A 53116-nucleotide genomic window follows, 5' to 3' on the forward strand; every position below is an offset into this window, starting at 1 on the left:
ACGCCTACACCACCCAGTACAAGAAGACCCCGGACGACGTGGCCGCCCTGACCTGGGACAGCGCCAACCTGATGCTGGCCGCCGTCCAGTCCATGGGCGCGCTTTCCGGCGACATGGCCAAGGACCGCGAGGGCCTCATGAAGGCCATGGCCGGCATCAAGAAGTTTGAAGGCATCACCGGCGACATGTCCTACCCGGCCACCGGCGACCATGATCCCATCAAGTGCGCCGTGGTCGTCAAGATCGACGACGCCGGCAAGTTCGCCTTCTACAAGTCTGTTTGCCCGTAAACACATCGACTTCGACCTGATCCTGCGCGCGGCCCGGGCCAGCTCCGGGCCGCGCGTCCCCAACGTCGTGTCATAAGGGGGTCCGCGTTGCTGCAAAGTTTCCTGCAAAACATCCTAAATGCCCTGCAGTGGGGAAGCTTTTATTCCCTCATCGCCCTGGGCTATTGCCTGGTCTACGGCGTTTTGCTGCTGATCAATTTCGCCCATGGCGACATTTTCATGGTCGGGGCCTATCTGGCCTTTTTCGTGAGCATGGTGCTTTTAGGCAAATATGGGGCCATTGCCGGCCTGCCGGGCTGGATGGTGCTTTCCCTGGCCGTGCCGCTGACCATGATCCTCACCGCCGTGGTCGGCGTGACCCTGGAACGCATCGCCTACCGGCCGCTTCGCCGCAAGGGCGTCAACCGCCTTTACGTCGTCATCACGGCGCTCATGTGCGGGCTGATCCTGGAAAACGGCAACCTGGCCCTGCTTGGCGCAAGCCGCAAAAGTTTTCCCACCCTGATCCCCATCCAGGTGTTTGACTTTCATGGCATCATCGTGACCAACCTCAAATTGATGGTCATCGGCGTCGCCATCCTGTCCTTCCTCCTGCTCCATTTCATCGTCACCCGGACCAAGATGGGCATGGCCATGCGGGCCATCTCCTATGACCGTTTCGCCGTGCCGCTCATGGGCATTCCGGCGGATACGGTCATCGTCTTCACCTTTGTCCTGGGTTCGGGCTTTGCAGGACTGGCCGGGCTTTTCTTCGCCATGACCTATCCGGTCATCGACCCCTACATGGGGGCGCTTATCGGCTGGAAAGCCTTTATCGCAGCCGTCGTCGGCGGCATCGGTTCCATTGCCGGGGCGTTTGCCGGGGGATTTTTGCTGGGGTTCGTGGAGATCATGGTGGTGGCCTTTTTCCCCTCCACCTACCGCGATCTGATCGCGTTTTCCATTTTGCTGCTCATCCTGTCCATCCGGCCGACCGGTCTCTTCGGTGTCGCCCGGCGGACAAAAATCTAAGGCCGAAAAGGGGGATATCGCATGAAGCGCCTGACTGTTCCCGTCCTTTTGGCCGGCCTGTTCGGGGTAATGCTCTGGGTCTCGATGGCCGGGATCTTAAACTCCTATTGGCAGTCCGTGCTGATGTTCATGGGCGTCAACATCATCCTGGCCACGAGTCTGAACATCATTAACGGCAACATGGGGGAGTTCTCCTGCGGCCACGCCGGCTTCATGGCGGTCGGGGCATACGTCTCCTCGCTGATCTCGGTGGCTCTTTTTACCAAAAGCGCGACCTTTGGCGAACCGCTGCTGTCGCCGGATCTGGCCGTATGGCTCTTTCCGCTGGTCCTTCTGGCCGGGTCCCTGGCCGCCTCGGTGGTGGGCCTGCTCGTGGCCATCCCATCCTTTAAGACCCGCGGTGATTATCTGGCCATTATCACCATTGCCGCCAGCTACATCGTCAAATCCACCATCGAGAACATCGGCGCCATCGGCGGGGCCAGAGGCTTCATGGGCATGAGCGGCGTCATGAACGCCATGAACGCCACGGCCGATTTGCCCTGGATTCTGATCTGGGTGTTTTTGGGCACGGTTTTCTCCGTGTGCGTCATCCGCCGGTTCATCTATTCGACCTTTGGCAAGGGCGTGGACGCCATCTGCCAGGACGAGATTGCCGCCGAGATCATGAGCGTCAACACCGACCGGGTCAAACTGGTGGCCTTCATGGTCTCCTGCGGCCTGGCTGGCCTTGCCGGCGGACTGTTTGCCCACATCCTTGGCTACGTCAATCCGGGCACGTTTACGATTTTGAAATCCACCGAGATCATGGTCATGGTCTATCTCGGCGGCATGGGGTCGATCTCCGGCTCGGTGCTGGCCGCCATCCTCATGACGCTTCTTATTGAATATCTGCGCGACGCCTTCGGCTTTATCAATACCTTCCTGCACTACATCTCCATCATCCCGGATTCCTACGAGGTGACGCAGGTCTGGAAGTGGGTGCTGATTCCGCTGCTCCTGGTGCTCCTCATGCAGTTTCGACCGGAAGGCATCATGGGACGCCGCGAACTGGCCGACGTGTTCCCGGGGCTTCGTAAATTCTATAAGTTCAAGGGGTAGGCCGTGGCGCTTTTGGACGTGAAGGAAATGACCCAGTACTTCGGCGGTCTGTGCGCCGTGTCGGAGTTTTCCGTGTCCCTGGAGCAGGGCCAGATGGTGGCTCTGATCGGTCCCAACGGCGCGGGCAAGACCACGGTGTTTAACCTGATAAGCGGTTTCTACAAGCCGACGCGGGGCGATATCCTGTTCAAGGGCCGGTCCATCAAGGGCTTAAAACCCCATGAAGTGACCTCGCGCGGCATCGCCCGCACCTTCCAGAACATCCGGCTGTGGTTCGAGATGACGGTGCTCGACAACATCCGCATTGCCCAGCATCATGCCCTGGGCTACGGCCTGTGGGACTGCTTTTTGCGTACGCCGCGCTACATGCAAAGCGAGCGCGACATCGAAGACCACGCCATGGATGTGCTCACCCGCCTGGGCCTTGCCGACGTGGTCAATGAACAGCCGAAAAATCTGCCCTATGGCGTGCAGCGGCTGGTGGAGATCGCCCGGGCCTTGTCCGTCCGTCCGGCCCTGCTGATGCTCGACGAACCGGCCGCCGGACTCAACTCCTCGGACGTCGAGGGGCTGATCAAGCTGGTTGGCGATATCCACAAGGACTTCGGACTGGCTGTCTGGATGATCGAACACCAGATGGATGTGGTCATGTCGCTGTGTTCGTGGATCAAGGTCATCGATTTCGGGGCCACCATTGCCGAAGGCACGCCGACGGAAATTCAAAACAGCCCCGAAGTCATTAAAGCCTATCTGGGAGATGATACAATCTGATGCTGCTCGAAGTCAAAAACCTCCGGGTCAAGTACGGCAACATCGAGGCCCTGCACGGCATCTCCTTCCACGTCAACCGTGGGGAGATCGTGACGCTGATCGGGGCCAACGGTGCAGGGAAAACCACGACGCTCCTGTCCATCATGCGCCTGCCCCCGCCCGAGGCCCCCAAGGTGGTCGAAGGCGACATCCTCTACGAGGGCAAGTCCATCCTCGGCATGGAACCCCACGACGTGGTGCGAAAACTCCATATGGACCTCTCGCCCGAGGGCCGGCGGATTTTCGGCAACCTGACGGTCATGGAAAACCTGGTGCTGGCCACCTACGCCCGAAAGGACGGCGACGAGATCATTGCCCGGGACCTTGACCGGGTGTTGTCGCTGTTTCCCCGGCTCTCCGAACGGCGCAAGCAGCGCAGCGAATCGCTCTCCGGCGGCGAGCAGCAGATGCTGGCCGTTGGCCGGGCCATCATGACCGGATGCGATTTCATCCTGCTCGACGAGCCGAGCATGGGGCTGGCCCCGCTTCTCATGTACGAGATGTTTCGCACGCTTAAAAAACTCAACGAACTGGGCCTGACCATCCTTTTGATTGAGCAAAACGCCAAGGTGGCGCTCAATTTCGCCCACCGGGGCTATGTGCTCGATACCGGCGAGATCAAGACCTCGGGCACGGCCGAGGAACTCAAGCACGATCCGGAAGTGAAAAAGGCCTACCTCGGCGGCTGATTTGTCATGGCATGGTCGAGACTGCGCCCGGTCGGGAAATTCCCGGCCGGGCGTTTTTTATGCTGGCCCGATTATTGCCCGTAACCGGATGCGGCCGTTCTTCGTCGGCGTTTTTTTCCTGGTAGGGCGGGGCGTTGGCCCCTCAAACGGCACGTCTCTTGCCTAAACATGCCTGGGGAGCGTTTCGCCCGGCAAAATTTTCCCGCTCCCAGGAGGCCCGGACATGAGCGTCCAATCCATAGGGCAAGACACCACAAACAGTTGGTTGAGTCAGCTTCTGGCCAGCTACGGACAGCAGTCCACGGCCAGCCAATCATCCATTTCCAGCCTGTTGGGGCTCAGTGACGCCACCAGCGACGCGACTGCGGCAACTTCTTCCGGGTCAACCAGCAGCGCCGGATCGAGCGTCGGCAGTTTCAACGACATCCTGACGGCCCTCTTGTCCGGCGACAGTTCGCTTTCCTACGACATGTCGACCGGGACGCTCACCGACCTGAGCTCGTCCAGCCAGTCCGACGACATGCCGCCGCCGCCCATGGAAGGCAGCGACGGCCTGAAGCGCGAAGTGAGTGAAACCGATAATGCCGACGGCAGTTCGTCCCGGTCCGTCACCATGACCGATGCCGACGGCAACGTGGTCGGCACCGAGAAGACCACGCAAAACGCCGACGGCAGTTTCAGTTCGGTCATTACCATGACCGACCCGAACGGCCACACGACAACCCGCACCATCACCGGTGAAAACACCGAGGACGGCGGGTTCTCCGTGACGAGTTCCCTGACCGACGCCAGCGGCAATGTCCTGGAGACCGGGCAGGAGTTGACGGCCGCCGATGGCTCGACCAGCTACACCGTGACCCGCAACACCCCGGACGGCGAGACCATGACCGAGTCGGAGTCCTATGACGCCGACGGGAATCTGGTCAGTTCGACCACCTCCTCGACCGTGGCGGCGGCATCGACCACCGGCTCCAGCGCAAGCTCCTCGTCCAGCTCGTCTTCGTCCGAGAGCGCCAGCGGATCTTCCGGCAGTTCGGACAGCGAAGAGACCACCACCACGGTGACGACCTCCTTTTCCTCGGAAGGCCTGGTGCAGACCACCACGGTGACCGATGCCGACGGCAAGATTGTCAGTCAGACCGTCAAGGACATCCCGTTTTCCGCCGACGCCAAGGGTCAATCCTTGGGGGCCTCAGAAGGCAGCAAGAAGGGCCTGTCCGGCCTGGTCGACCAGTATGCGGCCAATCGGTACGGGGCCAGCCAGTATGCCGCCCAGGAGGCAGCCTTAAACCTGGGCTCGCAAGGGAGCGGGGTTTCGGTCGAGGCGTAGACGCTATCCGGTTTTGAAGCGGGCGTATGGACAAGGCGGTCTTCGGGCCGCCTTTTCGTCTTGTCGGTCTTTTGAGCGCGCAGGGAGCGCGCGAAGGCCGGGCCATGGACAGGCATTCACCGGCGAAAGGGAGGTGCTTGGAAGCGTCGGAGGCCGCACGAGGGCAGGGGCGGAAAAGCGGGGCGCAGGGGCTGCCCCAGGCCCGGGGCGGCTGCCCTGAAGTCCTGCCGGTCCAGGTCGGCCGGGCAGGGTGGGGCGGGCAGCCTCAGGCTTGGCCCAGACAGCGGACCTGTCGGGAAACCGGCGGCAGACAGATCCAGCCATGCTGCCGGCTGGGGGCGGAGGGCCGTCAGGGGCCAGGGGCGAAAGGCTAGAACTTGTCTTTGGCCTTGGCAAAAGCGCTCTTGAGATCGGTCAACGCGTGCTCGACCCCGTGGCGCAATTCAACCAGGGCGTCGCCGCTGCCCTTGCGCAACAACGTCAGCTTATAGCGGGCCTTGTCATATTTTTCGAGGAGGTGCTCAAGGTCGCCGGACCAGCGGTCGAAAAAATCCTGCCCCTTGTCCTTGGCCTCGGCCCTGGCGGCCTCGATTTTGGCTTTGTAGGCGGCCAGCTGTTGTTCCATGCTGACCCCGAACTGATCCTTGTCGACCATGGTCGCCTCCTGTGGCTGACGCGCCGGATGAGGCAACGTAGCCTAAGGACGCGTCCGGGGCAAGATGGGGATGCCCGTACAATTTCTTGCTTCTGTTCACGGGCTTTGCTAAAGACCGGTTTAGTTGTGCCGGGCGGACCGACGCGTGGGGGAGAATTCGTCAGTCCGCCTCTGGTCAAGGCCCGAAGGCGTCTTATGATTTAGTGAATGGCGCGTCCCGAGGGACGAAGGACCGTCGAAAAGGACGCGGCTATCTGCGCCAACGGAATTTGTAGGACACCATATGTATTTGTAAGGAGGAAGGCCATGTACGCGCAGTTTAATAAGATTTGGGTGCTTTTGTTGGCCTTGTGCATTGGATTTGCAGCCCTGCCGGCCAAGTCCAACGCCATGGGCGAAGCTGGCACGATGCATGTGACCCCGGAATTCGGTTATTACGGAACCGGGCAGAAGGCAGTCAATTCCATCCTGACCTTTGGTGCCAGCGGCGGCTATTTCGTCATGGACGGGCTGTCGATCGGCCTGGAGGCCCTGGCCTATTCGTTTGACGTTCGCAAGATCGATCGCACCGGACCGGTGACCAACTTCATTTACACCGCCGCCAGCAATGACGGCTATTCGTCCAACCCCTGGGCCTTTGGCGCCAACGCCCTGATCCGGTACTATCCGGTGCACACCGACAAGGCGGCCTTCTTCATCGGCACCGGTATCGGCGGCCTGTTCTCCGGCGACCGTATTCCCTATTATGAGAACGGCGGCCGTGGAAATTACGCCAACCCGACCCTGCCTGTTGACCTGGGCTTTGCCGTCAATCTGACCCAGAATGTGGCGTTTGAGCTGACCGGCCGCTACCAGCGCATCGGCTTTGACAATCACGGCCTGGACGCCTGGGGTGGTCACGGCGGAATTCGCATCACTTTCTAGGCGACAAGCGTTTCAAACTCGTGTAGAGGATAAGACCCTCCCGCCCGCACCGGGTGGGGGGGTCAGTTTTTTTCCCGAGGCCAACCCATTGCAGCTTGACATAGCGAGTCAGTGGGTCTATAGGCCTCTGTCTTTGCCATACACTACGATTTTTTCGAACGGAGACGGCTATGCCCACGATCAACCAGCTCATCCGCAAGGAACGGGCTAAAGTGTCCAAACGGCGCAAGACGCCGGCCCTGCAGGCCTGCCCGCAGCGCCGGGGCGTGTGCACTCGTGTGTACACCACCACGCCCAAAAAGCCGAACTCGGCCTTGCGTAAGGTCGCCCGCGTGCGCCTGACCAACGGTATCGAGGTGACTTCCTACATCCCGGGCGAAGGCCATAACCTGCAAGAGCACTCGGTCGTTATGATCCGGGGCGGTCGCGTAAAAGACCTTCCCGGTGTTCGGTACCATATCATCCGTGGCACGCTCGATACGTCCGGCGTGTCTGATCGCCGCCAGAGCCGTTCCAAGTACGGCGCCAAGCGGCCCAAGTAATTTCGGTGCAAGGAGACGCGTATGCCGCGTAAAGGTCCAGTTTCCAAAAGGTCTGTGCTGCCCGATCCCAAGTACGGCAGCCATCTGATGACCAAGTTCATCAATCGGCTCATGCACGATGGGAAGAAAGGCGTGGCCGAAAACCTGTTTTACCAGGCCGTGGACGTGCTGGCCGACAAGTCCGGCGAAGATCCGCTGAAGGCTTTTGAAAAGGCCATCGGCAACGTCAAGCCGCACATGGAAGTCAAGCCCCGCCGGGTCGGCGGCGCCACCTACCAGGTTCCCATGGAGGTGCGCCCCGAGCGCCAGGTCACCCTGGCTCTGCGTTGGCTGATCAATCAGGCCCGGGCCCGCGGCGAAAAGGGCATGGCAGACAAGTTGTCGGGCGAGCTTCTGGACGCCTATAATAATCGCGGCGGCGCCGTGAAAAAGAAAGAGGATACGCACCGCATGGCCGACGCTAACAAAGCGTTCGCCCATTACCGGTGGTAGTCGCCTAAAGGATATCGTCGTGTCTCGGACCGTACCCATAGAGCGGCAGCGCAATATCGGCATCATGGCCCATATTGACGCCGGAAAGACGACCACCACGGAACGTATTCTTTTTTACACCGGGGTGTCGCACAAAATTGGCGAAGTGCATGACGGCCAGGCCACCATGGACTGGATGGTTCAGGAACAGGAGCGCGGAATTACCATCACTTCCGCTGCCACCACCTGCTACTGGCGCGATCACCGCATCAACATCATCGATACGCCCGGCCACGTGGATTTTACCATTGAGGTCGAGCGTTCCCTTCGCGTCCTTGACGGCGCTGTGGCCGTCTTCGACGCCGTTGCCGGCGTCGAACCGCAGACGGAAACGGTCTGGCGTCAGGCCGAGCGGTATCGCGTTCCCCGCATGAGCTTCGTCAACAAGATGGACCGCACTGGCGCTGACTTTTTCCGCTGTGTGGATATGATCCGCGATCGCCTGGGCGCCAAGCCCGTGCCGTTGCAGCTGCCCATCGGTTCCGAAGACAACTTCCTGGGCGTCGTCGACATGATCCATGGCAAGGCCCTGATCTTTGACGATGCCACCCAGGGCAAGGAATACGTCACCGGCGACATCCCCGAGAACATGCTGGAGCTCTACGAAGAGTGGCGCCTGCAGATGCTTGAGGCCATTGCCGAAGAAGACGAAACCTTGATGGAAAAGTACCTGGCCGGGGAAGAGCTGACCCCGGAGGAAATCATCGCCGGCATTCGCAAGGCCACCATTGCCCTGTCGATCTGCCCGGTGCTGTGCGGCTCGGCGTTCAAGAACAAGGGCGTGCAGCCCCTGCTCGACGCCGTCGTCGATTTCCTGCCTTCGCCGGTGGATATCCCGGCCATGGTCGGCTACGATCCCGACGACAAGGAAAAGTCCATCGAGTGCCCGTGCGACCCCAAGCTGCCGTTGGCTGCCCTGGCTTTTAAGCTGATGAGCGACCCGTTCATCGGGCACCTGACCTTCCTGCGCCTGTATTCCGGCACCATCGAGTCCGGCATGACCGTCCTCAACGCCAATACCGGCAAGCGGGAACGCGTCGGCCGACTGCTGAAGATGCACGCCAACAAGCGCGAAGAGATAAAGAGTGCGGAAGCCGGCGACATCGTGGCGGCGGTGGGTATGAAGATCACCTCCACCGGCGACACCCTGTGCGCGGAAAACCGCCCGGTCGCCTTGGAGTCCCTCGACATTCCCGAACCGGTCATCGAAGTGGCCATCGAGCCCAAGACCAAGGCCGACCGCGACGCCCTGTCCCAGGCGCTCGGCAAGCTGACGAAGGAAGACCCGTCGTTTCGCGTGAAGTCCGACGAAGAATCCGGGCAGACCCTGATCGCCGGCATGGGCGAGCTGCACCTGGAGATCATCGTCGACCGGCTCATGCGCGAATTCGGCGTCAACGCCAACGTCGGCCAGCCCCAGGTTGCCTACCGCGAGACCATCACCAAGGCGGTCAAAAACGATCTGCGTTACGTCAAGCAGACCGGCGGTCGCGGCCAATACGGCCATGTCGTTCTCGAAATCGAGCCGAAGGAAGACGGCGGCTACGAATTCATCAACGATATCACGGGCGGCATCATCCCCAAAGAATACATCCCGGCCGTTGACAAGGGCATTCAGAATGCTCTCAAAGGCGGCGTGGTGGCCGGATTTCCCCTGGTGGACATCCGGGTCAAGCTGGTCTTCGGTTCCTTCCACGAAGTGGACTCCTCGGAGCAGGCGTTTTACATCTGCGGCTCCCAGTGCTTCAAGGAAGCTGTGAGCAAGGCTTCGCCTGTGCTGCTCGAACCGATCATGGCGGTTGAAGTGGTCACGCCCGACGAATATATGGGCGACATCATGGGTGACTTAAACGGTCGTCGCGGACGGATTGCCCGCATGGAATCACGGGCCGGGGCCCAGGTCATTACGGCCCACGTTCCCCTGTCCGCCATGTTCGGCTATGCCACGGATTTGCGTTCCAAATCCCAGGGCCGCGCCACCTTCACCATGATCTTTGACCACTATGAGCGTGTTCCGGCCAGTCTGGCCGAAGAGATAATGAAGAAGAAATAACGCTCGCAGCGTTTCGGGCGAGGACGCCAAAACGAAGACCCGCAAGCGCGGAAGTTCCAGGGGGACCCTATGGGCAAGGCGAAATTTGAACGCACCAAGCCGCACGTCAATATCGGCACCATCGGTCACATCGACCACGGCAAGACCACGCTGACCGCCGCCATCACACGGCTGGCCAGCATGAAGGGCTTTGGCGAGTACATTCCCTTCGACCAGATCGACAAGGCGCCGGAAGAAAAGGAACGCGGCATCACCATCGCCACGGCCCACGTCGAATATCAGACCGACAAGCGGCACTATGCCCACGTCGACTGCCCTGGTCACGCCGACTACATCAAAAACATGATCACTGGCGCGGCCCAGATGGACGGCGGCATCATTGTCGTCGCCGCCACCGACGGTCCCATGCCCCAGACCCGTGAGCATATCCTGCTCGCCCGTCAGGTCGGCGTGCCCCAGTTGGTCGTGTTCATGAATAAAGTGGACCTGGTTGACGACCCGGAACTGCTGGAGCTGGTTGAACTGGAAGTGCGCGAGCTGCTCTCCAAGTACGGCTTCGACGGCGACGACATCCCGGTCATCAAGGGTTCGGCGCTCAAGGCTCTGGAAGCGGCCGACATCAACAGCCCCGACGCCGCTCCGATCTTCGAGCTGCTCGACGCTTGCGACAGCTTCATTCCCGAGCCCAAGCGCGACATCGACAAGCCGTTTCTCATGCCCATCGAAGACGTCTTCTCCATCTCCGGCCGCGGCACCGTCGTGACCGGCCGCGTGGAGCGCGGGATCGTGACGATTGGCGACGAAGTGGCCATTATCGGCATCAAGGACACCGTCAAAACGACCTGCACCGGCGTTGAAATGTTCCGCAAGATCCTGGATCAGGGTCAGGCCGGCGACAACGTGGGTGTCCTTTTGCGCGGCGTCAAGCGCGATGATGTCGAGCGGGGACAGGTCCTGGCCAAGCCGGGTTCCATCACCCCGCATCGGAAGTTCAAGGCCGAGGTGTACGTTCTCAACAAGGAAGAAGGCGGACGTCACACCCCGTTTTTCACCGGCTACCGTCCCCAGTTCTACTTCCGTACCACGGACATCACCGGCGTGGTTACCCTCAACGAGGGTGTGGAAATGGTTATGCCGGGCGACAATGCCACCTTTAACGTGGAACTGATCGCCCCCATCGCCATGGAAAAGGGCCTGCGCTTCGCCATTCGCGAAGGCGGCCGCACCGTCGGCGCGGGTGTCGTGTCGGAGATTGTGGAGTAATATCATGGTTTCCATGCAAAATGATCGCATTCGTATCAAACTGAAGGCCTACGACTACCGCATCCTGGACAAAGCGGTGGCCGAGATCGTGGATACCGCCCGCAATACCGGAGCCGGCGTTGCCGGTCCCATTCCCTTGCCCACGGATATTCACAAGGTCACGGTCAACCGCTCGGTGCACGTGGACAAAAAGTCCCGTGAACAGTTCGAGATGCGGGTTCACAAACGTCTCCTGGACATTATGGAGCCCACGCAGCAAACCGTGGATGCGCTCGGGAAACTGAGCCTTCCTGCCGGTGTTGACGTGGAAATTAAGCTCTAAGGAAGGGTTGGCATGGCTGCCACGCTTGGAATTCTCGGCCGGAAACTGGGCATGACCCGGATTTTCGGCGACGACGGCTCAATCATTCCGGTCACCGTTATTCAGGCCGGACCCTGCCCCGTCACCCAGGTCAAGAACCTGGAGACCGACGGGTACAACGCCATGCAGATCGGGTTCGACGAGATCCCGGAACGCAAGGTCAACAAGCCCATGAAGGGCCACCTGGACAAGGCCGCTCGCGGTTTCTTCCGGGTGCTCAAGGAAATCCGCCTGGACGGCCCGGTGCCGTTCGAACAGGGCATGGACGTGACGGTGGACATCTTCGCCCCGGGCGAAGTGGTCAAAGTCACCGGCACCTCCATCGGCAAGGGCTTTGCCGGCGTTATGAAACGCTGGAACTTCAAGGGTCTCAAAAAGACCCACGGAACGGAAAAGGCCCATCGCTCCGGCGGTTCCATCGGTCACAACACCGAGCCGGGCAAGGTCATGAAGGGCAAGAAGATGGCCGGCCACATGGGCGCGCGCACGGTTACCGTGCCGAGCCTGCTGGTGGTCGACGTGCGCCCCGAAATGAATCTGATCCTGGTGAAGGGTCAGATACCCGGCCCGCGCAATGGCGTGGTCGTGGTCCGCAAGCAGGGATAACGGGGTAAGCCATGGCAAATGTGAAATTATACAACCAGGGCTACCAGGAAATCGGCACGGTCGATCTGGCTCCCGAGGTTTTTGAAGTCGAGGTGCAGCCCGAACTGCTGCATCTGGTGGTGCGCGCCCAGTTGGCCGCCAAACGTGCCGGTACCCATTCCGTCAAGACCCGCGCCTTTGTGCGCGGCGGCGGGCGCAAGCCCTGGCGCCAGAAGGGCACCGGTCGGGCTCGCGCCGGTTCCACCCGCTCCCCGCTGTGGCGCGGCGGCGCGGTGGTCCACGGACCCCAGCCCCGGGATTACTCCTTCAAGGTGAACCGGAAGGTCCGCCAGCTGGCCATGCGCATGGCGCTTTCGGCCAAGCTTGGGGACGAGCAGCTGGTCCTTGTCGACGCCATCACCTTCCCCGAAGTCAAGACCAAGCAGATGGTCAAGGTGGTTTCGGATTTCGGTTTGAAAAAAGCCTTGATTGTCCTGCCTGATTCGGATAACAATCTCGAGCTTTCCGCCAGGAATATTCCCGGCATCAAGGTCATCCGTCAGGACATGCTCAACGTCTACGATGTGCTTTTGCACGATCATGTGATCATGTTCAAGGACGCGGCGCTCAAGGTTCAGGAGAGGCTTGGTTATGGAATACGCTAGCATCCTTTTACGGCCCGTCATTTCCGAGAAGGCCACGATGGTGAAAGACGCCCACAATCAGGTGGTTTTTTTCGTCCATCCCGACGCCAACAAGATCGAGATCGCCAAGGCCGTGGCCAAGGCGTTTTCGGTGACGGTGACCGGTGTTCGCGTCGTCAAGCACCGCAGCCTCGCCCGTTCCCGCATGGGTCGTGTGACCGGCCGTATCGCCGGCTACAAGAAAGCCTATGTGACCCTGGCCCAGGGCGACAAAATTGAGTTCTTCGAAGGGGTTTAGACATGTCCATCCGCAAGCTTAAGCCCACGTCGGCCGGCCGCCGGTTCCAGACGGTCTCGACCTTCGAGGAAATCACCCGGACCGAGCCTGAAAAGTCCCTGTGCGAAGGCCTGCCGCATGCCTCCGGCCGCAACTGTTACGGTCGGATCACCTCGCGTCGGCGCGGGGGCGGCAACAAACGTTTGTACCGTATCATCGACTTCAAGCGTGATAAATTCGCCATCCCGGCCAAGGTCTTCTCTGTGGAGTATGACCCGAACCGTAGCGCCCGAATTGCGCTTTTGCATTACGCTGACGGTGAGAAACGTTACATTTTGGCTCCGGTTGGGATCAAGGTCGGCGATATGATCACGGCCGGCGACGGCGCTGACATCAAGCCCGGCAATGCCTTGCAGCTCAAAAAGATCCCGGTCGGCACCCTTTTGCACAACATTGAGCTCAATCCTGGCCGCGGCGGTCAGATGTGTCGGGCTGCCGGCACCTACGCCCAGCTCGTGGCCAAGGAAGGCAAGTACGCGCTGCTTCGTCTGCCCTCGGGCGAAGTCCGCAACGTGCTGGCCAGCTGCCTGGCCACGGTCGGCCAGGTCGGCAACGTGATGCACGAGAACATCTCCATCGGCAAGGCCGGGCGCAACCGCTGGCTTGGCAACCGCCCCAAGGTTCGCGGCGTGGCCATGAACCCGGTCGACCATCCCCTCGGCGGCGGCGAGGGCAAGAGCTCTGGCGGTCGTCACCCGGTCACTCCCTGGGGTAAGCCGACCAAGGGCTACAAGACCCGCAACAAGAAAAAGCCCTCGTCCAAGCTTATCGTCAAGCGGCGCGGACAAAAGTAAGAGGAAACGCCTATGCCTCGGTCGCTCAAAAAAGGTCCGTTCGTGGACGATCACCTTGAGAAGAAGGTCGCCTACGCCCTGGAGAACAAAGATCGGCGCGTGATCAAAACCTGGTCCCGTCGGTCCATGATCCTGCCTGAGATGGTGGGACTGACGTTCGCCGTGCATAACGGGAAAAAGTTCATTCCGGTTTTTGTTTCCGAGAACATGGTCGGCCACAAACTCGGCGAGTTTGCCCCCACGCGGACCTTCCACGGCCATGCCGCGGACAAGAAAAGCAAAGTGAAAAAGTAGTCGGGGAGCGTACCCCGTCGGGACAAAAACCATGGAAGCAAAAGCCATCGCCAGATACATCCGCGTGTCGCCCCAAAAGGCGCGGCTCGTAGCCGCCAATATCCTCGGCCGTCCGGTCGAGGAGGCCATGAACTTACTGAAGTTCACCCCCAAGAAATCGGCCAAGATCATCGGCAAGGTGCTCCACTCGGCCGTGGCCAACGCCGAGCAGATTTCCGGGGTGGATATCGACAACCTTACGGTCAAGCAGGTGATCGTCAATCCCGGGCCGACCCACAAGCGGATAATGACCCGCTCCATGGGACGCGCCTTCCGGATCGTCAAGCGCACGAGCCATATCACCGTTGTTGTGGCCGAGAATTAGGAGCGACACATGGGACAGAAAGTACATCCCTACGGATTTCGCCTCGGATACAACAAGAATTGGCTCTCCCGCTGGTTTTCCAAAAAGGATTATCCTGCGTTTGTCTTCGAGGACAGCAATATCCGTAAATTCGTGAAGAAGACCCTGTACCACGCCGGCATCTCGAAGATCGAGATCGAACGCGCCGGGGGCAAGATCCGGTTGATCATTCACACCGCCCGCCCCGGTATCGTCATCGGCCGCAAAGGTACGGAAATTGAGAAGGTTCGCGGCGATCTCAAGCAGCGTTTCGGTCGGGAGTTCACGGTGGAGGTCAATGAAATCCGCCGTCCCGAGATCGATTCCCAGCTGGTGGCCGAGAACATCGCCCTGCAACTCGAACGCCGCGTGGCCTTCCGCCGGGCCATGAAGCGCACCGTGGGCCTGTCCCGCAAATTCGGAGCCGAAGGCATCAAGGTTTCCTGCGCCGGCCGCTTGGCCGGAGCTGAAATCGCCCGCTCCGAGTGGTACCGCGACGGCCGGGTGCCTTTGCAGACCCTGCGCGCCGACATTGATTACGGCTATGCCATCGCCAAGACCACCTACGGCGTCATTGGGGTCAAGGTCTGGATTTTCAAAGGCGAGATTTTGGACCATGAGGTGGAAGCGTAATGTTGGCTCCCAAAAAAACCAAATTCCGGAAGATGCAAAAGGGCCGCCTGCGCGGTCCGGCCATTCGTGGCGCCAGCATCGACTTCGGTGAAATCGGCATCAAGGCGATGGAGCACGGCAAGCTCACCAGCCAGCAGATCGAGGCCGCCCGTGTCGCCATCATGCGCCACATCAAGCGCGGCGGCAAAGTCTGGATCCGGGTCTTCCCGGACCGGGTGCGCACTGAGAAGCCGGCTGAAGTCCGTCAGGGCAAAGGCAAAGGCTCGCCGGTCGGCTGGTTTGCTCCGGTCAAACCCGGCCGGGTGCTCTATGAGATCAAGGGCGTGGACATCGACACGGCCAAGGCGGCTTTGACCCGTGCCCAGCACAAGCTGCCCATCAAGACCAAGATCGTTGTCCGGGAGGGGTTCTAATATGAAGTCCACTGAACTGCGCGATCTGGACATCGATGCCCTGTCCAAGAAGCTTGGCGAGAGCCGCGAGGAACTCTTCAAGCTGCGTTTCCAGCATGCCACGGCCCAGCTGGAAAAAACCCACCGTCTGCGTCAGGTCCGCAAGGACATTGCCCGCATCCTTACGGTGCAAAACGACAAGAAGCGTCAAGGCTAATCGGGGATCACCATGGAAGAACATAAAAGCAATCGCCGGATGCTGACCGGTGTCGTGGTCTCCGACAAGGCCGACAAGACTATCGTGGTCATGGTCGAGACCCTGGTCAAGCATCCCTTGTACAAAAAGTACATCCGTCGCCGCAACAAGTTCATGGCCCACGATCCGCAAAACGATTGCGGCATCGGGGATACGGTCAGCATTATCGAGCATCGGCCGCTGTCCGCCCGCAAACGCTGGCATCTTGAAAAAATCATGGAAAAAGCGGTCTAGGAGCTCGACATGATTCAGGTTGAATCCAATCTCGACGTGGCGGACAATTCCGGCGCGAAACGAGTCTGCTGCATCAAGGTGCTGGGCGGCTCGCGCCGTCGGTACGCCTCGGTGGGCGACATCATTGTCGTGTCGGTAAAGGACGCCCTGCCCAATTCCAAAGTGAAGAAGGGCGCGGTGATGAAGGCTGTGGTTGTTCGGACCAAGAAGGAAGTCGGCCGGCCCGACGGTTCCTATATCAAGTTCGACTCCAATTCCGCCGTGCTTCTGTCGGCTTCCCTCGAGCCGGTCGGTACCCGTATCTTCGGACCGGTCGCGCGCGAACTGCGGCAGAAAAACTTCATGAAAATCGTGTCGCTGGCTCCCGAAGTCCTGTAGGACTTCTGCTCCCGCACATCGAGGACGACATGAAAACCTATCGGATTCGTAAAGATGACAAGGTGATGGTCACCACGGGCAAGGACAAGGGCAAAGTGGGGAAGATCTTGAAGATCCTGCCCAAGCGCAATGCCGTGCTGGTGGAAAAGGTGAACATGGTCAAGCGCCACACCAAGGCCAATCCCTACGCCAAAACCCCTGGCGGCATCATTGAAAAGGAAGCGCCCCTGGACATCTCCAACGTGGCTCTTCTGTGCGACGGTTGCGCCAAGCCGGCCAAGGTCGGCTACAAATACACCGCTGACGGCACCAAGGTGCGCTTCTGCAAGAAGTGCAACCACGAAATCGCCTAGCGTCAAAAGGAAACGGTATGACCCGCCTGGAACAAATCTATGCCGAGAAGGTAGCCCCGGATCTGAAAAAAGAGTTCGGGTACACCTCCAGCATGCAAATCCCCCGGCTTTCCTTTGTCTCGCTCAACATGGGTTTGGGTGAGGCGAGCAATAACAACAAGCTCATCGAGGAAGCCGTGGTCGAGCTGACTGCCATCGCTGGACAGAAGGCCGTGATCACACGGGCCCGCAAGTCCATCGCGGCCTTTAAGCTCCGGGAGGGCATGCCGGTGGGGTGCCGTGTGACCCTTCGCCGGGAGCGGATGTGGGATTTTCTGGACAAACTCATTAATTTTGCCCTGCCTCGGGTTCGGGACTTTCGCGGCGTGCCTGACCGCGGGTTCGACGGACGCGGCAACTTCACCCTCGGTATTCGGGAGCACAGCATTTTCCCGGAAATCAACGTGGATCGCGTCGAACACGTCAAGGGCATGAACGTCACCATCGTCACAACGGCCGGTGCCGACAAGGAGGGCAAAATGATGCTCGACCTGCTCGGAATGCCGTTTAAAAAGTAAGGAGAACGGCCGTGGCCCGTAAATCTTTGATGGTGAAAGCCAGCCGCAAACCGAAGTTTTCTACTCGGGGTTATAATCGTTGCCCCATTTGCGGTCGTCCCAGGGCGTTTCTTCGCAAGTTCGGCGTGTGCCGTATTTGTTTTCGTAACATGTCGCTGACCGGCGAAATGCCCGGCGTGCGCAAGTCGAGCTGGTAGCAAGGAGCAGGACGCCATGTCGGTGACCGATCCCATTTCCGATATGTTGACCCGCATTCGCAATGCCCATCGGGCCTTGCACGCGGATCTTTCGTTGCCCACTTCCAAACTGAAGTTTGCCATTGCCGGCATCCTGAAGGACGAAGGATACATCGGCGAATACGCCGTTGACGGGGCAGCCTTGAACATCAACCTTAAATACCATGGCGGGAAACCGATCATTTCGGGGCTCAAAAGGGTGAGCAAGCCTGGGCGTCGCGTCTACGTGCCGGCCGAGGCTATCCCCAAGGTCCAAAACGGCCTGGGCATCAGCATCCTGTCTACTTCCCGGGGTATCCTGGAAGGAGCCAAGGCTCGCGAGCTCAACGTTGGCGGCGAGCTCCTGTGCGAAATCTGGTAAGAAGACCCATCGCGGAGAAGATGTCATGTCCAGGATAGGAAAACGCGAAATCGAGCTGCCCGCCGGCGTGTCCGTCGAAGTGGCTTCCGAGGCGGTTATGGTCAAGGGTCCCAAGGGCCAGTTGTCCACGCCGACCCACCCCAAGATCACCTATGCCGTGGCCGACGGCAAGGTGCAGGTGGCCCGGGTAGATGATACCCGGATCGCCCGCGCCCAGCACGGCCTGCGCCGGACCCTGCTTGCCAACCTCGTTGAGGGTGTCAGCAAAGGGTTCTCCAAGACCCTCGAGGTCATCGGCGTGGGCTACAAGGTCGCAACCTCCGGAACCACGGTGTCGCTTGCCGTCGGGTTTTCCCACCCGGTGGAGTTCAAGCTGCCCGAGGGCGTCGAGGCCAAAGTCGAGGGCAGCAAGCTGACCTTGTCGGGTATCGACAAGGTGCTTATTGGCGAGACTGCCGCCCGTATCCGCCGCGTCCGGCCGCCTGAACCTTTCAAGGGCAAGGGCATCAAGTACGAAAACGAAGTCATTCGCCGCAAGGCCGGTAAGTCCGGCGGCAAGAAATAGGGGCTTGACAGATGAAGATGACCAAGACCCTGGCGCGAGCGCGTCGGAAAGTCCGCATCCGCAAGAAACTGGCCGGCACGGTTGCTCGCCCGAGGCTCGTCGTGTACCGGTCCAACCGGCACATCTATGCCCAGGTGATCGACGATCTGACCGGACAGACCATGGTGTCCTCCTCCAGTCTGACGCTTTTGAGGGGCGGCGAGGCGATCAAGGCCGACAAGGAAGCTGCTGCCAAGGTTGGTAAAGACCTGGCTGCCAAGGCCCTTGAACGCAACATCCAGACCGTTGTGTTTGACCGCAACGGCTACATCTACCATGGCAGGGTCCAAGCCCTTGCCGACGGAGCGCGGGATGGCGGCCTCAAATTCTAAACGCGTGAAGGAAGACGGCATGGACCAGCAGACCGATCTGTCTCAGATCGAAAAGATTGTGTATCTCAATCGCGTCGCCAAGGTCGTCAAAGGCGGCCGCCGGTTCAGCTTTAGCGCCCTGGTTGTCGTTGGCGACGGCAAAGGGTCGGTGGGCTACGGTTTGGGCAAGGCCAACGAAGTGCCGGAAGCCATCCGCAAGGCCACGGAACAGGCCAGAAAGTCCATGATCTGCGTGCCGCTGCTCGATGGCACGCTGCCCTATGAGACCCTGGGACAGTTCGGGGCCGGCCGGGTCATGCTCAAGCCCGCATCCAAGGGTACCGGCATCATCGCCGGCGGCCCGGTGCGCGCCATCATGGAGGCCTGCGGCGTCCATGACATCCTGACCAAGGCCATTGGCACCAACAACCCGCACAACGTTTTGCGCGCCACCATGGAAGGGCTGGCCTCGCTGCGCAGCGCCGACTCGGTCAGCGCCATGCGCGGCAAGGCGCTTTCCACGCCGCGCAAATAAGGATTGCATGCCATGGCAACCATCACTGTCAAGTTGACCAGAAGCCGCTACGGCAATACACCCAAGCAGCGGGGCACTCTGGCTTCCCTTGGGCTGAAAAAAATCCGGCAGGAACGTTCCTTCGAAAAAACCGACACCGTTGTCGGCATGATCGCGAAGGTCAAGCATCTCGTTGAGGTGACCGAGTCATGAAGCTCCACGAGCTCTACCCCTTTCCCGAAGAGCGGGTCGCCCGCAAGCGTCTCGGTCGTGGTCGGGCTTCCGGCTGGGGCTGCACTGCCGGCCGCGGCAACAAAGGCCAGAATTCCCGGGCCGGCGCCAAGCACCGCGCCTGGTTTGAAGGCGGCCAGATGCCGATCGCCCGCCGTCTGCCCAAGCGCGGCTTTAAGAACTATCCTTTCCGGATTATCTTTCAGCCGTTGAACCTGGACCGCCTGCTGGCCTCCTTTGACGGCAAGGACTCCATCACTCTCGACGATATCTATGATCGCGGTCTGGCTCCGGCCGGCGCCCTGATCAAGATCTTGAGCGACGGTGAAGTCTCGGTTGCCGTGACGGTTGAAGCCCACAAGTTCAGCGCCAAGGCTGCTGCCAAAATCACTGCCGCCGGCGGCAAGGTCATTGCCCTGGGAACGCCCGAGGCCCTGGCCGAAACCCCTACTGAATAAACGGAAGTTGCTGTGGCCCTTACTGGAGTAGAGAATCTGGCCCGTCTGCCGGAGCTGAAAAAAAAGCTCCTTTGGACTTTCCTGCTTGTGGCCGTCTACCGCATCGGCGTGCACGTGCCTGTGCCCGGCGTGGATTCGGCCGCCCTGGCCGATTTCTTCGAAAGTGCCAAGAATACCCTTTTTGGCCTTTTCGACATGTTCTCCGGCGGAGGGCTGCGCAACCTTTCCATCTTCGCCCTGGGAATCATGCCCTACATCTCTTCCTCCATCATCATCCAGCTCCTGACTGTCGTCAGCCCGGAGCTGGCCAAGATGCAGAAAGAGGAGGGGGCGGCCGGACGCAAGAAGATCACGGAGTACACCCGCTACGGCACGGTGCTCATCACGGTGATCCAGGGCTTCGGCATTGCCGTGGGCCTGGAAAGCATGGCCAGTCCCACAGGGGCGCCGGTGGTGCTTGTCGCTGGCTGGGGCTTTCGCCTCATGACCATTGTGACGCTTACCGCCGGGACGGTTTTCCTCATGTGGCTGGGTGAACAACTCACCGAGCGCGGCATTGGCAATGGCATTTCGCTGATCATTTATTCTGGTATCGTGGCTGGCCTCCCCCGGGCGGTGCTGTCCACCTTTGACCTGCTCAAGGCTGGCGAGCTTTCGCCGCTCATGCTGCTCCTCATCGTCGCCTTGATGCTTGCCGTCCTGGTGGCCATCGTGTTTATGGAACGGGGACAGCGGCGAATTCCCATACAATACGCCAAGCGCATGGTCGGTCGGAAGATGTACGGCGGCCAGACCACCCATCTGCCGCTGCGGGTCAATACGGCTGGAGTCATTCCACCGATCTTCGCCTCGTCGATTCTGCTTTTCCCGGCGACCCTCGGCGAGTTCTCCAGTATTCCGTGGCTGAAGACCGTGGCTGCTTTTTTCAGCCCCCAGACGATAACCTACAACGTCATCTTTGTGGCCCTGATTGTGTTCTTCTGCTATTTCTATACGGCCATCATCTTTGATCCGGCCGATATTGCCGAGAACATTCGCAAGCAGGGTGGTTTTATCCCCGGCATCCGGCCTGGGATCAAGACCAAGGAATACATCGACAAGGTGCTTGTGCGCATTACCCTGTGGGGGTCGATGTACATCTCTATCGTCTGTGTGTTGCCCATGATGTTGATCCAGCAGTTCAACGTACCCTTCTATTTCGGCGGTACGTCGCTTCTGATTGTCGTGGGCGTGGCCATGGATTTCATGTCCCAGATCGAGTCGTATCTTATCTCCCGTCAGTATGAAGGTCTCATGCAGAAGGGGAGAATCAAGGGTAGGCAGTAGATTTGAAAAAGGTCAGGGGAATCTTCCTCAAAAACGACCTTGAGCTGGCTTCCATGCGGGAAGCCTGCCGCATCGTGGCAGTGATCCTGCGCGATTTGTCGGAAGCGGTCAAACCGGGAGTGCAAACAAAGGTTTTTGAAGCGTTGGCGCGTAAGCGCTGTGCGGACTTCAAGGTCAAGCCTGGTTTTCTCGGTATGTATGGGTTTCCGTTTGCACTGTGTTGTTCGGTCAATGAAGAGGTTGTCCATGGGTTCCCTTCTGAACGCGTGCTGGTGGAAGGGGATTTAGTCAGTTTTGACATGGGCGTGGTCTATGACGGTTTTTACGGGGATGCGGCCACGACGGTTCCGGTCGGGACCATCAACAGCGATCAGGCGGCGCTTTTACAGGTGACGCAGGAATCCCTGGCCAAGGGCATCGCCGAGGCCAAAGCCGGCAATGACCTCTATGACATTTCGCGGGCCGTGCAAAAACATGTTGAAGGCCATGGCCTAAGTGTAGTAAGACGGTTCGTTGGTCACGGCATCGGGAGAAAGCTCCATGAAAAGCCCGAAATTCCCAATTTCGAGCCCAAGGACGCTCCCCGCATCCCGCTGCTCCCGGGAATGGTGCTCGCCATCGAACCCATGGTGACGGCAGGCGGGCCTGACGTCGAGGTTCTGTCCGATAATTGGACAGCCGTGACCAAGGACCGCAGCCTGTCCGCGCATTTCGAGCATACGGTGGCTGTGACCAAAAACGGTCCTCGGATTTTAAGCCTGGCTGAATGACGCGACCGGTGCCCGGGCGGCATCGGTCGTTTCCGTCGCCAGGAGACGGAGAGACGACATGAAAGTTAGACCTTCGGTGAAAAAGCTTTGTCCTAAGTGCAAAATCATCCGGCGTCACGGCGTTGTGCGGGTGATCTGCGATAACCCCCGGCACAAGCAGCGTCAGGGATAACGGAGGAACGTCGTGGCCAGAATCGCGGGAGTCGACCTTCCCAAAAATAAGCGGATGGATATTGCGCTGACCTACATCTTCGGCATCGGCCGGACTACGGCTCTGCGCATTCTCGAAGTCACCGGTGTTGATTGGACGAAAAATTCCGATGCCCTGACTTCCGAGGAAACCAACACCATCCGTAAGGAAATTGAAGCCAACCACAAGGTCGAGGGCGATCTGCGGCGTGAAGTCACCGCCAGCATCAAACGCCTCATGGACATCGGCTGCTACCGTGGTTTGCGTCACCGTCGCGGGCTTCCCTGCCGCGGACAGCGCACCCACACCAATTCGCGTACCCGCAAGGGGCCGCGTCGCGGCGTGATGGCCAAGAAGAAGAAGTAACCTTCTGCTGGCGCGCGCCTCGCGCCGCAGACAACACGGCAACATGCCCGAACAGGGCTTTTTGGAGATACGCGTATGGCGAAGCCACGCCGCACCGGCAAAAAGGAACGCAAGAACATTCCCGTGGGCGTCGCCCACATTCAGGCCACGTTCAACAATACCATCGTGACCTTCACCGATCAGAAGGGCAACGTGGTCAGCTGGGCCACCTCCGGTGGGGCAGGCTTCAAGGGGTCGCGCAAGTCCACCCCGTTTGCCGCCCAGGTTGCCGCCGAGAACGCCGCGCGCAAGGCCCAGGAAAACGGGATGCGCACTGTGGGTGTTCTGGTCAAGGGACCCGGCTCCGGCCGGGAGGCCGCCATGCGCGCCATCCACAACGCTGGTTTCAAGATCAGCTTCATCCGCGACATTACGCCCATCCCCCACAATGGATGCCGTCCGCCCAAGCGGCGTCGTGTCTAGGTTGGGACGATTGGCCAGCGGCTTTGGCCGCTTGGCGGCATAGCGGTATTTTACGACCAGGCCTCTCTCCGAGGCCTGGATCATTATTCGGTCCCACCCGGCGCGCACTGCGCCGGAGGATCGGACACCCGCAGGGAACACACCCCCGGACTCGACCGGTTGCCCTGCGGTACATCGAGGAGGAACGACCTTGGCACGTTATACTGAAGCGAAATGCCGGATTTGCCGCCGGGAAGGGGCCAAGCTGTTTTTGAAGGGCGATCGCTGTTACACCGATAAGTGCGCCTACGAGCGCCGCCCCTACGCCCCTGGACAGCACGGCCGCATCCGCAAAAAGATGAGCGATTACGCCGTCCAGCTGCGCGAGAAGCAAAAGACCCGTAAAATGTACGGCATTCTTGAAGAACAGTTCCGCGACTACTTCAAGCGCGCCGACATGAAGAAGGGCGTCACCGGCGAAAACCTGCTCTCCTCCCTGGAGCGCCGTCTGGACAACACGATCTACCGCCTCGGCTTCGCCACCTCGCGCGCCCAGGCCCGCCAGCTCGTGCGTCACGGCCTCTTTACCCTGAACGGCCGCCGCGTGAACATCCCTTCGCTGCAGGTCAAAGTCGGCGACGTGCTTGAAGTTCGCGAGCGCAACCGGCAGTCCCCCATTATCCAGGAAGCCCAGCAGGTCATCGCCCGCCGTGGTTGCCCGGCTTGGCTCGAAGTGGAAGGCGACAAGCTCAAGGGCAAAGTCATCGCGCTGCCCACCCGCGAGGACGTGCAGTTCCCGATCAACGAGCAGCTCATCGTTGAGCTTTACTCCAAGTAATCGGCAAAGACCCTTTGCCTAAGGTGACGCCATGTTGACTCGTAACGGCCAAAGGCTCATCAACTCCCGCAACTGGACCGAACTGGTGAAGCCCGAAGTCCTGGAAAAGGACTCCACTTCCACCAATATGTTCGGACGGTTCGTGTGCGAGCCCCTGGAACGCGGGTTCGGCACGACGCTTGGCAACGCCCTGCGTCGTGTCCTCCTGTCGTCCCTGCAGGGCGCGGCCATTGTCGCCGCCCGCATCGAGGGCGTGCAGCACGAATTCTCCACTATTCCGGGAGTCATTGAGGATGTCACTGAGATCATCCTCAACCTCAAGCAGGTCCGGCTGGCCATGGCCACCGACGAGCCCCAGCGGCTTACCCTGTTCGCCAAGGAAAAGGGCGAAGTTCGGGCCAGCGCCATCCAGGGCAACCATAACGTCTCCGTTTTGAGCGAAGACGTGCTGATCGCCACGCTTTCCGAAGACCGCGATTTTCGCATCGATCTCGAAGTGCGCATGGGCAAGGGCTACGTCCCGGCTGACGTGCATGAAGGGCTCGAATCCGAAATCGGCCTGATTCTCCTCGATGCGAGCTTCTCGCCTGTCAAGAAGGTGGCCTACACCATCGAGCAGGCCCGTGTCGGTCAGATGACCAACTATGACAAGCTCGTGCTGGAAGTCACCACGGACGGCTCCATTGCCCCCGAGGACGCCATTTCCTACAGCGCCAAGATCCTCAAGGATCAGCTCACGGTCTTCATCAATTTCGACGAAAAGGAATCCGAGGCGGAGAAGAATCGACGTCGTGACGACATCGAGCTCAATCCCAGCCTCTTTAAGAGCATTGATGAGCTTGAGCTTTCGGTGCGCGCCACCAACTGCCTCAAGTCCGCCAACATCCAGACCGTTGGCGAGTTGATGCAGAAAACCGAACACGAGATGCTCAAAACCAAGAACTTCGGCAAGAAATCCCTTGAGGAAATCCGCCGGGTTCTGGAAGATATGGGACTCGAATTCGGAATGCGCATCGAGAACTTTGAGCAAAAATACCAGGAATGGCTGAAGAGGAAGCAGGCCGATGAGACATAAAAAATCCGGACGCAAACTTGGCAGGACCGCCGCTCACCGTAAAGCCATGCTGCGCAATATGGCCCGTTCGCTGCTGGTCCACGAGCGGATCCGCACCACCGAACACAAGGCCAAGGAACTTCGCGGCGTTGTTGAAAACCTTGTGACCCTGGCCCAGACCGACAGCGTGCACGCTCGCCGCATGGCCTACAAGGTTCTTGAAAACCACCAGCTCGTGGCCCGCCTCTTTGACGAGATTGGTCCCCGTTTTCAGGGCCAGCCCGGCGGGTTCACCCGCGTGGTCAAGATGGGATTGCCCCGGGCCGGCGACTGCGCCCCCATGGCCGTCATTGAGTTGACCAAACAGGCTGGCGAAACCGCAGCCGCTCCCAAGGCCGAAGGAGCCCAGGCTGCTCCTGCCGAGGCTTAATTCCCGCATCACAAGCAGGGCCATCCGGCCCTGCTTTTTTTTTGGGAAAACATATAGCTTTTATCTATAGGGCATATCCGAGTTATGGATGTACGCAGGCTTCACGCCTTTGCCAAAGTATATGAGTTGCGCAGTTTCTCCAGGGCTGGCGAAGAGCTGTTGCTGTCCCAGCCGACCATCAGCGCGCATATCTCCGCTCTGGAAGATGAACTCGACACCCAGCTCTTCGACCGGCTCGGGCGCACGGTCCTGCCGACCCAGGCCGGGGACGTGCTGTATCGGTATTGCACCACCATTTTCACCCAGCTCGACCACGCCAAGGCCGACATCATGGCTTTGTCCCAGCGGGTGGCCGGGGAACTGGTGATCGGCGGCAGCACCATTCCCGCCCACTACATCATCCCAAGGCTCATTGCCCGGTATGCTGCCGCCTATCCCGAGGTGCGCCTTGACCTGACCGGCGGCGACACCAGCGAAATCGCCCAAAAGGTGGCCGAAGGGACCGTCCATGTGGGCATTATTGGCGCGCCCGCACCCTATCCGGAACTGGTCAGTCTGCCGTTTCTCGACGATTCCCTGGTGTTGGTAGCCCCAACCAATCTCCCGCCTGTCAGCCTGGACGGGCCTGGCTGGCAGGACCGGTTGAGTCAACTGCCCTGGATCATGCGGGAACAGGGATCGGGAACGCGGCAGACCCTGGACGCCGCCTTGGCCAGGGCCGGCATTGAAATGCGTATGATTGCCCCGGTCCTTGTTGTCCACACCTCCCTGGCCGTGCTGGAGTGCGTCGAAGCTGGCCTGGGCGTAGCCGCTGTTTCCACGCTGGCGGCCCGCTCCTATCTGGAACGGGGCGGGGTGGTTGGCCTGGATGTGCCTGGACTGGATATGCGCCGAAGTTTTTACGTGGTCCATCACGGCAAGCGCTACCTCTTTCCAGCCTTGCGCTATTTCCTCAAGACCTGCGGCTGCGTCTGATTTTTCCGCTTTTTCAAGGCCGTCCACTGTGCCCGGGGCAGTCAGTAAAGCGTATGCCGCCCAGTGCGATTAGGGCTGGCGCCTGTTCACGGCTCTTCCACCGCAAGAGGGCTTTTTCGCGACACTGCCTCCTGAGCAACAATACAAGGCCTGCCCCGGGATTCCGGGACAGGCCTTGTGTGTTGCGGTCAGTCTGGCTGTGTCGCGGTTTTTATTAACCGCCGATCAGCTGCATAGCCATCTTGGGCAGGGAGTTGGCCTGGGAGAGCATGGCAATGGCGGACTGGGTCAGGATCTGTTCACGGACGAACTGGGTCATTTCCGTGGCCACATCCACGTCCGAGATCTGCGATTCAGCGGCCTGCAGGTTTTCACCCTGGATCTGCAGGTTGGAGATGGTGTTTTCCAGCCGGTTCTGCAGAGCACCCAGGTTGGCGCGGATCTTATCCTTGGAGACAATGGCGCTCTTGATCGCGTCCAGGGACTTCTGAGCCAGTTCCTGGGTGGAAATGCTGCGTCCCTTCGCCGAGCTGCTCGCGCCGATGCCAACACCAAGGGCCGAAGCAGTGGAGGTGCCGATCTGGACGTAGTAGTAGTCTTCGGCCGAGTTGTTGCCGGAACCGAAATGCACCTTGAGCTTGCCTGTGGCGTTCAGACCGGCGCCGCTGTGGGTGCTCCCGGAAAGGTTGCCGTTGAGCAGGTAGATGCCGTTGAAATCCGTGGCATTGGCGATTCGGGTAATTTCCGAAGCCATGGCCTGGTATTCCGAGTCGATGATCAGACGCTGATCCGAGGTGTAGGTACCGGTGGAAGCCTGTTCGGCCAGTTCCTTCATGCGGATGAGCTTTTCGTCGACGACCTGAAGCGCGCCGTCTGCGGTCTGAATCATCGAAATGGCGTCGTTGGCGTTGCGGACACCTTGGTTGATGGAGGCAATATCGGAGCGCATGAGTTCGCGAATGGCCAAACCGGCCGCGTCGTCAGCAGCGGTATTGATACGAAGACCGGAAGACAGTCGGGACGTCGAAGTAGCGAGCTGGCCGTAAGAGTTTGAAAGGTTGCGCGACGCATTCATGGCCATCATATTGTGATTGATAACGAGTGACATGGCTTTTCCTCCGTGAAAAGTTTGTGCATCCAGCTGGTTTCCCATGGTGGCGAGAGGGTCGCCGGTAGCATGGGGTGTTGATTATCGGTCTATGGCTTTCGCCGACCTGCTCCGTATTAATGATTGTATGGTAAGCCTCCTATGCCGGTAAATCTTGTAAGCGGCTTTGCTTTCATTCGCTGCTGCTTTGACCCACTTATCGGCCCATGGTGAAAACCCTTTAGTCAAATAATTTTTATTTTTCTCAAAATTTTGGCCTAAAAAAACCGAGCAACCGCCATTTCAGGCCGGTTGCTCGGTTTTTTGTTTCGCTGTGGCTGTGGTATTTGAGTGGGTTAGAGATTCATTGCAGTCATGCACGTGAAAGGATCAAAAAATTGCTTTGTCATCACTCCTATCGGACGCTTTAAAAAACCCATTAGGCGCGGTCGAATTTTTTTTTGATCCAGCCTGAAGTTTGTTGCTCCGGCGGCCGGGGCCAGGTGAGAAAAGGCGGAAGAGAACCGGCGGCCAAAGGGGTAGCCCCCTTTGGACTCCCACCGGGGGGGGGGTGCTTTGCCCGAGGACGCGGCCAAAGCGGCGGGCGGAAGTTCGGCAAGAGAAGACGGGAAAAGCGGCGGGGCCGCCCCATGCGGCGTTTGACCTTGACGAGAACCATTGTTGCTCCGGCTGGCCTGATTGCCTACTGTCCATGAATATGTCATAGTTCTTGTTATGTTAAGTCAAGTCTAACAGAGGAGGAAGCGATGCGTTCAAAACTTATCGGCCGGTTGCTGCTGGCCCTGGCCCTGACCATGCTGGTGGCCGGACAGGCCTTGGCTGCCGGCGAGACGTTGATGATGGCCACCACCACAAGCACGGATGATACCGGCTTGTTGCCGGTGCTGGGCGAGGCCTTCAAAAAGGACACCGGCATCGAGCTCAAATGGGTGGCCGTGGGCACAGGCAAGGCCCTGGAACACGGCAAGAACTGCGACGTGGATGTGCTTCTGGTCCATGCTCCCGCAGCGGAGAAAAAGTTCGTGGAAGAGGGCCACGGCACCAAGCGCACCGAAGTCATGTATAATGACTTCGTCCTTGTCGGCCCGGCTGCCGACCCGGCCAAGATCAAGGGCAAAACGGCCGGCGAAGCCCTGGCCGCCATTGCTGCCGCCAAAGCGCCTTTCATCAGCCGCGGCGACGATTCCGGAACCCACAAGATGGAACAATCCCTGTGGAAGGGTGCTTCGATGTCCCTGCCGGACAAGGAAAGCTGGTATGTGTCGGCCGGGCAAGGCATGATGGCCACGCTCAACATGGCCGGCGAACGCAAGGGCTACACCCTGGTGGACCGGGGAACCTACATTGCGTATGAAGATCTGGCCAAGGGCAAACCGGCGCTGGTGGTGTTGGTTGAAGGCGACAAGCCGTTGCTCAACCAGTACAGCGTCATTCCGGTCAATCCGGCCCAGTGCCCCAAGGTCAAGATCAAGGACGCCGAAACGTTCAACAACTGGCTGGCCTCGGCCAAGGGCCAGAAGGTCGTGGGCGATTTCGCGCTGAAGGGCAAGAAGCTCTTTACCCCCAACGCCGCGAAGTAAGCCGTTCGGCGAAATACAACCGGCCGTCCCGGCTGCATCAGGAAACTCCGGCGCAGCCGGGACGGGGACTAGGGCATGAACTATATTCTGGATGGACTGCAACAGGCGCTTGGGCTGCTTTTCGGAGGCGATCCGGAAACCTTTTCCGCAGTCTGGACCACCCTGATTGTAACGCTTGAAGCCATGGCCGCCACCTTGATCCTGGGCGCGCCGGCCGGCTTTTTCCTCGGCTATACGGATTTTCCCGGCAAGCGGACCATCCGTCTGGTTGTCGAAACCTTTCTTTCCTTCCCCACCGTGGTCATCGGGCTTGTGGTCTATGCCTTCATTTCCAGGCGCGGGCCTCTGGGTGAACTCGGACTGCTCTTTACCGTCTCGGGCATGGCTATCGGCCTGACCATCCTCGGGTTGCCCATCGTCATCGCCCTGACCGCCCAGGCCGTGGAGAATCTGGACAGCCGGCTGCGTCCGACGCTCCTCACCCTGGGGGCCGGGCCGCGGCAGGTCTTTTTCGCCACCCTCGGCGAGGCCCGGTTCGGCCTGCTCCTGGCAGCCACGGCCGCCTTTGGCCGCATCTTTTCCGAAATCGGGATCTCCATGATGCTTGGCGGCAACATCAAGTGGTCCACCCGGACCATTACCACGGCCATTGCCCTGGAAACGGGCAAGGGCGAGTTCGCAACCGGCATCGCCCTTGGGATCGTGCTTATGCTTATCGCCTTTGCCGTCAATCTGGCGGCTTCGGCCTTTCGCCGGCGGGCCGTGGCATGAGCGCCCTCTACGAGCTTGACGGCGTGGTGCAGCGCTACGGCGAACGCGAGGTGTTGCGCATACGCGACCTGAGCATTGCCGAGGGCGTCATCCTGGGGTTGGCCGGACCCAACGGCGGCGGCAAATCCACCTTGCTTCGCCTGTTGGCTTTTCTTGAATTTCCGGCCGAAGGCCTGATTCGCTACCAGGGAGAGCCGACGGTTGGCCGGGAATACGTCCTGCGCGGCGAGGTGACCTGCTTTCCCCAGGAGCCGTATCTGCTCAAGCGGTCGGTGCGGGCCAACGTGGGCTACGGGCTTTCGGTACGGGGCGAAACCGACGTGCGCGCCCGGGTGGACGCGGCCCTGGCTCTGGTCGGGCTTGACCCCGGACGCTTTGCCGGGCGCATGTGGCATCAGCTGTCCGGCGGCGAGGTCAAGCGCGTGGCCCTGGCGGCCCGTCTGGCCCTGCATCCCCGGGTGCTGTTGCTTGACGAACCCACGGCCAATCTCGACCGCGACAGCGCCGAACTGGTCCGCCGGGCCGTGGTCGCCGCCCGGGAAGAGCACGGCACGACCCTGGTGATAAGCGGCCACGACCATACCTGGTTGCGGGCCATCTGCGACGACATCCTCTGGCTGCGCGACGGCGGCATTGCCCAGCCGATCCTGGAGGGCGGACACCCCCGGTCGCCCCAGTTCACCGACGAATCCCAGTGTAGAGACAGCAACAGGAGCGAGTCATGATGCGAGGCGTTTCGGTCCTTGGTTTCAAGAAGTCCGGGAAGACCACGCTGTGCCGGTCCCTGCTGCAACAGCTGGTGTCCCTTGGCCATGCGCCCTGTGCCCTCAAGTGCACCCACAATCCCGGCATCGATAAGGAAGATACCGACACCGACCAGTTTTTGGCCCATTGCCGGACGGTCGGGGCCATTGCCGGCCGGGAGAGCGCGCTTTTCTGGAACGATCCGCGCAAAATTTCCGATATGCTGGCCATGCTCGATGGCGACGTGCTGGTCATGGAAGGCGGGCGGGAACATGCGGTTGCCCCCCGGGTGCTGGTGCTGCGCGATCCGGCCGAGGCCGGCGAGCTGTCCGACCCCGCGCTGGTGCTGGCCACCTTCGGTCCGGTGCGCGCCCCGGGGCTGCCCCAGGTCGCATCCATTGAAGAACTGGCTGCCCTGGTTCTGGAGCGGGGCTTCGTGCTGCCGGGCCTGGACTGCGGGGCTTGTGAGCGCGACAGTTGCGCTGCCCTTGCGGCCGACATCATGGCCGGTCGGGCCACGCCCGAGGACTGCGCCACCCGCCACGTGTCGCTGGCCATCACCGTGGGCGGCCGGCCGCTGACGCTCAATCCTTTTGTCGAGCGCATCCTGGCCTCGGGCATCCGGGGGCTGGCGTCCCAACTCAAGGGCTTCGGCCCGGGGCCCATCGACATCCACATCGACTGAACTTCCGGCCGGAGGCCTGGCGCAGCGCCTGGAAACCCCGGCTGTCGACAGTCAGTATCCGGCCTGGGCGCGGCGCCTCCTGGAGGCGCAGGCGTGGCGGCGCGGCGACTGCGCTGGCCGGCCAGTCCCCGATGGCGGGGCGCCGTGCCCCGCGGTGGTGGTGTTTCCCGTCGTCCCGCGACATTGGCCGGGGCGGCCTGTCCGGGCAGCCTGGACTATTCTCGTGCCGACAAACAGTGGTTCGTGTTGTCTTCGGCCTGCTTCACGGGTATTGAGAGGGAAACTGCATCCGGGAGGGGCCGCAATGACCAGCGCCTGGGACGCCGATGATTCCAGTATGGGCTTTGACCTCGGCGCTGCCGTGGACCCTGCTCTGCTGGACAGGCAGGTCATTGACGTCGTGGCCCGGCGCATCCATCAGAAGATGGATGATTACGACGCCTACAATTTCACGGCCAAGCAAAGCATCGCGCTCAATGTCTTCTTCGATCTGGCCCAGGAGTTTCCCCAGCTCGAGCATCTGTACGCGGTCTGTCTGCTGATCCCCAAGTTGTTTTTCGATATCGAGTGCAATCTGTACGTGCTCGACAGCAAAAGTGGCGCGATCCGCCGCTGCGCCTACCAGTGCATGGACAGCGATGCCGGAGAAGTGGGCGATCTGCCCTTTGCCCAGAAGAGCATTGTCCGCGACGACAGGCTCTTTATCCCCATCAAGGGCAATCACGAACTGATTTCCCAGTTGCCGTTCACCCCCCGGGAAGATGTGTTCGGCATGTTGGAAATCTATCCGGTCAGCCAGCTTTCCGAGCATGACCGGCTTTTTTTCGAGCGCTACGCCAATCGTTTCGGCTTCCAGCTCCATAACCGCATTCTGGCCAACAAGAACAAGGAGCATCTCCAGTTCATCAGAAGTCTTGTCAAAGATATCGGGCACAACGTCATTGTTCCCAATATCTACTTCAAGCTCTACTATAAGCGGCTGCGCTCCAAGATCGATCTGCTCAAATTCTTCGAATGGAAGCTTAAACAGTTTTTCGAGACAGATGCCTTGCCGGAAGAGGAGTTGCCGGCCACCAAGGAGAAGCTCCTGCGCGACCTGGGCTACATCCATGAAGGACTCATGGACCAGTACCGCCAGATCCTCACCCATTACGAGCAGACGAGCCTCTTTCTGGAGACGTTGTTGCGACGGTCGCACTTCGAAGAAGGGCGGTACGTGCTGGAAAAGCGGGCCTGCAACTTCAAAAAGCAGGTCATCGACCTCCAGCTCGAACGCTACCGGCCCCGGTTCGAAGAGCGCGGCATCGAGATTGACACGTCCCTTGGCGGCGTGCCGGACCAGGAAATCGAAGTGGTGGTGGACATCGGTCTGGTCAGTCAGGTCTATGCCAACCTCTTTTCCAATGCCGTCAAATACACCCGCGAGGTCGTTGATCCGGCCTCGGGGCAGCGCCGGCGTTTCATTTCCTTTGGCTGGGAGCGCAAGGCCAATTTCTTCGGCCCCGGCCGCGACGGCATCAAACTCAACGTCTTCACCTCCGGCCCGGCCATCCCGCCCGAGACCGCCGCCCATCTGTTCGAAGAGGGCGTGCGCGGTGAAAACGCCTCTGGCGAATACGGCACCGGCCACGGCCTGTACTTCATCCGCGAAGTGGTACGCCTGCACGGCGGCGTGGAAGGGTACGAGGCCACCGATCTCGGCAACAATTTCTTCTTCGTCCTGCCCATGGACCCGGTCATCTGACCGTCTGGTCCGCCGCTTCCAGCTGCTTTCACCCCTTTCCCGGCCGCGCCTGTTCTTGGCCTCCTTGCCCCCGGCCGTTGCGCCGGGCCACAGCCTCGCGTGGCCTGTCCGCTGGCCGATGCATCCGGGCGTCTAGCGGACCCGTCCCTGCCGCCACAACCGCCACATGGTCGTGCCGTTGACCACGGCGATGATCGATTCCAGCAGGGTGCCGCCGATGGAGCCCGAGGCGATGTTGTTGGAGAGCCAGCACAGGGTGGCCAAAAAGAGCAGCGCCCGCAGCCGGATGCCGGTCATGAAAAAGGCCCCGACCGTGCCCAGGCAGCCGGCGGCGATGGAGAACGAGGCGGTCCAGGAATGGGCCAGCCACAGGCCCAGGCCAATGTTGGCGGCCAGAAAGAACGCCGCCAGAGAGGGCGAACGCGTTTTGAGCGAGGCAAACATCCGCACCGCTGACAAGGCTGCGGAAGACGAGGCCGTGCCATTGCCGAGCATGGCAAAATGTACGGTATAGGCCAGACATTCCACGGCCACCAAGGTCTTGAGTTTCCAGTCGATGCGTTGGGCAAAGGCGGTCACGCCCAGGATAAAGGCCAGGTAGCCGACGATCTGGGCCGGGGAGAGAAAATCCATGCGGGGGTTCCTTTGCGGACCGGAACGTGGCCTTGTTGGCGCTGGACATGCCCCGGACAGGAAGGCCGAAGGGGGGCAGGCGGCCGACGCTCCTGGTCCAAGTCTCGCTGCGCCCGGCAACTGGTTGTCATCGTGCCGGACCAGGAGCGGCCTTACGCCTCTGGCCCGGCATTGGCAAGCCGGCGGCGGTTGACACCACTTTATAGTGGTGTTAGCCAGATTGTCACCACGAGGAGGTGGTGACACATGATCGAAGCCCAGGAATTGGCGGTCCTCGGTCTGACCAGCTACGAAGCCGCAGCCTATCTGGCCCTGCTTGGCCGGCCCGAACTGGCCCCGGCCGAGGTGGCGGCCCGGGGGGCCATCCCCCGGCAGCGGGTCTATGACGTGCTGGCCTCGCTTACGGCCAAGGGGCTGTGTCTGGCCCGGGACGGTTCGCCGCGCGTGTACGCCGCTGTGGCTCCGGCCATTGCCCTGGAGTTGTTGGCCGGGGAACGGACGGCCCAGCTTGCCCGGCAACGCCTGGAGGCCGAGGCGGCGGCGGCCCGGCTGACCCTGGCCCTGGCCCCGATTTTTGCCGGCGGACGCGGCCAAAGCGATCCCCTGGCCTATGCCGAGGTGCTCACCGGCCCCACCCGCATCGCCCACCGGGCCTTGGCCCTGGCCCGGGGCGCTGCCCACCGGGTCCATTCCTGCATCACCCGGCCCATGATTTTATCCAACGATCAGAACAAGACCTTTATGGAAGCGCCGCTGGGCCGGGGGCTGGCCTACCGGGCGCTGTGCGATGCCGCCACCGTGGCCGAGCCGGGCTTTGCCCCATTGCTCGACTCCCTGTGCGGCCAGGGCCTCGAGGTGCGGTTGGCCGAAGTCCTGCCCCTCAAGATGCAGGCCTTTGACGACGAGACCGTGCTGTTGTCCATGCAGGACCCGGCCGGAGGGCCGCCGAGTTTTACGGCCGTGGTCATCCATAACCGGGGTGTGGCCGCCATGCTCAATCTGGCCTTTGAGCAGCTTTGGGCCGGGGCCAAGCCCTATCCTGGAGGTGCCTGATGTCGTTTGCCGCAAGTCGTTGTGAGGAGGCCGGGCGTGCCCCGTCCGATGCGGAATTTCACATCCATCGAGGCTACCTCCCCGGAGTGATCGGCCGGGCTGCGGAACTCCATGGCCGCTACTACGCCGAGGCCTGGGGGTCAGGTGCGCCGTTTGAGTCGCTCATTGCCCGGGAGTTCGGCGAATTTATGGAAGGCTACGACGAGCGCTTTGATCTGCTGCTCTCGGCCAACCAAGATGGCCGCTGTATCGGGACCATTGCCATCTACGGCCGCCGCCGGTTGCCCGAGGGGGCACAGCTGCGTTTTTTCATCGTCGACCCGGACTGCCACGGCTGCGGGGCCGGCAAGGCGCTGTTGGCCGAGGCGCTCGCCTGGTGCCGGGAGCAGGGCCTGGCCAAGGTCTTTCTCTGGACCGTGGACGGTCTGCCCGCCTCGCGCCGGCTCTATGAAAAAGCCGGGTTCCGGGTGACCGAGCGGGTGCCCGACGACCGCTACACCGTACTGCGCGACAACCTGCGCCTGGAGCTTGAGTTGTAAGCGGGAGAGGGGAGGAGGGGGAAGAGTGCCTCCGGCGGCCGGGAGGGGGTAACCCCCTCCCGGACCCTCCCTGCCTGGGGTGGGCTTTGGCCTCAGGCCGGCCCTGACCCACAGCCAACCTATTTATTGCTGCCCGTCACGGCTTCCGGCGTCCCATCCAATCCTAAAATAACCAGATGTGGTCGAGCGCCTCGCCTTCTTTGCCGTCGGTGCGGCGCTCGCGCAAAATCTTTGCCGGCCGGCCAGCCACCACCATGTTCTCCGGCACGTCGTGGACAACCAGGGAACCGGCGGCAACAATGGCTTGTCGGCCGACGGTCACGCCGGGAAACAACATGGCCCCGGAGTAAACCTTGGCGTAATCCCCCACCGCAACCGGTTTGTAGATCCGCTCAATATGCGACGCTTCGCCATGGGTGTGGGTGATGATCCGCACATCTTCGGCCAAAGCCACGCCATGCCCGAGAGTGATGCCGCCCTTGGTGTCGAGAAAGACGTTGCGGTTGATAAAGACGCCGTCGCCAACACGAAGCAGCGGGGCGAAATTGAAACGCACATTCTCTTCTGCGGTAAAGGCCGCGCCGCATGCGGCGAACAGCCGACGCGCCAGCAGGCGGCGAAAGGGGATCGAGAAGGGGACCACCAGACTCAGCGGGAGTTTGTCAAAGGCGTCCCACAGGAAGTGCATATGCCGTTGCGCCAGGGTGAGCGGGCATTGCTGGGCCATGGGCAGGGTCTCGGCATACAGGTGGAGGCGACAGACCGTATTGAGTTCAATGGGCGCGGCCTCCAGGATGGCCATGATATCGACAACAGCCTCCGGCTGGTCAATATGCTCCAAAAGCTCCTCCACCTGCCGCAGGCGGGTTGAAAACCACGTCGCCATTGTCTCTCCCTCCGATCTGCTGTTGCAGCCAGTCCGGGTACTGCGGCTTTGGTGCAGCCTGTCCTTTCCCCTGTAGAGGAAAAATTCCGCCCGCGCCAGATTCGTCTCAAGGCAGCGTGGGGATTGGGTCCATCGGCCGTGTCTGGGCCCGAATGGCTGCCGTGACGCCGGGCGCAGGCCGCCGGCGCGGGCAGGGACAAGCCCGCGCCGTTGGACGTGCGCGCCATGCTGCAGCAGGCCGTTACAGCCAGTATTCGGGATAGCGGCGGGTCGGGGCGGCGTTGACCGCGACAAGGGCCACGGCCAGCATGACCAGCGCCCCGGAGAGCACCGGAAACAGCACGTAAAGATAGCCCAGGGCGGCAATCTTGGGGCCGCCGCTGACCGCGATAAGGGCCGTGGCTCCGCCCGGGGGATGGAGGGTGCCGGTGGCGTGCATGAGGGCAATGGCCAACGCCACGGCCAGGGCGCAGACCAGCCACTGGGGTCCCGGCACGGCCAGCCCGACGCTGACCCCGACCAGAGCCGAAACGACATGGCCGCCGATCAGGTTTCGCGGCTGGGCCAGCGGGCTTTTGGGCGCGCCGTAGAGGAGCACCGCCGAGGCCCCGAAGGAGCCGAGCAGCATGGTCAGGCCGGCTGGATCGGCCACGCGCTGGTGCAGCCAGGCAACCGCCCCGATGCCGCCTGCGGCCCCGAGAAACGACCAGACGATTTCCGCCGCGCCGACCCGGGGCGGGCTGGTCCCGGCCCCGCGCATTTTGGCAAAAAAGTTCATAAGCCGCACTCCCCGGGCGCCCCCGGCAGGAACCGACCACATCGGCCCGGCTGACCAGGCCGCACAGGCCGTTGGCGTCGACCACAGGCAGGCGGTTGCAGCCTTTCGCGGCCATGAGGGCCGCCGCCTGGCTGCGCGGCGTGTCCGGGCCGATGACCACGGCCGGGCTGGTCATGAGGGCCGAGACCGGGGCGTCGCCCGGAGGCGGGGCCGGCGCTGGGGCCGAGCAATCGGCCGGGGCCAGAAGCCGGGCGGCCAGGGCGGCCGGGCTGGCGTCGCCGGGCAGAGCGAGCAGGCGCAGCAGATCCTTGACTGATACGACGCCGACCACTGTCCGGCCGGAGACGACCGGCAGTCCCGAAACGCCGGCGGCGGCCATGATTCGGGCGGCCTCCCGGGCTGTGGCTCCGGGCGCGACCACCGCGACGTCGCGGGTCATGATCTCGGCCACAGGGACGTCGCGGGCCAGTCGGGCACTGGCGTGGGCGTAGGCCAGCCGGTACAGGGCCAGGGCGTCGGCCGGGGAAATATCCACATAGCCGCCCAAACGGCGCATGGCGTCCAGAATGTCTTCGACGTCCATGGCATCCATAGCCGGGGGCCGGGCCGGGGAGTGGTCGGTTGGCATGGTGCGTCCTCCTTGGGGGGCAGTCTGCCCGGCGGGCGGCGCGCAGTCCATGACCTAAGTCAAGCTCTCCAGGCGGGGTGGGGCAGATGCAAAAAGGGAACGCCGTTGCCGGCGTTCCCTTTGCGTTTTCACAGGGGCGCTTGGGCGCTAGATGGCCGCGTCGCCGGTTTCTCCGGTGCGGATGCGCACCACGCCTTCCAGGGAATAGATGAAGATCTTGCCGTCGCCGATGGCCCCGGTGTTGGCCGTTTCGCGGATGGCGGCCACAACCTTCTCGGCCATACCGTCGGCCACGACCACTTCGATTTTCACCTTGGCGTTGAACTGCACCTGATACTCAATGCCGCGGTAGGCCTCGACATGTCCCTTCTGGCGGCCGTAGCCGCGGACTTCGGTGACGGTCAGGCCATGCACGCCAAGCGCGTCCAGGGCGTCTTTGACTTCGTCGAGCTTGAACGGCTTGATGATAGCTTCAATTTTTTTCATGGGATTCCCCGTGCTTAACGATGGGTTTTCTGCAGGACGAATTCCGGATAGGCAGACACGGCCACTTCATGCTGATCCAATCCTTCCAGCTCGTGTTCAGGCTTCACACGAATGGGAATGATCATGTTCAGCACCTTGAAGAAGGCATACATGACGATAAAGACAAACACAAAGTTAGTGATGATGCCGATCAACTGGGCCATAAGCTGGCTGCCGTCGCCGTAGAACAGGCCGGTGACGCCGCCGGCCACGCCGTTTAAGGCGTCGCCGTAGGTGCCGTCGGCGAAAAGGCCAACGCACAGCAGGCCGAAAGCGCCGTTGACGCCGTGGACCGAGATGGCGCCGACCGGATCGTCAACCTTGAGGGTGCGCTCGACAAAAAAGACGCTGACACACAGCAGCAGGCCGGCAATCCCGCCGATGATCACGGCCGAGACAGAGTTGACGAAGGCGCAGGGGGCGGTGATGGCCACCAGACCGGCCAGCAGGCCGTTGGCGGACATGGAGATGTCGGGCTTGCCGTAGAAGGTCCACATGTAGAGCATGGAGCTGAACGCGCCGGCGGCCGAGGCCAGCATGGTGTTGACGGCAATGACGCCGATGCGCAGGTCGCCGCCGGCCAGGGTGGAGCCGGCGTTGAAGCCGAACCAGCCGAAGGCCAGGATGAAGCAGCCGGCCACGGCCATGGGGATGTGGTGGCCGGGGATGGCCACCGGGGTGCCGTCTTCACGGTATTTGCCAAGACGCGGCCCAAGCACGATGCCGCCGGCCAGGGAGGCCACGCCGCCGGTCATGTGCACTACCGAGGAACCGGCGAAGTCCACCACGCCGTGGCCCAGGGCGTACATCTTGCCCAGAACCGACAGCCAGCCGCCGCCCCAGACCCAGTTGGCGTAGAGGGGATAGACGAACATGGAGATGAAGAAGGCGTAGATGACGAAGGACTTAAAGGTCCAGCGCTCGGCCATGGTGCCGGTGGGGATGGTGGCGGTGGTGTCCATGAAGACCATCTGGAACAGGAACACCGAGAAGATGACGGCATCATAGGACACGCCGGACAGGAAAAAGCCGGTGGTGCCGAACAGGCCGAACTCGTTGCCGCCGATAGTGATGGTGAACTCGTTGGCCAGGGCCTGGGCACCGCCGAGGGTGGCCACGCCGCCTACGCCGCCCATCTGCAGGGCAAAGCCGCAGATCCAGTAGCCGAGCATGCCGATGCCGTAGACCATCATGTTCATGGCCATGGTGTGGCCGGCGTTTTTGGCCCGGGTAAAGCCTGTTTCAGCCAAAGCGAAGCCGGCCTGCATGAACATGACCAGGAAGCCGCAAATGAGCGTCCAGACCATGTTGATGGCGATGCGGTTATGGCCGACGACGTCGGCCAGTTTGGCGGCCAGGGGTTCCTTGGGGGACAGCGCTTCCATCTCTTCCTTGGTGGGCGCGCCCGCCGTGGCGCCGATGACGTCGGCGGCAGTGCCGATAGACGCGCCGGAGGGATCGGAAGCCGGAGGCGGCGTTGCGGCGTCGTCGGCCAGTGCCGTCAGCGGCAGGGCCAGCGTGGTTACAAAGAGGGCCAGAAGCAGTGTGAGGATGCCTTTTTTCATGTTTCTCTCCGAAGCCTGGGGTTCTACCGACAGGAGCGTCGGCTATGCACCGATTGCCGCCACGCGGCGTGTCGCCGGACCGGTTAGGAGGAATCGAAGGGAGTAAACATGGGGGGCCTCCGGGGACTATTGCGTTGTTGTGTCTGTAAAGGATCTTGCAATGTTGGGGCCACGTTTAAAATGGCCTGTAATAAAACGATTTTCTTGATTCCTGCGCGTGACTTTCGGAGAAATCCAGGGTTTGCTACATTTTTGTCGTACAGTTTGGTGTCAAGTGTGTCGCAGTCAGGAACTGTGAACAATTTTCAATGCCAGACGCCCGCCTTCAGTAGCGCAAAGACAGGTTTTTGTAACATTTCAAGTTAGTAATGTTGTCGTTATTGTTAATTCTTGCGATTGTCCCCATTGGAGCGCATAAAGAACGATCGCACCCTTTTGCTCTGTCCGGACACCGTCGGCTGCCGTGCGTCACGGCAACGCAGGCTCCCGGACGCTGTTTGCCGCATTAAGCGCCGCCTCCCGCCGGTGGCTGGCCTGCAAACGCGGGTTGTGACGCAGTTGTCCGGCGTGGTTTGTCGGCGGCCGGTCCGGCAATCCTTCCTGGAAAGGATGCTGGACATTTTTGTCTGTACAGCGCAGCCTGACGCCATGGTTCGCACCGCATTCTGGTATGCGCTGGCCGCTGTGGGCGAAATCGCCGGCTGCTACGCCTTCTACGCCTGGCTGCGCCTTGGCCGTTCGCCCTGGTGGATTGTGCCCGGACTGGCCTCCCTGGCCGCCTTCGCCCTGGCGCTCACCCGGGTGGAGGCCGCTGCGGCCGGACGCATCTTCGCCGCCTACGGCGGCATCTACATCCTGGCCTCCCTGGTCTGGATGCATGTTGTCGAGGGGCAGTCCCCGGACCGCTTTGATCTGGCCGGCGCGGCCCTGTGTCTGGCCGGCAGCGCCCTCATCCTCCTGGCTCCGCGCTAAGCTGTCGCTGCGTCCCTTGCCCCGGGCCGGTCCATGGCCTAGACTGCGGCCATGACGCCCGATACGACTTCTGTCACGCCGGTGGCCTGGAACGGCGTCCGCCTGCAGGTGCCGGCGGACTGGCGGCCGACCCGTCTGGGGCTTGGCTATCTGCTCTTTGAAGACGGCAGCGGTCCGGCCTTTGAACTCAAATGGCGGCGAAACGCCGGCCGGGAAGGCATGGAATCCGCCTTTCGGGCCATGACGCCCAAGGGCCGGGCCAGACAGGCCGAGGCCCTGCCAACGGCCTGGACGCGCCGGCTGGCCGATTTTGAATCCATGCCCATCACCTGGACCACCGGGCAGCACGCCGGCTGCGGGGCTGCGCTGTTTTGTCCGGACTGTGGTCTGGCCGCCATCTTTCAAGGCTACGGCGGCCCGGACGGGCCAAGTCCCGCCCGGGTGGCGGAAATCGCCGCCGTGCTGGGCAGCCTGGCCCATCACGAACCCGGACCGCCGGCCTTTGCCCTCTATGGTCTGGCCTATGTGCCGCCGCCGGACTACCTGCTTTCCGCCTTTCAGTTCGTCCCGGGCCGCTTCAGCCTGACTTTTGCCAAAGGGCGCAACCGCCTGGACGTCGTGCGGCTGGCTCCGGCCGAGGTGTTGCTGGCCCGCAGCGAGCTGCCCCGGCTGGCGGCCCAGACCTTCGGTTTCGAGGCCGACGCCGGCGCAACCACGGCCTCCATGGGCCGGTCTCCGGCCGTGTGGCTGGCCGAACGCCAGGACACGGGCTGGGTGTCCCGCATCGCCCGGGCCTTGGGCCGGCCGGCCCGGCTGGCCGTGCTGCGTCACGACACGACCGTGGACAAGCTCCTTGGCGCGGCAGCCTCCGGTCCCAAACCCATCGATGCCGGCTGGCTGGCCGAAACAGCGGGGCGCTGTGTTTCCCTTTAGATCGAAAAAACCTCCGGTCCCGGTCATGAGCCGGGATGCGGCCATGGCCCTGGCCCCGGTTGCCAGCCGCGACGTGGAGCAAAGCAGCACGTCGGACGGGCTGGTGCGCCTGTCCGTGCCCGTGTCCGTGCGACCGGCCCTGGCCGGGCTGGCCAAGCGGTTCGGAGCCTGGGACGGCCGGGTACTGCGAAAAACCGTGGAACTCGACGCCGTGGGCACGTTTGTGTGGCAACACATCAACGGCCGGGCGACGGTGGGGGAAATTGCCGCCGCCCTGGCCGCCCGCTACGGCTTGGACGCCAATGAGGCCCGACTGGCGGTAGCGGAATTTTTGCGCCAACTCGGTCGCCGGGGAGCGGTGGGATTTGCCGAACCCGGGACCGGAAAGCGGGGAGCCCGACCATGACGCGCATCACCAGACGACTGGCGCTCAAACTGCTTGGAGCCGCCGTTGCCGTGGGGCATCTGCCGGCCCGGGCCTGGGCTTATTTCATTGCCGCGCTGCCGACGCGCACGGTGGAGATCGAGGATTTCACCTTTGATGCCGCAACCGGACTTGTGCGCCAGGGCGGGGCGGCCAACCCCTACGTTCTGACCGTGGACGGGCTGGTGGATCGTCCGGCCAGCCTGGATTATGCCGCCCTTGGCGCTTTGCCCCAGGTCTCCCAGACCGTGGATTTCCACTGCGTCGAGGGCTGGTCCGTGGCCGATCTGGCCTGGAGCGGGGTGCGCCCGGCGACCATTGCCGCGCTGGTTGGTCCCAAACCCGAGGCGCGCTACGTGATCTTTCACGCCCTGGGCCGGACCCGATCCCGGCCCGAGGGCCTTGACCATTATGTCGAATGCCTGCCCCTGGCCGATCTGCTGCACCCGGCCATGGACTGCCTGCTGGCCCTGAACCTGGGAGGCGCACCCCTGCCTCTGGCCCATGGCGCACCGCTGCGGCTCCTTTCGCCCTATGACCTGGCCTACAAGTCCATCAAGTTCGTCACGCGCCTGGAGTTCGCCGCCAAGCCGGTGGACGGCTGGTGGACCCGGGCCAACGACGTTTACGACCGCATCGCCCCCGTGCCCCCCGACCGCCTGCGCCAAAAAGACCCGCGTACGCGTTGACGGGAGGAGCAAAGGCCCGGTTCTCCATCGGGTTTGACGGATGACCGGGCCTTTGCCGGGAGGGGGGCTCGTGGGACATTGCAGCGCCCGCCGCCACCGATTGTGCTTTGATTACTTGCTCTGCACGATAACCGGCGGCTTCCAGTCGCCCTTGCCGATCGGCAGGATCGTCGGGGACTCCACGCGCGGCCAGTAGAGGCGCATGGCGAGGTAGATCGGACCATCGGGGGCAGGGAGCCAGTTGCTTTCTTTTTCGGCTCCCGGGCTGTCCTTTTGAATGTAGAGCGTCAACGATCCATCGGCGTTCTTTTTCAAGTCCGGCAGCATCGGCGAATTGATCAGGTAGCGGTTGATCTTGTTCTTGATCAGAAACTGGGTCTGGCCGTCGTACATGGTCACCGACCAGAAGGCGTTTACCGGCGGGAATTCATTGGCCGGAAAGGTGAGCGTGTAGTTGCTCTTGCTTCCATCGAGCGGCGAGCCGTCGGCCAGTCTTGTGGCCAGCGGATAGGCGGCTTCGATGGACTCGTTGCCATAGATTCCCGCTTGCGCCCCTGCAGCGCGTTTCAGCCAATCGCCGTTGAAAAAGGCGCGATCCCCAAAAAAGTTGCTGAGCTCCCAGCCATTTAACCGAATCAGCTGCGTCTTGAGGTATTCTGCGATTTTGGCTTTGCCGTCCTCCATGCCTGCCGCCATTGCTTTCTTTTGCTCTAAAGAGAGCGCGTCAAAGTTGAAGGTCTTGCCCGAGCCAACTCCGATCTTGGCGAGCTTCGCGCGAATTTCCTTTTCCTCGGGACCGGCAGGCGCGAATTGGAGCGAGAAATCCAGGTAGTCGAAAAATTTCGTTTTCACCATTTCTTTGCTGAACTTCGGGAAATCGATCTTCGGCGCCCGGCCGGGGGCTGGCTGGCCGAGGAACGCGGAGAGCGGTTTCACGCCGTAACCGGACTGGACTTTCACCACGTTTGGCATGTCTTGCGGATTGAAGAGCTGGGTGCGGTAGGCCACCAGCGAGAATTGGGTGGTGGAGTGAAAAACTTTCTTGATCCCTTTCGGGGTCTCTCCCTTCCAGCCTGGGCCGACAACCATATAGTCGCCCGCTTCGGACCCGGTGGCGCGGCTTCCGATGTAGCCGTAAATGAATGTGTTGCCGTCCTCAAGCATCACCGAGTAGTAACGGCCCTTTTCCACAGCGGGAACGGACAGGACAATTGGCTCCGCCCGTAGGTCGAGCCACAGCAACGAGTAAGGCGTGTCGCTGTTTGGCGTGATGATCGCAGTGTCTTTGTAGGTGAAGACGCGCGCCTCGTTTTTGATGTGGTTGAACGGGGCCTTGAACTGGCCGGAATCGCGGTTGACGACGTATTCGTTCATCACCCCATAGTTCATGACGATAGGGAGACCGTAGATGAAGCCTTCCTCGGCGATGGCCTCAATTTCGGATGAAGTGAGGCCTATGTCCGCGTGGGCTGTAAGGAGAGGGAGCAACGCGAGCACAAGCATCGTGCTCAGAAGGACCTTCGGCAGTGTGGTTTTCATGAAATTGGGTCTCCTTTATTCGGCTGGGGCCAACTCACGGTGAATACCAACGACGTGCTTCTCATGATTACAGAGGAATTAGTATAATTCCAACTCGACAACAAGTCGCAAGAACGGTGGGTTGCCGAACGCCGGTCAGGGGACCCCTCAAGACGTTGTCATTGCGAGAGAAGTATTTCTGAGCGCGTTTCATTTCCCGTTTTCTGAAGCGACCCAGAGTGCCGCCAGCGCCGCGAACCCCCGAAAGAGCTTCTTCCGGTTGGGGGTCCGGGGGCCTGGGCCCCCGGCCGCCGGAGGCGTCTTCTCTTCTTTTTCCTTTCCTAACATGCTGGAATAACGGAGGTCAGTAGCCGCGTCAGGTTGCCTTCGGCTTGTTTGGCCGTGGCGATGACGGCTTCCAGGGTGGTTTCGGCCATGCAGTCGGGCAGATTGAGGTTGGTCAGGCAGGAGATGGCCAGCACGGAAAGGCCCAGATGTCGGGCGGCGATGACCTCGGTCACGGTGGACATGCCGACCGCATCGGCTCCAAGCAGGCGCAGCATCCGGGTTTCGGCCGGCGTTTCCAGGCTTGGCCCGGCCACCCCGGCGTAGACGCCGCGTTCCAGCCGGATGCCCAGTTCCAGGGCCTTGGCGTCGGCAAGCTCGCCCAGGCGTCGGCTGTAGGCCTGGCTCATGTCCGGGAAACGCGGTCCGGCTCCGTCGTCGTTGGGGCCGGTCAGGGGGTTTTTCCCGGTCAGGTTGATGTGATCGGTGATGCGCATGAGGCCGCCGGCGGCGAAGTGGGGATCGAGGGCCCCGGCGGCGTTGGTCAGCACCAGGGTCTTGACGCCCAGTCCGGCCAGCAGGCGCACGCCGGAGGCCACGTCGCTGGGGGAGTGGCCTTCGTACAGATGCAGCCGGCCGGAGAGGAGCAGCACCGGTTTGGATTCGATCCGTCCCAGGGCCAGAAGGCCGGCATGGCTTGGGGCCGTGGACCGGGGAAAGCCCGGAAGGTCTGCGGTGGCGATTTCCCGGCGGTCGGCCAGGGCGGCGGCGATGCCGCCAAGGCCCGTGCCGGACACCAGGCCCACGCACTGCGCCGGGATCGACCCGAGCCGCGAGGCCGCCGCTTCGGTGGCGCGCTTTACATCATCGTTATAATACATAAGAATAACCCCCGTTGCCTGCCGTCGTAGCATGGGACCGGCGTCTCGGGAAAGGGATGCCTTTTCCGTCGACGCCGTTACATAAATACCCCGCCAATACGGACGGATCCATGGATATTGCCACTTTTCTTGGCCTGATCGTAGGCATTTTCATGGTGCTTGGCGCCATTTTTATGGGCGGTACGCTTGGCCCTTTTCTGAACATACATGCCATCATGATCGTTTTTGGCGGCTCGTTGGCTTCCATTTGCGTCACCTATCCCTTTCAGGAAGTCTTTCAGGCCTTCTCGGCCATGCTGCAGATTTTTTCCTCGCGCAAAGTCCGTGACGCCGAAGTGGTCGACATGATGGTGCGCATCGCCGAGATCAGTCGCCGCGAGGGCCTGATCGCCCTGGAGAACATCCAGACCGACAACGCCATCCTGAAAAAAGCCTGCCAGCTCATTGCCGACAACGCCAACCCAAGTCTCATCCGTGAGACCTTGCGTATCGAGATCGGTTCCATGAAGCAGCGCCACGCCGTGGGCGAGGCGGTGTTCAAGTCTCTGGCCGGGTACGCCCCGGCTTTCGGACTGGTCGGCACCTTGATTGGTCTGGTCCAAATGTTCTCCCGCCTTGATGACCCCAAGAGTCTGGGGCCGGCCATGGCCGTGGCCATCACGGCCACCTTCTACGGGGCGCTGTTGTGCAACCTCTTTTTCCTGCCCGTGGCCGGCAAACTCCGCTCCAGAACGCTTAACGAGACGCTCCAGCTTGAAATCATCTTCGAAGGGGCCAAGTGCATCCTGGAGAACAACAACCCCCGTCTGGTTTACGAAAAGCTCTCTTCTTTCGTACCGCCCAAGGACCGCCATTATGGCCGATGACGACTACGACGCCCTGGGGGAAGAGCGCGAGGAATCCGGGCCGTCCCATCACTGGCTCATTTCCCTGGCAGACATGTCCATGTTGTTGATGAGCTTTTTTATTTTGCTTTTTTCCATGTCCAGCGTCGACTCGAAGAAATTTTCGGAATCGGTGTCCTCGGTCAAGTCGGCGTTGGGCGGCAAGGACAGCGGCGCGACCATGGCTCCGATTTCCTCCGGCGACATGAATGTGCTGGTGGAACAGGCCAAGATCAAGCAGCGCATTATCGGCGAGCAGCGGCGCGTCTACGACCAGTTCCGCTCCTTCGTGTCCAGCAAAGGGCTTGAGGGCGTTGTTGCGGCCACCCTGGAAGCTGGTAAGATCACAGTCAATTTCCCGGCCGGCGTGCTGTTCCCCAAGGATGGCGTGGATCTCACCGACGAGGGCAAGGCCAGAATTCGCACCATGTTTGAATTTCTCATTAAAACCTCCGGCGAACGGATCAATATCCGGGGGTTCACCGATGACGCCCCGCCGGGAGGCGGCAGCCGGTTTCGGGACAACTGGGAAATCTCGTCGTTACGGGCAGTTGCCGTTTTGCGCTATCTCGTCTCCCTGGGGATGGCCCCCAACCGATTGACAGCCACCGGATTAGCTGATTTAGAACCCCTCTACCCCAACGACACCCCCGATCACCGGGCCAGGAATCAACGCGTGGAGTTTGTGTTGGAACGCTGGATCGGCGAATAGGAGGCGGGGTATGATGGACGTCACGTTCCAGCTGGAAGGCGAGGGCGGCAAACGAGCGGCCCATCGTGAGCGCGTGAAGGGCCTCGTGGCCCGCCTTGACGATGAGAATACGGTGTATGTCGTCCATGACGTCAGCGCCTCGGGCGTGGCCCTGGTCGACGCCGAAGGACGGCTTGTTGCCGGACGCGTCTGCCGTCTGGCCCTGGGCATCGGCCCACGGGAACTCATTGCCGGACTGCCGGCCACGGTGGTTCGCCGGGCCGACGCCGGCCTTGTCGGACTGGCCTTTGGCGCGCTCGGTTTGCGGCAGGAAGCCTGGCTCGACAAGCTGATCCTGGAGATTCAAAAGCGGCGCATCGATTTGCGCAGATCGCGCGAGGACGCCGAAAACCCTGAGGATAAAAAGACCGATCGTGTCGACGAAAAAACATAAAGTCCTGGTGGCCAACCGGGGCGAAATAGCCATTCGCATCATCCAGGCTTGCGTTTCGCTCGGCCTGGATTTTGTTTGCGTCTACACCCGGGCCGACGAAGCCTCGGGCCATCTGGCCCTGGCCCGGTCGCTCGGCGGCCCTGACGCGGCCTACCGCGTCAGCTCCTACCATGACGCCAATGAAATTCTGGCCGTGGCCGACCACGCCGGAGCAACCGCCATCCATCCCGGCTACGGCTTTTTCGCCGAGGATTTCCGCTTTGCCCGTCGGGTGGCCGAACGCAAGCGCAGCCTGATCTTTATCGGACCGACCTGGCGCATCATCCGGTCGCTTGGCGACAAGATCAACACCAAGCGTCTGGCCCGCAGCCTGTCCATCCCCACCGTTCCCGGTTCCGACCGGCCCGTCTACGACGAGCTGGAGGCCGAGGAGATCGCCGAAACCCTGTTCGCCTTCCAGGCCGAGCAGGGCATCAGCAATTCCGTGGTCCTGGTCAAGGCCTCGGCCGGCGGCGGCGGCATGGGCATCGAGGAAATCTACGACATCGAGCAATTCAAGACCGTGTACCGGCGCATCCGCAACTATGCCAAGCGCCAGTTCCACGACGAGGGCGTGCTGATCGAACAGCGCATCTTCGATTTCAACCACCTCGAAGTCCAGATCGTGGCCGACCGGACCGGCAAGGGCATTGTCCATTTCGGCACGCGCAACTGCACCATCCAGTCCACCGGCCGGCAAAAGCGCGTGGAAATCGCCCCGGGCTTCCGCCCCGGCGAGGTCAGCTACGCCTTTGACGCGGCCAAGGTCCTTGACGATATCGTGGGCTACTCCCTGGCCATGGCCAGAGAGACCGGCTACGACAACGTCGGCACCTGGGAGTGGATCGTCTCGCCCACGGGCCAGCCCTTCCTCATGGAAGTCAACACCCGCATCCAGGTGGAAAACGGGGTGTCGGCAGCCATTTCGCGCGTGCGCGGCCAGGGCGGCGTCAACATCATCGCCGAACAGATCCGCCTGGGTCTGGGCGATCCCATCGGCTACGACCAGTCCGACATCACTTTTGAGGGCGTTGGCATCGAGTACCGCATCATTGCCGAGGACCCGGCCAACCGGTTCACCCCCTGGGTGGGACGCATTGACCAGTTCCTGGCCCCGACCCTGCCCTATGCCTCCCTGCACACCCACATCCCCATGGACGCGCCCTACGAGATTCCCACCGAATACGATCCCAACCTCGCCCTGGCCATTGTCTGGGGCAAGGACTTGGCCGAGGCCAAGAAACGGGGCGTGGAGTATCTTGACGAGCTGACCTTGTCCGGGGCTGACGGCACGGGAACGGAACTCAAGTCCAACGTCCGTTTCCTGCGGGAAAAAACCGCCACGATCCTGCAATTTTAACGTCCGCTGCCTCCAACGCGGGCGTTTTCGGGAAGACGCATTATGGAAATTGAAAAGCGTGTGGTCGAACTGACCGATCGCCTGAACTATATCAAGGACATCTTCGGCGGCCGGGAAAACGCCAATATCGCGTTGATGCAGGCGCGGCTCGACGAGTTCTCCGGCCGCGAGGGCGCGGCCTCCCCGGGCGAAAAGGCGCAGATGGTCCGGCAGATCGAGGATCTTTTCGAGTTTTTGGAAAAGAAACTCGACGAAGAACTCGTGCCCATGGATATGGTCCGCATCGTGCGCCACCCGGCCCGGGTGTCGCTCAAAGACATCCTGGAAAACGTCTACGACAACTACACCGAGATCGGCGGCCAGGACGAATACTCCATCGATCCGAGCATGCTCATCGCCCGGGCCTACATCACCCGCCGCCAGGGCGACAAGGTGGTCAACCAGCCGGTCATGGTCATCGGCCAGGAAAAGGGCCACGGCCAGGAATTTCGCAACGGCGGTTCGGTCAAGCCCTGGGGCAATGCCAAGGCCCTGCAATACATGAAGGTGGCCGAGACCGAGCGCATCCCGATCCACACCTATGTCTTTACCCCCGGCGCGTTCCCGGTGGAGGACTATCCCGGCGCGGCCCAGCAGATCGCCCGCAATCTCTATGAGATGGGCGGCCTTCGGGTGCCGGTGGTGTCGGTCATTTCCGAGGGCGGCTCCGGCGGGGCCGAGGCCATCGGCCTGTCCGACGTGCGCATGATGCTCTCGCGCGGCTATTATTCCGTCATCTCCCCCGAGGGCGCGGCCGCCATCGAGTCCGGCATCCGCCAGGGCCAGCGCGTGGTCCCGGAACTCATTGCCGAGTGCGCCAAACGGCTCAACATCACCGCTGCCGACAACCTGCGCATGGGCTATATCGACAAGGTCCTCGAAGAGCCGGCCCTGGGCGCGCGGCCGCATCACTACGATTTCTTCAAGACCCTGCGCCAGGAAGTCATCCAGGCCACGGATCAGGTGTTCCTCGGCATCGCCGGCTTCAAGCTATTTCGGGCCTTGGTGGCCTCGCGGCGCAAGGGCAACGACGCCGACAACATGTTCGTGCGCTGGACCCTTGACGATGCCGCTGCCGACCGCCTCGTCTGGAAACGCTACTGCAAATACCGCCGCATGGCCGAAACAGCCTTCCGCGACGGCCGGCCCTCGGGCCAGCGCATCGCCTCCCGGGCCAAAAGCCTGGCCTGGTCGGGCTATTCCTTTATCCGCTACGATTTTCTGCGCAAACACACCAAGAATCTGGCCAAGGCCGCCGGCGACCTCGAAGCCGAACTGCGCCTCGTTGCCCACAAGCTGACTGCGCCGCTGCGCAAGACCCGCGACAAGAACGCGCCCGTGGTCTGCGACCCGGAAAAAAGCCGGATGCTCACCGAACTCTCCCAGCCCGAGCAGGGCGCCTGCCTGGAGGAATTCGGCTGGAGCTACGTCAGCCCCAAGGCGGCCGAAGACCGGGCCGTCACCTGCCCCGGAGCCAAGACCTACGGTTGCCCCGACCTCTGGGCCCCGGACCTCTACGGCGACTTTGCCGGGGTGTGCGTCAATTGCGGCCACCATTTTCCCATGGAATACCAGTGGGTCATGGGCAACGTCTTTGACGCCGGGTCTATCGTTGACTACGACGCCGAAATCGAGGCCGGAAACCCGCTGGACTATCCCGGGTTCGAGGAAAAGCTCGACGCGGCCAAGAAAAAAACCGGCCTCAAATCCGGCTGCGTCTCCATCGACGCCAAGATCGAGGGCATAAAGCTCGTCTCCACCGTGCTCTATTCCGCCTTCCGGGGCGGCTCGGTCGGCGCGGCCGAAGGCGAAAAGTTCATCCGGGCTCTGGCCCGGGCGCGCCGCCGCCACTATCCCTTCCTGGCCTATGTCCACGGCACGGCCGGCATCCGAATCCAGGAAAGCCTAAACGGCCTGATCCAGATGCCGCGGGTCACCCTGGCCGTGCGGCGCTACATCGAGGCCGGCGGGCTTTACGTGGTCCTGTACGACACCAACTCCTACGCCGGCCCGGTGGCCAGCTTCCTCGGCTGCTCGCCCTACCAGTTCGCCGTGCGCTCCTCCAATATCGGCTTCGCCGGACCGGGCGTCATCCGGGAGACCACCGGCGTCGACATCCCGCCGGACTACCACCAGGCCCATAACGCCCTGGCCCGGGGCCATATCCAGGGCATCTGGGACCGCCGCGAGATTCGCAAGAATCTCAAGCAGGTGCTCCTGACCATTGGCGGCCGGAATTTGTATTATCGGTGAGCGAAGGGTGAAGGGAGAAGAGGGAAGAGGCCTCCGGCGGCCGGGGGGATGATCCCCCCGGACCCCTGCAAAGGGGAAAAGGGTTAAACGGGTGGTTTGCCCGTGAGATCCGGTCGGCCGGGAGACTGTGGCCGGTGCTGCTTGGGCTTGCCGGGAACCGCCGCTGCTCCGGCCCCCGGGGGGTGATCCCCGGCCCCCCCTTGAAAGAGTGGGGGATGCGCCGCAGGACCGCTGCGTTGCGAACGCAGCGCTCGCTGTTCTCCCGCCCCTGCCGGGACAATCCGGCCACCGGCCGGAAAGGCACATCCGATTTGGCTTGCGACGCACTCCGCCGCATTGTAAAGAGCCGTAAATTGCCAATGTCGCGCCGCCAGCGGCCGACGGGGGATGCTACTTGTGATCGACGTCAAAGCCCTGCTTGAAAATATCAAGGCCGCGCCCTACGAGGAAATCGTGGTGGCCGCTCCCCATACCGGCGTGGCCACCTTCGCCGGCATCGAAGTCGGTTCCCATGTGACCGGCATCACCGGCGTCTACGGCGAAAAGCCGGGCACGCTGTTGGCCAAACTGACCCGGGAAAACAACGACAAGCCGCTTTTCGCCAACGCCAAGGGCATCGTCGGGGTCGTCAACCGCGAATATGAAGGCCGCTTCGTCGAGGCCGGCACGCCGCTGGTGGTCATCCGCCACTACCTGTCCAAAGACGAGGTCATCGCCAATATCCTGCAAAAGGTGCTCTATCTCTTCTGCGCCCCGGAGCGGGCCAAGTACTATTTTATTCCGAGCATCGACAAAAAGGTCAAGGCGTCGGGGCCGCGTTCGGTCACGGTCAAGCCCGGCCTGGAACTCTTTATCGTTTCGCGCATGAAGCGGGAAAAACCGCTGCTCTACGAAGGTCCCGAAGGCATCATCTATGCCGTCTACTTCCAGCACGACCAGAACGTGGACCAGGGCGCGCCCCTTGTGGGCGTGTGTCCGGCCGACCAGACCGACCTTATCCAGGACGTGGTCAACAGGGTTCGCACGGACTGGGAGGAAAAGGAGTAGTTCATGGGCGAGTATCTGCAGATTCGCGTCATAGCCCAGACCTTTGACGCCGAGGCGGCCGAGAAGCGCTACCCCAAACTGTATGCCCTGGCCTGGCCGGTGGAGGCCACCCCGGCCGACAGCCATCGCGGGCTGATCGAATTGGCCGCGACGCTTGACGACAAGGTGCGCCTGGGCGATCTGCCGGCCCCTGAGCGTCAGGCGCTGGCCCCGGCCCTGGACAAGGTCACGGCGGCCAAGGCCGCCCTGGAAGGGGCGCTTGGCGAGCGCGACGCCAAGGCTGCCGACCAGGCCTCGTACCAACTCGAAGACGCCCTGGCCGAGCTGGAAAAGCTCGCGCCGCGTCCCTAATATTCGCCACGCCACAAGGAGGCCCCATGGCCGGCAGCATCAATAAAGTCATTCTCGTCGGACGCCTCGGGCAGGACCCCAAACTGACCTATCTGCCTTCGGGCCAGCCGGTGGCCGAGTTCTCCGTGGCCACCGACGAATCCTACAAGGACCGCGAAGGCAACAAGGTGGACCGGGTGGAATGGCACCGGGTCAAGGTGTTCGGCCGTTCGGCGGAATTTTGTAATAATTATCTGGCCAAGGGCCGTCTGGTCTATATCGAGGGCGCGATCCGCACCCGTAGTTGGGACGACCAGCAGGGCCAGAAGCGTTACATCACCGAGGTGGTGGTGACCGCCCCCGGCCACACGGTCCAGGGCCTGGATTCGCGCAGCGGCCAGACCGCCGACGCCCCCATGGGCGACGAAGGCTTTGCGCCCCAGCAGCCGCCCCGGCGTCCCGGTCCGGCGGCCGGCGGCCAGGGTGGGCCGCAAGGCGGCGGGTATGGCGGCGGAGCCCCCCGGCAGCAGGGCGGGGCACCCCGACCGCAGCATGGTGGCGGACAGTCCCGCCC

The 53116-nt window shown here is 61.6% G+C and carries 69 protein-coding genes and 1 pseudogene (2 of these 70 only partly in view); 60 read left to right on the forward strand and 10 right to left on the reverse strand.

The window, feature by feature from the left end; translation table 11 throughout:
• The 6 genes from NY78_RS06050 to NY78_RS06075 all read left to right on the forward strand — a co-directional run.
• Positions 1-290: the 3' end of an ABC transporter substrate-binding protein gene (locus NY78_RS06050; protein WP_043633073.1), read on the forward strand. The gene continues 877 nt to the left of window position 1, outside the view; only the last 290 of its 1167 coding nucleotides appear in the window; its start codon lies off the left edge, out of view; the stop codon is at positions 288-290.
• An 87-nt stretch (positions 291-377) separates the two neighbouring features.
• On the forward strand, positions 378-1301 hold the full coding sequence (locus NY78_RS06055) for a branched-chain amino acid ABC transporter permease (RefSeq protein WP_043633074.1): 924 nt from the start codon (positions 378-380) through the stop codon (positions 1299-1301).
• Positions 1302-1322: 21 nt separating this feature from the next.
• Positions 1323-2402 (forward strand): branched-chain amino acid ABC transporter permease, encoded by a 1080-nt coding sequence (locus NY78_RS06060; RefSeq protein WP_043633076.1) that lies wholly within the window; start codon positions 1323-1325, stop codon positions 2400-2402.
• Between the two features lie 3 nt (positions 2403-2405).
• Positions 2406-3173, forward strand: a complete 768-nt coding sequence (locus tag NY78_RS06065; protein ID WP_043633078.1) for an ABC transporter ATP-binding protein — start codon at positions 2406-2408, stop codon at positions 3171-3173.
• Positions 3173-3901 (forward strand): ABC transporter ATP-binding protein, encoded by a 729-nt coding sequence (locus NY78_RS06070; protein WP_043633079.1) that lies wholly within the window; start codon positions 3173-3175, stop codon positions 3899-3901. The genes NY78_RS06065 and NY78_RS06070 overlap by 1 nt, the downstream gene beginning before the upstream one ends.
• Positions 3902-4124: 223 nt before the next feature.
• Complete coding sequence (locus NY78_RS06075) at positions 4125-5231, forward strand: hypothetical protein (protein WP_043633082.1); 1107 nt, start codon at positions 4125-4127, stop codon at positions 5229-5231.
• Positions 5232-5601: 370 nt separating this feature from the next.
• On the opposite strand, the gene NY78_RS06080 is transcribed toward NY78_RS06075, so the two are convergent.
• Positions 5602-5886 carry a hypothetical protein gene (locus NY78_RS06080; protein ID WP_043633084.1) on the reverse strand — a complete coding sequence of 95 codons (285 nt, stop codon included), beginning with the start codon at positions 5884-5886 and terminating at the stop codon, positions 5602-5604.
• A gap of 306 nt (positions 5887-6192) precedes the next feature.
• Between NY78_RS06080 and NY78_RS06085 the strand changes: the two genes are divergently transcribed.
• The 35 genes from NY78_RS06085 to NY78_RS06245 all read left to right on the forward strand — a co-directional run bounded on the left by NY78_RS06085 (position 6193) and on the right by NY78_RS06245 (position 26504).
• Complete coding sequence (locus tag NY78_RS06085; protein WP_043633086.1) at positions 6193-6810, forward strand: hypothetical protein; 618 nt, start codon at positions 6193-6195, stop codon at positions 6808-6810.
• A 170-nt stretch (positions 6811-6980) separates the two neighbouring features.
• Positions 6981-7352 (forward strand): 30S ribosomal protein S12, encoded by a 372-nt coding sequence (gene rpsL / locus NY78_RS06090; RefSeq protein WP_006918780.1) that lies wholly within the window; start codon positions 6981-6983, stop codon positions 7350-7352.
• 21 nt (positions 7353-7373) lie between these two features.
• Positions 7374-7844, forward strand: coding sequence for a 30S ribosomal protein S7 (gene rpsG / locus NY78_RS06095; RefSeq protein ID WP_043633088.1), 471 nt, complete (start codon positions 7374-7376; stop codon positions 7842-7844).
• Between the two features lie 19 nt (positions 7845-7863).
• The gene (gene fusA, locus NY78_RS06100; protein WP_043633092.1) at positions 7864-9936 is read left to right on the forward strand and encodes an elongation factor G; all 2073 of its coding nucleotides are present in this window, start codon (positions 7864-7866) and stop codon (positions 9934-9936) included.
• 69 nt (positions 9937-10005) lie between these two features.
• The gene (gene tuf, locus NY78_RS06105) at positions 10006-11199 is read left to right on the forward strand and encodes an elongation factor Tu (RefSeq protein ID WP_043633095.1); all 1194 of its coding nucleotides are present in this window, start codon (positions 10006-10008) and stop codon (positions 11197-11199) included.
• A 4-nt stretch (positions 11200-11203) separates the two neighbouring features.
• Positions 11204-11521 carry a 30S ribosomal protein S10 gene (rpsJ, locus tag NY78_RS06110; protein ID WP_006920465.1) on the forward strand — a complete coding sequence of 106 codons (318 nt, stop codon included), beginning with the start codon at positions 11204-11206 and terminating at the stop codon, positions 11519-11521.
• A 12-nt stretch (positions 11522-11533) separates the two neighbouring features.
• The gene (gene rplC, locus NY78_RS06115) at positions 11534-12166 is read left to right on the forward strand and encodes a 50S ribosomal protein L3 (RefSeq protein WP_043633098.1); all 633 of its coding nucleotides are present in this window, start codon (positions 11534-11536) and stop codon (positions 12164-12166) included.
• A gap of 11 nt (positions 12167-12177) precedes the next feature.
• Entirely contained in the window at positions 12178-12810 is a 633-nt protein-coding gene (rplD, locus tag NY78_RS06120) for a 50S ribosomal protein L4 (RefSeq protein ID WP_043633101.1), read from the forward strand.
• Positions 12797-13087 carry a 50S ribosomal protein L23 gene (gene rplW / locus NY78_RS06125; RefSeq protein ID WP_043633102.1) on the forward strand — a complete coding sequence of 97 codons (291 nt, stop codon included), beginning with the start codon at positions 12797-12799 and terminating at the stop codon, positions 13085-13087. Before rplD ends, rplW begins: the two co-directional genes overlap by 14 nt.
• 2 nt (positions 13088-13089) lie before the next feature.
• A complete protein-coding gene (rplB, locus tag NY78_RS06130; protein WP_043633105.1) occupies positions 13090-13920 on the forward strand; it encodes a 50S ribosomal protein L2 in 831 nt (276 codons plus the stop codon).
• A 12-nt stretch (positions 13921-13932) separates the two neighbouring features.
• Positions 13933-14214, forward strand: a complete 282-nt coding sequence (gene rpsS, locus NY78_RS06135; protein WP_006920471.1) for a 30S ribosomal protein S19 — start codon at positions 13933-13935, stop codon at positions 14212-14214.
• 31 nt (positions 14215-14245) lie between these two features.
• Entirely contained in the window at positions 14246-14578 is a 333-nt protein-coding gene (gene rplV, locus NY78_RS06140; protein WP_043633109.1) for a 50S ribosomal protein L22, read from the forward strand.
• A 9-nt stretch (positions 14579-14587) separates the two neighbouring features.
• Positions 14588-15229 (forward strand): 30S ribosomal protein S3, encoded by a 642-nt coding sequence (gene rpsC, locus NY78_RS06145; protein ID WP_043633110.1) that lies wholly within the window; start codon positions 14588-14590, stop codon positions 15227-15229.
• Entirely contained in the window at positions 15229-15642 is a 414-nt protein-coding gene (gene rplP / locus NY78_RS06150; protein ID WP_043633112.1) for a 50S ribosomal protein L16, read from the forward strand. Before rpsC ends, rplP begins: the two co-directional genes overlap by 1 nt.
• Before the next feature lies 1 nt (position 15643).
• A complete protein-coding gene (gene rpmC, locus NY78_RS06155) occupies positions 15644-15838 on the forward strand; it encodes a 50S ribosomal protein L29 (RefSeq protein WP_043633114.1) in 195 nt (64 codons plus the stop codon).
• Positions 15839-15850: 12 nt separating this feature from the next.
• Positions 15851-16111, forward strand: coding sequence for a 30S ribosomal protein S17 (gene rpsQ / locus NY78_RS06160; RefSeq protein ID WP_043633118.1), 261 nt, complete (start codon positions 15851-15853; stop codon positions 16109-16111).
• 9 nt (positions 16112-16120) lie between these two features.
• Complete coding sequence (gene rplN, locus NY78_RS06165; RefSeq protein ID WP_043633119.1) at positions 16121-16489, forward strand: 50S ribosomal protein L14; 369 nt, start codon at positions 16121-16123, stop codon at positions 16487-16489.
• A 29-nt stretch (positions 16490-16518) separates the two neighbouring features.
• Positions 16519-16842: a 50S ribosomal protein L24 gene (gene rplX / locus NY78_RS06170; protein WP_024825647.1), complete on the forward strand. Its 324-nt coding sequence runs from the start codon at positions 16519-16521 to the stop codon at positions 16840-16842.
• 17 nt (positions 16843-16859) lie between these two features.
• Positions 16860-17399 carry a 50S ribosomal protein L5 gene (rplE, locus tag NY78_RS06175; protein ID WP_043633123.1) on the forward strand — a complete coding sequence of 180 codons (540 nt, stop codon included), beginning with the start codon at positions 16860-16862 and terminating at the stop codon, positions 17397-17399.
• An 11-nt stretch (positions 17400-17410) separates the two neighbouring features.
• On the forward strand, positions 17411-17596 hold the full coding sequence (locus NY78_RS23520) for a type Z 30S ribosomal protein S14 (RefSeq protein ID WP_075354031.1): 186 nt from the start codon (positions 17411-17413) through the stop codon (positions 17594-17596).
• Positions 17597-17612: 16 nt separating this feature from the next.
• Positions 17613-17996, forward strand: coding sequence for a 30S ribosomal protein S8 (gene rpsH / locus NY78_RS06180; RefSeq protein WP_043633125.1), 384 nt, complete (start codon positions 17613-17615; stop codon positions 17994-17996).
• Between the two features lie 25 nt (positions 17997-18021).
• Positions 18022-18561, forward strand: a complete 540-nt coding sequence (gene rplF, locus NY78_RS06185) for a 50S ribosomal protein L6 (RefSeq protein ID WP_043633129.1) — start codon at positions 18022-18024, stop codon at positions 18559-18561.
• A gap of 11 nt (positions 18562-18572) precedes the next feature.
• Positions 18573-18932: a 50S ribosomal protein L18 gene (gene rplR / locus NY78_RS06190; protein ID WP_043633131.1), complete on the forward strand. Its 360-nt coding sequence runs from the start codon at positions 18573-18575 to the stop codon at positions 18930-18932.
• A gap of 19 nt (positions 18933-18951) precedes the next feature.
• On the forward strand, positions 18952-19446 hold the full coding sequence (gene rpsE / locus NY78_RS06195) for a 30S ribosomal protein S5 (protein ID WP_043633133.1): 495 nt from the start codon (positions 18952-18954) through the stop codon (positions 19444-19446).
• Between the two features lie 12 nt (positions 19447-19458).
• The gene (rpmD, locus tag NY78_RS06200) at positions 19459-19638 is read left to right on the forward strand and encodes a 50S ribosomal protein L30 (protein WP_043633136.1); all 180 of its coding nucleotides are present in this window, start codon (positions 19459-19461) and stop codon (positions 19636-19638) included.
• On the forward strand, positions 19635-20114 hold the full coding sequence (gene rplO, locus NY78_RS06205; protein ID WP_043633137.1) for a 50S ribosomal protein L15: 480 nt from the start codon (positions 19635-19637) through the stop codon (positions 20112-20114). The genes rpmD and rplO overlap by 4 nt, the downstream gene beginning before the upstream one ends.
• Positions 20115-20126: 12 nt before the next feature.
• Complete coding sequence (gene secY / locus NY78_RS06210; protein WP_043633140.1) at positions 20127-21440, forward strand: preprotein translocase subunit SecY; 1314 nt, start codon at positions 20127-20129, stop codon at positions 21438-21440.
• Positions 21441-21442: 2 nt separating this feature from the next.
• Positions 21443-22210 (forward strand): type I methionyl aminopeptidase, encoded by a 768-nt coding sequence (gene map / locus NY78_RS06215; RefSeq protein WP_043633141.1) that lies wholly within the window; start codon positions 21443-21445, stop codon positions 22208-22210.
• Between the two features lie 58 nt (positions 22211-22268).
• Positions 22269-22382 carry a 50S ribosomal protein L36 gene (rpmJ, locus tag NY78_RS23525; RefSeq protein ID WP_015859948.1) on the forward strand — a complete coding sequence of 38 codons (114 nt, stop codon included), beginning with the start codon at positions 22269-22271 and terminating at the stop codon, positions 22380-22382.
• Positions 22383-22394: 12 nt separating this feature from the next.
• The gene (gene rpsM / locus NY78_RS06220) at positions 22395-22766 is read left to right on the forward strand and encodes a 30S ribosomal protein S13 (RefSeq protein WP_043633143.1); all 372 of its coding nucleotides are present in this window, start codon (positions 22395-22397) and stop codon (positions 22764-22766) included.
• Positions 22767-22841: 75 nt separating this feature from the next.
• The gene (rpsK, locus tag NY78_RS06225; RefSeq protein WP_024825658.1) at positions 22842-23228 is read left to right on the forward strand and encodes a 30S ribosomal protein S11; all 387 of its coding nucleotides are present in this window, start codon (positions 22842-22844) and stop codon (positions 23226-23228) included.
• Positions 23229-23418: 190 nt separating this feature from the next.
• A complete protein-coding gene (rpsD, locus tag NY78_RS06230) occupies positions 23419-24045 on the forward strand; it encodes a 30S ribosomal protein S4 (RefSeq protein WP_043633144.1) in 627 nt (208 codons plus the stop codon).
• Between the two features lie 31 nt (positions 24046-24076).
• On the forward strand, positions 24077-25120 hold the full coding sequence (locus tag NY78_RS06235; protein WP_043633146.1) for a DNA-directed RNA polymerase subunit alpha: 1044 nt from the start codon (positions 24077-24079) through the stop codon (positions 25118-25120).
• Complete coding sequence (rplQ, locus tag NY78_RS06240; protein ID WP_043633148.1) at positions 25110-25529, forward strand: 50S ribosomal protein L17; 420 nt, start codon at positions 25110-25112, stop codon at positions 25527-25529. The genes NY78_RS06235 and rplQ overlap by 11 nt, the downstream gene beginning before the upstream one ends.
• Before the next feature lie 84 nt (positions 25530-25613).
• Positions 25614-26504 carry a selenium metabolism-associated LysR family transcriptional regulator gene (locus tag NY78_RS06245; RefSeq protein WP_043633149.1) on the forward strand — a complete coding sequence of 297 codons (891 nt, stop codon included), beginning with the start codon at positions 25614-25616 and terminating at the stop codon, positions 26502-26504.
• Positions 26505-26718: 214 nt separating this feature from the next.
• On the opposite strand, the gene NY78_RS06250 is transcribed toward NY78_RS06245, so the two are convergent.
• Positions 26719-27612 (reverse strand): flagellin N-terminal helical domain-containing protein, encoded by an 894-nt coding sequence (locus NY78_RS06250; RefSeq protein WP_043633152.1) that lies wholly within the window; start codon positions 27610-27612, stop codon positions 26719-26721.
• A 746-nt stretch (positions 27613-28358) separates the two neighbouring features.
• Here NY78_RS06250 and NY78_RS06255 point away from each other — a divergent pair.
• The 5 genes from NY78_RS06255 (at position 28359) to NY78_RS06275 (ending at position 33136) form a co-directional block, all read left to right on the forward strand.
• Entirely contained in the window at positions 28359-29192 is an 834-nt protein-coding gene (locus NY78_RS06255) for a substrate-binding domain-containing protein (RefSeq protein ID WP_043633155.1), read from the forward strand.
• A gap of 75 nt (positions 29193-29267) precedes the next feature.
• On the forward strand, positions 29268-29963 hold the full coding sequence (locus tag NY78_RS06260) for an ABC transporter permease (RefSeq protein ID WP_043633158.1): 696 nt from the start codon (positions 29268-29270) through the stop codon (positions 29961-29963).
• Positions 29960-30688: an energy-coupling factor ABC transporter ATP-binding protein gene (locus NY78_RS06265; RefSeq protein WP_047960058.1), complete on the forward strand. Its 729-nt coding sequence runs from the start codon at positions 29960-29962 to the stop codon at positions 30686-30688. The genes NY78_RS06260 and NY78_RS06265 overlap by 4 nt, the downstream gene beginning before the upstream one ends.
• Entirely contained in the window at positions 30685-31392 is a 708-nt protein-coding gene (locus NY78_RS06270; RefSeq protein ID WP_231583796.1) for a molybdopterin-guanine dinucleotide biosynthesis protein MobB, read from the forward strand. The genes NY78_RS06265 and NY78_RS06270 overlap by 4 nt, the downstream gene beginning before the upstream one ends.
• 304 nt (positions 31393-31696) lie before the next feature.
• On the forward strand, positions 31697-33136 hold the full coding sequence (locus tag NY78_RS06275) for a sensor histidine kinase (RefSeq protein WP_043633161.1): 1440 nt from the start codon (positions 31697-31699) through the stop codon (positions 33134-33136).
• A gap of 132 nt (positions 33137-33268) precedes the next feature.
• Here the strand turns inward: NY78_RS06275 and NY78_RS06280 are convergent, their stop codons facing one another.
• The gene (locus tag NY78_RS06280; protein ID WP_043633163.1) at positions 33269-33769 is read right to left on the reverse strand and encodes a YgjV family protein; all 501 of its coding nucleotides are present in this window, start codon (positions 33767-33769) and stop codon (positions 33269-33271) included.
• Positions 33770-34015: 246 nt separating this feature from the next.
• Here NY78_RS06280 and NY78_RS06285 point away from each other — a divergent pair, with 246 nt between their 5' ends.
• A complete protein-coding gene (locus tag NY78_RS06285; protein ID WP_043633166.1) occupies positions 34016-34822 on the forward strand; it encodes a TrmB family transcriptional regulator in 807 nt (268 codons plus the stop codon).
• Positions 34822-35361 (forward strand): GNAT family N-acetyltransferase, encoded by a 540-nt coding sequence (locus NY78_RS06290; protein ID WP_082139901.1) that lies wholly within the window; start codon positions 34822-34824, stop codon positions 35359-35361. The genes NY78_RS06285 and NY78_RS06290 overlap by 1 nt, the downstream gene beginning before the upstream one ends.
• Before the next feature lie 163 nt (positions 35362-35524).
• Here the strand turns inward: NY78_RS06290 and NY78_RS06295 are convergent, their stop codons facing one another.
• From NY78_RS06295 to NY78_RS06315, 5 genes and pseudogenes are all read right to left on the reverse strand, one after another.
• Positions 35525-36247 carry an acyltransferase gene (locus NY78_RS06295; protein WP_043633168.1) on the reverse strand — a complete coding sequence of 241 codons (723 nt, stop codon included), beginning with the start codon at positions 36245-36247 and terminating at the stop codon, positions 35525-35527.
• Positions 36248-36488: 241 nt separating this feature from the next.
• On the reverse strand, positions 36489-37025 hold the full coding sequence (locus NY78_RS06300) for an HPP family protein (protein WP_043633171.1): 537 nt from the start codon (positions 37023-37025) through the stop codon (positions 36489-36491).
• 94 nt (positions 37026-37119) lie between these two features.
• Positions 37120-37704 (reverse strand): annotated as a pseudogene (locus NY78_RS25825) (CBS domain-containing protein); the annotation flags it as partial.
• A gap of 96 nt (positions 37705-37800) precedes the next feature.
• On the reverse strand, positions 37801-38139 hold the full coding sequence (locus NY78_RS06310; RefSeq protein WP_043633175.1) for a P-II family nitrogen regulator: 339 nt from the start codon (positions 38137-38139) through the stop codon (positions 37801-37803).
• 14 nt (positions 38140-38153) lie between these two features.
• Positions 38154-39743: an ammonium transporter gene (locus NY78_RS06315; RefSeq protein WP_043633177.1), complete on the reverse strand. Its 1590-nt coding sequence runs from the start codon at positions 39741-39743 to the stop codon at positions 38154-38156.
• 648 nt (positions 39744-40391) lie between these two features.
• Here NY78_RS06315 and NY78_RS06320 point away from each other — a divergent pair.
• The 4 genes from NY78_RS06320 to NY78_RS06335 are packed head-to-tail and all read left to right on the forward strand — an operon-like array spanning position 40392 to position 42761.
• Complete coding sequence (locus NY78_RS06320) at positions 40392-40715, forward strand: YnfA family protein (RefSeq protein WP_043633506.1); 324 nt, start codon at positions 40392-40394, stop codon at positions 40713-40715.
• A 51-nt stretch (positions 40716-40766) separates the two neighbouring features.
• The gene (locus NY78_RS06325) at positions 40767-41648 is read left to right on the forward strand and encodes a hypothetical protein (protein ID WP_043633178.1); all 882 of its coding nucleotides are present in this window, start codon (positions 40767-40769) and stop codon (positions 41646-41648) included.
• A 25-nt stretch (positions 41649-41673) separates the two neighbouring features.
• Positions 41674-42054: a PqqD family protein gene (locus NY78_RS06330; RefSeq protein WP_231583798.1), complete on the forward strand. Its 381-nt coding sequence runs from the start codon at positions 41674-41676 to the stop codon at positions 42052-42054.
• Positions 42051-42761, forward strand: a complete 711-nt coding sequence (locus tag NY78_RS06335) for a molybdopterin-dependent oxidoreductase (protein ID WP_043633179.1) — start codon at positions 42051-42053, stop codon at positions 42759-42761. The genes NY78_RS06330 and NY78_RS06335 overlap by 4 nt, the downstream gene beginning before the upstream one ends.
• A 111-nt stretch (positions 42762-42872) precedes the next feature.
• On the opposite strand, the gene NY78_RS06340 is transcribed toward NY78_RS06335, so the two are convergent.
• Both NY78_RS06340 and NY78_RS06345 read right to left on the reverse strand, forming a co-directional pair.
• On the reverse strand, positions 42873-44300 hold the full coding sequence (locus NY78_RS06340) for a DUF1254 domain-containing protein (RefSeq protein WP_043633180.1): 1428 nt from the start codon (positions 44298-44300) through the stop codon (positions 42873-42875).
• A gap of 320 nt (positions 44301-44620) precedes the next feature.
• Positions 44621-45445, reverse strand: a complete 825-nt coding sequence (locus NY78_RS06345) for a purine-nucleoside phosphorylase (protein ID WP_043633187.1) — start codon at positions 45443-45445, stop codon at positions 44621-44623.
• Between the two features lie 110 nt (positions 45446-45555).
• Between NY78_RS06345 and NY78_RS06350 the strand changes: the two genes are divergently transcribed.
• From NY78_RS06350 to NY78_RS06385, 8 genes are all read left to right on the forward strand, one after another.
• A complete protein-coding gene (locus tag NY78_RS06350) occupies positions 45556-46311 on the forward strand; it encodes a motility protein A (RefSeq protein WP_043633191.1) in 756 nt (251 codons plus the stop codon).
• Entirely contained in the window at positions 46301-47041 is a 741-nt protein-coding gene (locus NY78_RS06355) for an OmpA/MotB family protein (protein WP_043633194.1), read from the forward strand. Before NY78_RS06350 ends, NY78_RS06355 begins: the two co-directional genes overlap by 11 nt.
• A 10-nt stretch (positions 47042-47051) precedes the next feature.
• A complete protein-coding gene (locus NY78_RS06360) occupies positions 47052-47474 on the forward strand; it encodes a PilZ domain-containing protein (protein ID WP_231583800.1) in 423 nt (140 codons plus the stop codon).
• Positions 47455-48873 carry a biotin carboxylase N-terminal domain-containing protein gene (locus NY78_RS06365; RefSeq protein ID WP_043633195.1) on the forward strand — a complete coding sequence of 473 codons (1419 nt, stop codon included), beginning with the start codon at positions 47455-47457 and terminating at the stop codon, positions 48871-48873. The genes NY78_RS06360 and NY78_RS06365 overlap by 20 nt, the downstream gene beginning before the upstream one ends.
• A gap of 42 nt (positions 48874-48915) precedes the next feature.
• Positions 48916-51165: an acetyl-CoA carboxylase gene (locus NY78_RS06370; RefSeq protein ID WP_043633197.1), complete on the forward strand. Its 2250-nt coding sequence runs from the start codon at positions 48916-48918 to the stop codon at positions 51163-51165.
• A gap of 396 nt (positions 51166-51561) precedes the next feature.
• Positions 51562-52212 (forward strand): hypothetical protein, encoded by a 651-nt coding sequence (locus NY78_RS06375; RefSeq protein ID WP_043633202.1) that lies wholly within the window; start codon positions 51562-51564, stop codon positions 52210-52212.
• A gap of 3 nt (positions 52213-52215) precedes the next feature.
• Complete coding sequence (locus tag NY78_RS06380; protein WP_043633205.1) at positions 52216-52563, forward strand: hypothetical protein; 348 nt, start codon at positions 52216-52218, stop codon at positions 52561-52563.
• A 26-nt stretch (positions 52564-52589) separates the two neighbouring features.
• On the forward strand, positions 52590-53116 hold the 5' portion of the coding sequence (locus NY78_RS06385; protein ID WP_043633206.1) for a single-stranded DNA-binding protein. Its footprint extends 64 nt past the window's final position; 527 of the gene's 591 nt are visible here — the first part of the coding sequence; the start codon lies at positions 52590-52592; the stop codon falls past the right edge of the window.

It is taken from the genome of Desulfovibrio sp. TomC, from assembly GCF_000801335.2.
Lineage (GTDB): Bacteria > Desulfobacterota > Desulfovibrionia > Desulfovibrionales > Desulfovibrionaceae > Solidesulfovibrio.

What these genes read in the sequence shown, in the direction of transcription:
- rpsS (WP_006920471.1), top strand. Translation starts at nt 13,933, where the DNA reads ATGCCTCGGTCGCTCAAAAAAGGTCCGTTCGTGGACGATCACCTTGAG.
- NY78_RS06280 (WP_043633163.1), bottom strand. Translation starts at nt 33,769, where the DNA reads ATGGATTTTCTCTCCCCGGCCCAGATCGTCGGCTACCTGGCCTTTATC.
- NY78_RS06340 (WP_043633180.1), bottom strand. Translation starts at nt 44,300, where the DNA reads ATGAAAACCACACTGCCGAAGGTCCTTCTGAGCACGATGCTTGTGCTC.
- NY78_RS06260 (WP_043633158.1), top strand. Translation starts at nt 29,268, where the DNA reads ATGAACTATATTCTGGATGGACTGCAACAGGCGCTTGGGCTGCTTTTC.
- rplB (WP_043633105.1), top strand. Translation starts at nt 13,090, where the DNA reads ATGTCCATCCGCAAGCTTAAGCCCACGTCGGCCGGCCGCCGGTTCCAG.
- NY78_RS06245 (WP_043633149.1), top strand. Translation starts at nt 25,614, where the DNA reads ATGGATGTACGCAGGCTTCACGCCTTTGCCAAAGTATATGAGTTGCGC.
- rpsG (WP_043633088.1), top strand. Translation starts at nt 7,374, where the DNA reads ATGCCGCGTAAAGGTCCAGTTTCCAAAAGGTCTGTGCTGCCCGATCCC.
- rplW (WP_043633102.1), top strand. Translation starts at nt 12,797, where the DNA reads ATGGAATACGCTAGCATCCTTTTACGGCCCGTCATTTCCGAGAAGGCC.
- rplV (WP_043633109.1), top strand. Translation starts at nt 14,246, where the DNA reads ATGGAAGCAAAAGCCATCGCCAGATACATCCGCGTGTCGCCCCAAAAG.
- rplE (WP_043633123.1), top strand. Translation starts at nt 16,860, where the DNA reads ATGACCCGCCTGGAACAAATCTATGCCGAGAAGGTAGCCCCGGATCTG.
- NY78_RS06265 (WP_047960058.1), top strand. Translation starts at nt 29,960, where the DNA reads ATGAGCGCCCTCTACGAGCTTGACGGCGTGGTGCAGCGCTACGGCGAA.
- NY78_RS06270 (WP_231583796.1), top strand. Translation starts at nt 30,685, where the DNA reads ATGATGCGAGGCGTTTCGGTCCTTGGTTTCAAGAAGTCCGGGAAGACC.
- rpmJ (WP_015859948.1), top strand. Translation starts at nt 22,269, where the DNA reads ATGAAAGTTAGACCTTCGGTGAAAAAGCTTTGTCCTAAGTGCAAAATC.
- rplX (WP_024825647.1), top strand. Translation starts at nt 16,519, where the DNA reads ATGAAAACCTATCGGATTCGTAAAGATGACAAGGTGATGGTCACCACG.
- NY78_RS06330 (WP_231583798.1), top strand. Translation starts at nt 41,674, where the DNA reads ATGAGCCGGGATGCGGCCATGGCCCTGGCCCCGGTTGCCAGCCGCGAC.
- NY78_RS06320 (WP_043633506.1), top strand. Translation starts at nt 40,392, where the DNA reads ATGGTTCGCACCGCATTCTGGTATGCGCTGGCCGCTGTGGGCGAAATC.
- rplP (WP_043633112.1), top strand. Translation starts at nt 15,229, where the DNA reads ATGTTGGCTCCCAAAAAAACCAAATTCCGGAAGATGCAAAAGGGCCGC.
- NY78_RS06380 (WP_043633205.1), top strand. Translation starts at nt 52,216, where the DNA reads ATGGGCGAGTATCTGCAGATTCGCGTCATAGCCCAGACCTTTGACGCC.
- rplF (WP_043633129.1), top strand. Translation starts at nt 18,022, where the DNA reads ATGTCCAGGATAGGAAAACGCGAAATCGAGCTGCCCGCCGGCGTGTCC.
- NY78_RS06345 (WP_043633187.1), bottom strand. Translation starts at nt 45,445, where the DNA reads ATGTATTATAACGATGATGTAAAGCGCGCCACCGAAGCGGCGGCCTCG.
- NY78_RS06325 (WP_043633178.1), top strand. Translation starts at nt 40,767, where the DNA reads ATGACGCCCGATACGACTTCTGTCACGCCGGTGGCCTGGAACGGCGTC.
- NY78_RS06085 (WP_043633086.1), top strand. Translation starts at nt 6,193, where the DNA reads ATGTACGCGCAGTTTAATAAGATTTGGGTGCTTTTGTTGGCCTTGTGC.
- rplR (WP_043633131.1), top strand. Translation starts at nt 18,573, where the DNA reads ATGAAGATGACCAAGACCCTGGCGCGAGCGCGTCGGAAAGTCCGCATC.
- NY78_RS06295 (WP_043633168.1), bottom strand. Translation starts at nt 36,247, where the DNA reads ATGGCGACGTGGTTTTCAACCCGCCTGCGGCAGGTGGAGGAGCTTTTG.
- NY78_RS06080 (WP_043633084.1), bottom strand. Translation starts at nt 5,886, where the DNA reads ATGGTCGACAAGGATCAGTTCGGGGTCAGCATGGAACAACAGCTGGCC.
- NY78_RS06300 (WP_043633171.1), bottom strand. Translation starts at nt 37,025, where the DNA reads ATGAACTTTTTTGCCAAAATGCGCGGGGCCGGGACCAGCCCGCCCCGG.
- rpmD (WP_043633136.1), top strand. Translation starts at nt 19,459, where the DNA reads ATGGCAACCATCACTGTCAAGTTGACCAGAAGCCGCTACGGCAATACA.
- tuf (WP_043633095.1), top strand. Translation starts at nt 10,006, where the DNA reads ATGGGCAAGGCGAAATTTGAACGCACCAAGCCGCACGTCAATATCGGC.
- NY78_RS06350 (WP_043633191.1), top strand. Translation starts at nt 45,556, where the DNA reads ATGGATATTGCCACTTTTCTTGGCCTGATCGTAGGCATTTTCATGGTG.
- rpsQ (WP_043633118.1), top strand. Translation starts at nt 15,851, where the DNA reads ATGGAAGAACATAAAAGCAATCGCCGGATGCTGACCGGTGTCGTGGTC.
- NY78_RS06255 (WP_043633155.1), top strand. Translation starts at nt 28,359, where the DNA reads ATGCGTTCAAAACTTATCGGCCGGTTGCTGCTGGCCCTGGCCCTGACC.
- rplN (WP_043633119.1), top strand. Translation starts at nt 16,121, where the DNA reads ATGATTCAGGTTGAATCCAATCTCGACGTGGCGGACAATTCCGGCGCG.
- rpsJ (WP_006920465.1), top strand. Translation starts at nt 11,204, where the DNA reads ATGGTTTCCATGCAAAATGATCGCATTCGTATCAAACTGAAGGCCTAC.
- rpsC (WP_043633110.1), top strand. Translation starts at nt 14,588, where the DNA reads ATGGGACAGAAAGTACATCCCTACGGATTTCGCCTCGGATACAACAAG.
- rplQ (WP_043633148.1), top strand. Translation starts at nt 25,110, where the DNA reads ATGAGACATAAAAAATCCGGACGCAAACTTGGCAGGACCGCCGCTCAC.
- NY78_RS06290 (WP_082139901.1), top strand. Translation starts at nt 34,822, where the DNA reads ATGTCGTTTGCCGCAAGTCGTTGTGAGGAGGCCGGGCGTGCCCCGTCC.
- rplD (WP_043633101.1), top strand. Translation starts at nt 12,178, where the DNA reads ATGGCAAATGTGAAATTATACAACCAGGGCTACCAGGAAATCGGCACG.
- rpsK (WP_024825658.1), top strand. Translation starts at nt 22,842, where the DNA reads ATGGCGAAGCCACGCCGCACCGGCAAAAAGGAACGCAAGAACATTCCC.
- NY78_RS06370 (WP_043633197.1), top strand. Translation starts at nt 48,916, where the DNA reads ATGGAAATTGAAAAGCGTGTGGTCGAACTGACCGATCGCCTGAACTAT.
- rpsE (WP_043633133.1), top strand. Translation starts at nt 18,952, where the DNA reads ATGGACCAGCAGACCGATCTGTCTCAGATCGAAAAGATTGTGTATCTC.
- rplC (WP_043633098.1), top strand. Translation starts at nt 11,534, where the DNA reads ATGGCTGCCACGCTTGGAATTCTCGGCCGGAAACTGGGCATGACCCGG.
- NY78_RS06075 (WP_043633082.1), top strand. Translation starts at nt 4,125, where the DNA reads ATGAGCGTCCAATCCATAGGGCAAGACACCACAAACAGTTGGTTGAGT.
- NY78_RS06315 (WP_043633177.1), bottom strand. Translation starts at nt 39,743, where the DNA reads ATGAAAAAAGGCATCCTCACACTGCTTCTGGCCCTCTTTGTAACCACG.
- rplO (WP_043633137.1), top strand. Translation starts at nt 19,635, where the DNA reads ATGAAGCTCCACGAGCTCTACCCCTTTCCCGAAGAGCGGGTCGCCCGC.
- NY78_RS06060 (WP_043633076.1), top strand. Translation starts at nt 1,323, where the DNA reads ATGAAGCGCCTGACTGTTCCCGTCCTTTTGGCCGGCCTGTTCGGGGTA.
- NY78_RS06235 (WP_043633146.1), top strand. Translation starts at nt 24,077, where the DNA reads ATGTTGACTCGTAACGGCCAAAGGCTCATCAACTCCCGCAACTGGACC.
- NY78_RS06275 (WP_043633161.1), top strand. Translation starts at nt 31,697, where the DNA reads ATGACCAGCGCCTGGGACGCCGATGATTCCAGTATGGGCTTTGACCTC.
- rpsH (WP_043633125.1), top strand. Translation starts at nt 17,613, where the DNA reads ATGTCGGTGACCGATCCCATTTCCGATATGTTGACCCGCATTCGCAAT.
- NY78_RS06285 (WP_043633166.1), top strand. Translation starts at nt 34,016, where the DNA reads ATGATCGAAGCCCAGGAATTGGCGGTCCTCGGTCTGACCAGCTACGAA.
- NY78_RS06335 (WP_043633179.1), top strand. Translation starts at nt 42,051, where the DNA reads ATGACGCGCATCACCAGACGACTGGCGCTCAAACTGCTTGGAGCCGCC.
- NY78_RS06310 (WP_043633175.1), bottom strand. Translation starts at nt 38,139, where the DNA reads ATGAAAAAAATTGAAGCTATCATCAAGCCGTTCAAGCTCGACGAAGTC.
- rpmC (WP_043633114.1), top strand. Translation starts at nt 15,644, where the DNA reads ATGAAGTCCACTGAACTGCGCGATCTGGACATCGATGCCCTGTCCAAG.
- NY78_RS06070 (WP_043633079.1), top strand. Translation starts at nt 3,173, where the DNA reads ATGCTGCTCGAAGTCAAAAACCTCCGGGTCAAGTACGGCAACATCGAG.
- NY78_RS06250 (WP_043633152.1), bottom strand. Translation starts at nt 27,612, where the DNA reads ATGTCACTCGTTATCAATCACAATATGATGGCCATGAATGCGTCGCGC.
- rpsL (WP_006918780.1), top strand. Translation starts at nt 6,981, where the DNA reads ATGCCCACGATCAACCAGCTCATCCGCAAGGAACGGGCTAAAGTGTCC.
- NY78_RS06355 (WP_043633194.1), top strand. Translation starts at nt 46,301, where the DNA reads ATGGCCGATGACGACTACGACGCCCTGGGGGAAGAGCGCGAGGAATCC.
- NY78_RS06360 (WP_231583800.1), top strand. Translation starts at nt 47,052, where the DNA reads ATGATGGACGTCACGTTCCAGCTGGAAGGCGAGGGCGGCAAACGAGCG.